This window comes from Nonomuraea sp. NPDC048882, assembly GCF_040649755.1.
In the GTDB taxonomy this organism is placed as follows: domain Bacteria; phylum Actinomycetota; class Actinomycetes; order Streptosporangiales; family Streptosporangiaceae; genus Nonomuraea; species Nonomuraea maheshkhaliensis.
Map to the genome: position 1 here is coordinate 56,538 of NZ_JBEZGB010000015.1, position 54,398 is coordinate 110,935.

General features: G+C 71.4%; 56 protein-coding genes and 1 pseudogene (1 of these 57 only partly in view). 30 read left to right on the forward strand and 27 right to left on the reverse strand.

Translation table 11 applies throughout. The annotated features are described in order from the left end of the window. The 6 genes in view from AB0C27_RS41420 to AB0C27_RS41445 are tightly spaced (at most 29 nt apart) and all read left to right on the forward strand, a layout consistent with a single transcriptional unit that may run on beyond the window. Positions 1–532: the 3' end of an NAD(P)/FAD-dependent oxidoreductase gene (locus tag AB0C27_RS41420; RefSeq protein ID WP_357856518.1), read on the forward strand. The gene continues 959 nt to the left of window position 1, outside the view; only the last 532 of its 1,491 coding nucleotides appear in the window; its start codon lies beyond the left edge, outside the window; it ends in the stop codon at positions 530–532. Continuing rightward, a complete protein-coding gene (locus AB0C27_RS41425) occupies positions 529–1,383 on the forward strand; it encodes a glucose 1-dehydrogenase (protein WP_357856521.1) in 855 nt (284 codons plus the stop codon). The genes AB0C27_RS41420 and AB0C27_RS41425 overlap by 4 nt, the downstream gene beginning before the upstream one ends. Continuing rightward, a complete protein-coding gene (locus tag AB0C27_RS41430) occupies positions 1,380–2,270 on the forward strand; it encodes an NAD(P)-dependent oxidoreductase (protein WP_357856524.1) in 891 nt (296 codons plus the stop codon). The genes AB0C27_RS41425 and AB0C27_RS41430 overlap by 4 nt, the downstream gene beginning before the upstream one ends. 1 nt (position 2,271) lies before the next feature. Next, on the forward strand, positions 2,272–2,676 hold the full coding sequence (locus AB0C27_RS41435; protein WP_357856527.1) for a cupin domain-containing protein: 405 nt from the start codon (positions 2,272–2,274) through the stop codon (positions 2,674–2,676). Beyond that, a complete protein-coding gene (gene pcaC / locus AB0C27_RS41440; RefSeq protein WP_357856530.1) occupies positions 2,673–3,098 on the forward strand; it encodes a 4-carboxymuconolactone decarboxylase in 426 nt (141 codons plus the stop codon). The genes AB0C27_RS41435 and pcaC overlap by 4 nt, the downstream gene beginning before the upstream one ends. Positions 3,099–3,127: 29 nt before the next feature. Beyond that, positions 3,128–3,997, forward strand: coding sequence for an NAD(P)-dependent oxidoreductase (locus AB0C27_RS41445; protein WP_357857139.1), 870 nt, complete (start codon positions 3,128–3,130; stop codon positions 3,995–3,997). Between the two features lie 42 nt (positions 3,998–4,039). Here the strand turns inward: AB0C27_RS41445 and AB0C27_RS41450 are convergent, their stop codons facing one another. Continuing rightward, a complete protein-coding gene (locus tag AB0C27_RS41450) occupies positions 4,040–4,351 on the reverse strand; it encodes a hypothetical protein (protein ID WP_357856532.1) in 312 nt (103 codons plus the stop codon). Between the two features lie 176 nt (positions 4,352–4,527). Here AB0C27_RS41450 and AB0C27_RS41455 point away from each other — a divergent pair, with 176 nt between their 5' ends. The 5 genes from AB0C27_RS41455 to AB0C27_RS41475 all read left to right on the forward strand — a co-directional run bounded on the left by AB0C27_RS41455 (position 4,528) and on the right by AB0C27_RS41475 (position 10,081). Further along, entirely contained in the window at positions 4,528–5,409 is an 882-nt protein-coding gene (locus tag AB0C27_RS41455) for an SGNH/GDSL hydrolase family protein (RefSeq protein WP_357856535.1), read from the forward strand. 125 nt (positions 5,410–5,534) lie between these two features. Further along, complete coding sequence (locus AB0C27_RS41460; protein ID WP_357856538.1) at positions 5,535–6,716, forward strand: acyltransferase; 1,182 nt, start codon at positions 5,535–5,537, stop codon at positions 6,714–6,716. A gap of 283 nt (positions 6,717–6,999) precedes the next feature. Beyond that, the gene (locus AB0C27_RS41465) at positions 7,000–7,731 is read left to right on the forward strand and encodes a GerMN domain-containing protein (RefSeq protein WP_357856541.1); all 732 of its coding nucleotides are present in this window, start codon (positions 7,000–7,002) and stop codon (positions 7,729–7,731) included. Continuing rightward, positions 7,728–8,405 (forward strand): response regulator transcription factor, encoded by a 678-nt coding sequence (locus tag AB0C27_RS41470; RefSeq protein ID WP_357856543.1) that lies wholly within the window; start codon positions 7,728–7,730, stop codon positions 8,403–8,405. Before AB0C27_RS41465 ends, AB0C27_RS41470 begins: the two co-directional genes overlap by 4 nt. Next, positions 8,402–10,081 (forward strand): HAMP domain-containing sensor histidine kinase, encoded by a 1,680-nt coding sequence (locus AB0C27_RS41475; protein ID WP_357856546.1) that lies wholly within the window; start codon positions 8,402–8,404, stop codon positions 10,079–10,081. Before AB0C27_RS41470 ends, AB0C27_RS41475 begins: the two co-directional genes overlap by 4 nt. A gap of 81 nt (positions 10,082–10,162) precedes the next feature. On the opposite strand, the gene AB0C27_RS41480 is transcribed toward AB0C27_RS41475, so the two are convergent. Next, positions 10,163–10,771 (reverse strand): PadR family transcriptional regulator, encoded by a 609-nt coding sequence (locus AB0C27_RS41480; protein ID WP_357856549.1) that lies wholly within the window; start codon positions 10,769–10,771, stop codon positions 10,163–10,165. Positions 10,772–10,877: 106 nt separating this feature from the next. On the opposite strand from AB0C27_RS41480, the gene AB0C27_RS41485 reads away from it, so the two are divergent. Together AB0C27_RS41485 and AB0C27_RS41490 are read left to right on the forward strand one after the other, a co-directional pair. Further along, entirely contained in the window at positions 10,878–11,474 is a 597-nt protein-coding gene (locus AB0C27_RS41485; RefSeq protein WP_357856552.1) for an NAD(P)H-binding protein, read from the forward strand. Between the two features lie 232 nt (positions 11,475–11,706). Further along, positions 11,707–12,687, forward strand: a complete 981-nt coding sequence (locus tag AB0C27_RS41490) for a DUF1838 family protein (RefSeq protein WP_357856555.1) — start codon at positions 11,707–11,709, stop codon at positions 12,685–12,687. 47 nt (positions 12,688–12,734) lie between these two features. On the opposite strand, the gene AB0C27_RS41495 is transcribed toward AB0C27_RS41490, so the two are convergent. The 7 genes from AB0C27_RS41495 to AB0C27_RS41525 form a co-directional block, all read right to left on the reverse strand. Beyond that, positions 12,735–13,334 (reverse strand): ATP/GTP-binding protein, encoded by a 600-nt coding sequence (locus tag AB0C27_RS41495; RefSeq protein ID WP_357856558.1) that lies wholly within the window; start codon positions 13,332–13,334, stop codon positions 12,735–12,737. After that, the gene (locus tag AB0C27_RS41500) at positions 13,315–13,710 is read right to left on the reverse strand and encodes a DUF742 domain-containing protein (RefSeq protein WP_357856561.1); all 396 of its coding nucleotides are present in this window, start codon (positions 13,708–13,710) and stop codon (positions 13,315–13,317) included. Before AB0C27_RS41500 ends, AB0C27_RS41495 begins: the two co-directional genes overlap by 20 nt. Further along, positions 13,707–14,138, reverse strand: a complete 432-nt coding sequence (locus tag AB0C27_RS41505; RefSeq protein ID WP_357856564.1) for a roadblock/LC7 domain-containing protein — start codon at positions 14,136–14,138, stop codon at positions 13,707–13,709. Before AB0C27_RS41505 ends, AB0C27_RS41500 begins: the two co-directional genes overlap by 4 nt. After that, a complete protein-coding gene (locus tag AB0C27_RS41510; protein WP_357856567.1) occupies positions 14,135–16,747 on the reverse strand; it encodes a nitrate- and nitrite sensing domain-containing protein in 2,613 nt (870 codons plus the stop codon). Before AB0C27_RS41510 ends, AB0C27_RS41505 begins: the two co-directional genes overlap by 4 nt. A 282-nt stretch (positions 16,748–17,029) precedes the next feature. Further along, a complete protein-coding gene (locus AB0C27_RS41515; RefSeq protein ID WP_357856570.1) occupies positions 17,030–18,214 on the reverse strand; it encodes an Ig-like domain-containing protein in 1,185 nt (394 codons plus the stop codon). A 175-nt stretch (positions 18,215–18,389) separates the two neighbouring features. Beyond that, positions 18,390–19,586, reverse strand: coding sequence for a hypothetical protein (locus AB0C27_RS41520; protein WP_357856573.1), 1,197 nt, complete (start codon positions 19,584–19,586; stop codon positions 18,390–18,392). 141 nt (positions 19,587–19,727) lie between these two features. Then, a complete protein-coding gene (locus tag AB0C27_RS41525) occupies positions 19,728–20,747 on the reverse strand; it encodes a LacI family DNA-binding transcriptional regulator (RefSeq protein WP_357856575.1) in 1,020 nt (339 codons plus the stop codon). Between the two features lie 618 nt (positions 20,748–21,365). Between AB0C27_RS41525 and AB0C27_RS41530 the strand changes: the two genes are divergently transcribed. Genes AB0C27_RS41530 through AB0C27_RS41555 form a run of 6 tightly spaced genes read left to right on the forward strand, consistent with a single transcriptional unit; the run spans position 21,366 to position 26,710 of the window. After that, entirely contained in the window at positions 21,366–22,883 is a 1,518-nt protein-coding gene (locus AB0C27_RS41530) for a hypothetical protein (RefSeq protein ID WP_357856578.1), read from the forward strand. Next, positions 22,880–23,320, forward strand: coding sequence for a roadblock/LC7 domain-containing protein (locus AB0C27_RS41535; RefSeq protein ID WP_346107953.1), 441 nt, complete (start codon positions 22,880–22,882; stop codon positions 23,318–23,320). Before AB0C27_RS41530 ends, AB0C27_RS41535 begins: the two co-directional genes overlap by 4 nt. Continuing rightward, complete coding sequence (locus AB0C27_RS41540) at positions 23,317–23,679, forward strand: DUF742 domain-containing protein (RefSeq protein WP_357856581.1); 363 nt, start codon at positions 23,317–23,319, stop codon at positions 23,677–23,679. Before AB0C27_RS41535 ends, AB0C27_RS41540 begins: the two co-directional genes overlap by 4 nt. Then, entirely contained in the window at positions 23,666–24,256 is a 591-nt protein-coding gene (locus tag AB0C27_RS41545) for an ATP/GTP-binding protein (RefSeq protein WP_357856584.1), read from the forward strand. Before AB0C27_RS41540 ends, AB0C27_RS41545 begins: the two co-directional genes overlap by 14 nt. After that, a complete protein-coding gene (locus tag AB0C27_RS41550) occupies positions 24,253–25,551 on the forward strand; it encodes a cytochrome P450 (protein WP_357856588.1) in 1,299 nt (432 codons plus the stop codon). Before AB0C27_RS41545 ends, AB0C27_RS41550 begins: the two co-directional genes overlap by 4 nt. Beyond that, positions 25,505–26,710: a cytochrome P450 gene (locus AB0C27_RS41555; protein WP_357856591.1), complete on the forward strand. Its 1,206-nt coding sequence runs from the start codon at positions 25,505–25,507 to the stop codon at positions 26,708–26,710. Before AB0C27_RS41550 ends, AB0C27_RS41555 begins: the two co-directional genes overlap by 47 nt. Positions 26,711–26,754: 44 nt before the next feature. Here AB0C27_RS41555 and AB0C27_RS41560 read toward each other — a convergent pair whose 3' ends face one another. The 4 genes from AB0C27_RS41560 to AB0C27_RS41575 form a co-directional block, all read right to left on the reverse strand. Then, on the reverse strand, positions 26,755–27,150 hold the full coding sequence (locus AB0C27_RS41560; RefSeq protein ID WP_357856594.1) for a VOC family protein: 396 nt from the start codon (positions 27,148–27,150) through the stop codon (positions 26,755–26,757). A gap of 69 nt (positions 27,151–27,219) precedes the next feature. After that, positions 27,220–28,023, reverse strand: a complete 804-nt coding sequence (locus AB0C27_RS41565) for a helix-turn-helix domain-containing protein (RefSeq protein WP_357856597.1) — start codon at positions 28,021–28,023, stop codon at positions 27,220–27,222. A 103-nt stretch (positions 28,024–28,126) separates the two neighbouring features. Beyond that, entirely contained in the window at positions 28,127–28,708 is a 582-nt protein-coding gene (locus AB0C27_RS41570) for a TetR family transcriptional regulator (protein ID WP_357856599.1), read from the reverse strand. Between the two features lie 25 nt (positions 28,709–28,733). Next, complete coding sequence (locus tag AB0C27_RS41575; protein WP_357856602.1) at positions 28,734–29,348, reverse strand: hypothetical protein; 615 nt, start codon at positions 29,346–29,348, stop codon at positions 28,734–28,736. 135 nt (positions 29,349–29,483) lie between these two features. Here AB0C27_RS41575 and AB0C27_RS41580 point away from each other — a divergent pair, with 135 nt between their 5' ends. Then, on the forward strand, positions 29,484–30,470 hold the full coding sequence (locus AB0C27_RS41580) for an aldo/keto reductase (RefSeq protein WP_357856605.1): 987 nt from the start codon (positions 29,484–29,486) through the stop codon (positions 30,468–30,470). Between the two features lie 78 nt (positions 30,471–30,548). Here AB0C27_RS41580 and AB0C27_RS41585 read toward each other — a convergent pair whose 3' ends face one another. After that, positions 30,549–31,103, reverse strand: coding sequence for an NAD(P)H-dependent oxidoreductase (locus AB0C27_RS41585; RefSeq protein ID WP_357856608.1), 555 nt, complete (start codon positions 31,101–31,103; stop codon positions 30,549–30,551). A 114-nt stretch (positions 31,104–31,217) separates the two neighbouring features. Here AB0C27_RS41585 and AB0C27_RS41590 point away from each other — a divergent pair, with 114 nt between their 5' ends. Beyond that, positions 31,218–32,141, forward strand: coding sequence for an AraC family transcriptional regulator (locus tag AB0C27_RS41590; RefSeq protein WP_357856611.1), 924 nt, complete (start codon positions 31,218–31,220; stop codon positions 32,139–32,141). A 33-nt stretch (positions 32,142–32,174) separates the two neighbouring features. Here the strand turns inward: AB0C27_RS41590 and AB0C27_RS41595 are convergent, their stop codons facing one another. Next, entirely contained in the window at positions 32,175–32,477 is a 303-nt protein-coding gene (locus AB0C27_RS41595) for a CGNR zinc finger domain-containing protein (protein WP_357856614.1), read from the reverse strand. Positions 32,478–32,822: 345 nt separating this feature from the next. On the opposite strand from AB0C27_RS41595, the gene AB0C27_RS41600 reads away from it, so the two are divergent. Further along, positions 32,823–33,845 carry an LLM class flavin-dependent oxidoreductase gene (locus AB0C27_RS41600; protein ID WP_357856617.1) on the forward strand — a complete coding sequence of 341 codons (1,023 nt, stop codon included), beginning with the start codon at positions 32,823–32,825 and terminating at the stop codon, positions 33,843–33,845. A gap of 41 nt (positions 33,846–33,886) precedes the next feature. Here AB0C27_RS41600 and AB0C27_RS41605 read toward each other — a convergent pair whose 3' ends face one another. The 5 genes from AB0C27_RS41605 to AB0C27_RS41625 form a co-directional block, all read right to left on the reverse strand. Beyond that, the gene (locus AB0C27_RS41605; RefSeq protein ID WP_357856620.1) at positions 33,887–34,657 is read right to left on the reverse strand and encodes an enoyl-CoA hydratase-related protein; all 771 of its coding nucleotides are present in this window, start codon (positions 34,655–34,657) and stop codon (positions 33,887–33,889) included. Positions 34,658–34,755: 98 nt separating this feature from the next. Next, positions 34,756–35,595: a prephenate dehydratase gene (locus tag AB0C27_RS41610; RefSeq protein ID WP_357856623.1), complete on the reverse strand. Its 840-nt coding sequence runs from the start codon at positions 35,593–35,595 to the stop codon at positions 34,756–34,758. Between the two features lie 90 nt (positions 35,596–35,685). Continuing rightward, the gene (locus AB0C27_RS41615; RefSeq protein WP_357856626.1) at positions 35,686–36,894 is read right to left on the reverse strand and encodes a DUF1684 domain-containing protein; all 1,209 of its coding nucleotides are present in this window, start codon (positions 36,892–36,894) and stop codon (positions 35,686–35,688) included. 151 nt (positions 36,895–37,045) lie between these two features. After that, positions 37,046–37,882 carry a methyltransferase gene (locus AB0C27_RS41620; protein ID WP_357856629.1) on the reverse strand — a complete coding sequence of 279 codons (837 nt, stop codon included), beginning with the start codon at positions 37,880–37,882 and terminating at the stop codon, positions 37,046–37,048. Positions 37,883–37,988: 106 nt separating this feature from the next. Continuing rightward, positions 37,989–38,573 (reverse strand): XRE family transcriptional regulator, encoded by a 585-nt coding sequence (locus tag AB0C27_RS41625; RefSeq protein ID WP_357856632.1) that lies wholly within the window; start codon positions 38,571–38,573, stop codon positions 37,989–37,991. A gap of 95 nt (positions 38,574–38,668) precedes the next feature. Between AB0C27_RS41625 and AB0C27_RS41630 the strand changes: the two genes are divergently transcribed. Both AB0C27_RS41630 and AB0C27_RS41635 read left to right on the forward strand, forming a co-directional pair. After that, a complete protein-coding gene (locus tag AB0C27_RS41630) occupies positions 38,669–39,388 on the forward strand; it encodes an NAD(P)/FAD-dependent oxidoreductase (protein ID WP_357856635.1) in 720 nt (239 codons plus the stop codon). Beyond that, positions 39,385–40,980: an MFS transporter gene (locus tag AB0C27_RS41635; protein WP_357856638.1), complete on the forward strand. Its 1,596-nt coding sequence runs from the start codon at positions 39,385–39,387 to the stop codon at positions 40,978–40,980. The genes AB0C27_RS41630 and AB0C27_RS41635 overlap by 4 nt, the downstream gene beginning before the upstream one ends. Positions 40,981–40,994: 14 nt before the next feature. Here AB0C27_RS41635 and AB0C27_RS41640 read toward each other — a convergent pair whose 3' ends face one another. After that, entirely contained in the window at positions 40,995–41,216 is a 222-nt protein-coding gene (locus AB0C27_RS41640) for a 4-oxalocrotonate tautomerase family protein (RefSeq protein WP_357856641.1), read from the reverse strand. A gap of 155 nt (positions 41,217–41,371) precedes the next feature. On the opposite strand from AB0C27_RS41640, the gene AB0C27_RS41645 reads away from it, so the two are divergent. Further along, positions 41,372–42,595, forward strand: coding sequence for an ROK family protein (locus AB0C27_RS41645; RefSeq protein ID WP_357856643.1), 1,224 nt, complete (start codon positions 41,372–41,374; stop codon positions 42,593–42,595). A gap of 7 nt (positions 42,596–42,602) precedes the next feature. Here the strand turns inward: AB0C27_RS41645 and AB0C27_RS41650 are convergent, their stop codons facing one another. After that, positions 42,603–43,289: a response regulator transcription factor gene (locus AB0C27_RS41650; protein WP_357856646.1), complete on the reverse strand. Its 687-nt coding sequence runs from the start codon at positions 43,287–43,289 to the stop codon at positions 42,603–42,605. Further along, positions 43,286–44,515: a sensor histidine kinase gene (locus tag AB0C27_RS41655; RefSeq protein ID WP_357856649.1), complete on the reverse strand. Its 1,230-nt coding sequence runs from the start codon at positions 44,513–44,515 to the stop codon at positions 43,286–43,288. Before AB0C27_RS41655 ends, AB0C27_RS41650 begins: the two co-directional genes overlap by 4 nt. A 300-nt stretch (positions 44,516–44,815) precedes the next feature. On the opposite strand from AB0C27_RS41655, the gene AB0C27_RS41660 reads away from it, so the two are divergent. Continuing rightward, entirely contained in the window at positions 44,816–45,223 is a 408-nt protein-coding gene (locus AB0C27_RS41660; RefSeq protein WP_357856652.1) for a DUF6223 family protein, read from the forward strand. 130 nt (positions 45,224–45,353) lie between these two features. On the opposite strand, the gene AB0C27_RS41665 is transcribed toward AB0C27_RS41660, so the two are convergent. Next, complete coding sequence (locus tag AB0C27_RS41665; RefSeq protein WP_357856655.1) at positions 45,354–46,982, reverse strand: ATP-binding cassette domain-containing protein; 1,629 nt, start codon at positions 46,980–46,982, stop codon at positions 45,354–45,356. Positions 46,983–47,126: 144 nt separating this feature from the next. Between AB0C27_RS41665 and AB0C27_RS41670 the strand changes: the two genes are divergently transcribed. Then, the gene (locus tag AB0C27_RS41670) at positions 47,127–47,891 is read left to right on the forward strand and encodes a TetR/AcrR family transcriptional regulator C-terminal domain-containing protein (RefSeq protein ID WP_357856658.1); all 765 of its coding nucleotides are present in this window, start codon (positions 47,127–47,129) and stop codon (positions 47,889–47,891) included. Between the two features lie 24 nt (positions 47,892–47,915). Here AB0C27_RS41670 and AB0C27_RS41675 read toward each other — a convergent pair whose 3' ends face one another. Further along, positions 47,916–48,572: a response regulator transcription factor gene (locus AB0C27_RS41675; RefSeq protein WP_357856661.1), complete on the reverse strand. Its 657-nt coding sequence runs from the start codon at positions 48,570–48,572 to the stop codon at positions 47,916–47,918. 480 nt (positions 48,573–49,052) lie between these two features. Further along, positions 49,053–50,180 (reverse strand): sensor histidine kinase, encoded by a 1,128-nt coding sequence (locus AB0C27_RS41680; RefSeq protein ID WP_357856664.1) that lies wholly within the window; start codon positions 50,178–50,180, stop codon positions 49,053–49,055. Between the two features lie 166 nt (positions 50,181–50,346). Here AB0C27_RS41680 and AB0C27_RS41685 point away from each other — a divergent pair, with 166 nt between their 5' ends. The 3 genes and pseudogenes from AB0C27_RS41685 to AB0C27_RS41695 all read left to right on the forward strand — a co-directional run bounded on the left by AB0C27_RS41685 (position 50,347) and on the right by AB0C27_RS41695 (position 53,842). Further along, positions 50,347–51,813 carry an alpha/beta fold hydrolase gene (locus AB0C27_RS41685; protein ID WP_357856667.1) on the forward strand — a complete coding sequence of 489 codons (1,467 nt, stop codon included), beginning with the start codon at positions 50,347–50,349 and terminating at the stop codon, positions 51,811–51,813. Beyond that, positions 51,810–52,493 (forward strand): annotated as a pseudogene (locus tag AB0C27_RS41690) (ATP-binding cassette domain-containing protein); the annotation flags it as partial. The gene AB0C27_RS41685 and the pseudogene AB0C27_RS41690, both read left to right, overlap by 4 nt. Positions 52,494–53,089: 596 nt before the next feature. Beyond that, complete coding sequence (locus tag AB0C27_RS41695) at positions 53,090–53,842, forward strand: ABC transporter permease subunit (RefSeq protein WP_357856670.1); 753 nt, start codon at positions 53,090–53,092, stop codon at positions 53,840–53,842. Positions 53,843–54,128: 286 nt separating this feature from the next. Here the strand turns inward: AB0C27_RS41695 and AB0C27_RS41700 are convergent, their stop codons facing one another. Continuing rightward, positions 54,129–54,317 carry a hypothetical protein gene (locus tag AB0C27_RS41700; protein WP_357856673.1) on the reverse strand — a complete coding sequence of 63 codons (189 nt, stop codon included), beginning with the start codon at positions 54,315–54,317 and terminating at the stop codon, positions 54,129–54,131. Positions 54,318–54,398: the final 81 nt, after the last annotated feature.

Here is a 54,398-nt window from a genome sequence, read left to right on the forward strand (position 1 = left end):
GGTCGACGACCAGGGCGTCGAGCACCCGGTGGACGTGCTCATCCTCAGCACCGGCTTCCAGCCCACCCGCTTCCTGTCCGGCTTCACCGTCACCGGCCGGCGCGGCGTGGAGATCCAGGAGTTCTGGGGCGACCGCCCTCGCGCCTTCCTCGGCGTGACCGTCCCCGGCTTCCCCAACTTCTTCATCATGTACGGCCCCAACACCAACGGCGGCTTCTCCATCATCGCCCAGCTCGAACGCCAGGCCGAGATCGCCGTCAGCGCCATCCGCCGGGCCCGCCGCAACGGCGCCGCCCGGGTCGACACCCGCGAGCGCACCCTCGACCGCTACGTGCGCTGGGTCGACCGCCAGCTCGCCGGGCACGCCTCGGCCATGGACGCCGGCTGCAACAACTACTACCACTCGCCCTCGGGCGCGAACGTCACCCAGTGGCCCCGCACCCACTTCGTCTACTACCTGCTGTGCCGCACCCTGCCGACATTCGGCCTGGTCTACCAGGGCCGGCGGACGGCACCCGGAAGGACATCATGACCAGCAGATTCGACGGCGCCGTCGCCGTCGTCACCGGGGCCGCCTCCGGCATCGGCGCGGCCACCGCCGAGCTGCTGTCGCGCGAAGGCGCGTCGGTCGTCGTGGTCGACGTCGAGCTGGAAGGGGCCGAGCGCGTCGCCGACGGCCTGCCAGGACCGGCGCTCGCCGTCAAGGCCGACGTGTCCGACCCCGGCGACACCGACGCCTACCTCTCCGCCGCCGTCGCCCGCTTCGGCCGGGTCGACCTGCACCACCTCAACGCCGGCATCGTCGGCACCTTCGACCGGCTGCCGGAGATCCGCGTCGTCGACTTCGACCGGGTCGTCGCGGTCAACCTGCGCGGGGCCTTCCTCGGCGTGCGCGCCGCCTTCCGCCAGTACGCCGAGCAGGGCAGCGGCGGGGCCATCGTGCTGACCGCCTCCATCGCCAGCCTGCGCGGCAGCCACGACCTGCTGCCGTACGAGTCGTCCAAGCACGGCGTGCTCGGCGTGATGCGCGGAGCCGCCATGTACGGCGGCCCGCAGGGCGTGCGGGTCAACGCCGTGGCCCCCGGCCTCGTCCCCACCGGGCTGTTCACCGGCGCGGTGGGCAAGCCGGGCGCCGGCGACGACATCAGGCGGCGCGGCACCACCGTCCCGCAGCGGCGCACCGGGACACCGCAGGAGGTCGCCGCCGCGGTGGCCTTCCTGCTCAGCCCCGAGGCCTCCTACATCAACGGCGAGGTGCTGTCCGTGGACGGCGGCTCGGCCTGGGTCAACACCGTCCGCCCCGGCGGCGGCGCCGGCGCGTGGGACCCGTCCGCCGTGGACGAGGCCGCCCGCGTCATCACCGCGAAGGAGAACGACTCATGATCGGCTTCGTCGGCCTGGGGAACATGGGCGGCCGCATCGCCCGCCGCCTCACCGCCGCCGGCCACCCCGTCCTCGGCCACGACCCGGCCCCCGGCGCCGCCGAGAAGGCCGGCGCCACCCCCGCCGCGAGCGTGGCCGAGGTGGGCCGCGACGCCGAGCTGATCCTGCTGTCGCTGCCCGATAGCAAGGTCGTGGAATCGGTGGTGCTCGGCGACGACGGCCTGCTCGCCCACGCCAGGCAAGGGCAGGTCATCGTCGACCTGAGCACCGCCGCCCCCGACTCCACCCGCCGCCTGGCCGGCCTGCTGGCCGCCCAAGGGGCCCGTCTCGTCGACGCCGGCGTCTCCGGCGGCGCCGCCGCGGCCGAACGCGGCACCCTCACGATCATGGCCGGCGGCGAGCGGGAGGACGTCGAACGGATCACGCCGGTGCTGGAGACGTTCGCCCAGCGCATCTTCCACATGGGCGGCCCCGGCACCGGCCACTCCGCCAAACTGCTCAACAACTTCCTCAACGCGGTCAGCCTGGCCGCCACCAGCGAGGTCATGATCGCCGGGCGCAAGGCGGGCCTCGACCCGCACACCCTGCTCGACGTGCTCAACTCCTCCAGCGGCGCCAACTGGGCCACCGCCAACCGCTTCCCGCGCATCGTCGAGGGCGACTACCTGGAGGGCGGCCTGACCTCCGCCCTCATGACCAAGGACATCGTCCTGTACGTCGACCACCTGCGCGCGCTCGGCGTCCCCTCCCTCAACGCGGCCGGGCCGCTGGCCAGCTTCGGCCTGGCCGCCAACCTCGGCTACGCCGACCAGATCAGCAACCGCGTCGTCGACGCCATCGGCGACGTCGCCGGCGGCGTCCGCGTCCACGACAGCCAGGAGGACTGACATGAAGATCGTCAGAGGCCGGGCCGCGGACGCCGCCACCTCACTCCGCTCCGACACCTTCACCGGCACCGTCTGGGCCGACCCCGTCCTGCCTGCCACCGACGGCACCACCATCAACGTCGTCACCTTCGCCCCCGGCGCAAGAACCCACTGGCACCACCACACCGGCGGCCAGATCCTCCAGGTACTGGCCGGCCAGGGCTGGGTCTGCGCCGAGGGCGGGCCCGCCCAGCGCCTGCTGCCCGGCGACACCGTCTGGGTGCCGCCGGGCGAGCGCCACTGGCACGGCGCGAGCGAGACCACCCTGATGACGCACACCGCCATCTCCATCGGCCCCACCCAATGGCACGACGAGGTCGCCGCAGGCGACTACGCCCGCGCCCATCACGACGAGGAGTCCGGATGACCGACACCGACACCGGCGGCAAGGCCCAGGACGGCGACCGCTTCGAGGCCGGCCTCGCCATGCGCAAGGCGGTGCTCGGCGCGGCCCACGTCGAACGCTCCCTCGCCGCGGTGAGCGACTTCAGCCGGCCCGTGCAGGAACTGGTCACCGAGTACTGCTGGGGCGCCGTCTGGACCAGGGAGGGCCTGGACCGGCGTACCCGCAGCCTGCTCAACCTGGCCATGCTCACCGCGCTCAACCGCGGGCACGAGCTGTCGGTGCACGTACGCGGCGCGGTCGCCAACGGCGTCACGGAGGCGGAGATCCAGGAGGCGCTGCTGCAGACGGCCGTCTACGCCGGCGTGCCCGCGGCGCTGGAGGCGTTCCGCATCGCCGAGCGCACGCTCGGCGAGCTGCGCGCGGAAGGGGTGACGATCCCCTGAACGGCACACCGCTCAAGCCCGGCGCCACGATCGGCTTCGTCGGCCTGGGCAACATGGGCCTGCCCATGGTCCGCCGGCTCCTCACGGCCGGCTACCGCATCAGAGCCTACGACCGTGCCCACATCCCCGCCGACGCCCTCGGGGGTGGCGAGGTGGTCGCCGATGCCGCCGCCACCGCGCAGGGCGCCGACGCCGTCATCCTCATGCTGCCCGACTCCGACGTCGTGGAGGCCGTCATGCACGCCGACGGCCTGCTCCAGGCTGCCGCGCCCGGCACGGTCGTCATCGACATGGGCTCCTCGCGCCCGCTGAGCACCCGCGCGCTCGCCGAGCAGGCCGCCGCCAGGAGAGTACGCCTGGTGGACGCGCCCGTCTCCGGCGGCGTCAAAGGCGCCGTGGACGGCACCCTCACCGTCATGGCCGGCGGCGACCCCGGCGACTTCGACCGGGTACGCCCCATTCTGGAGACGGTCGGCCGCCGGGTGCTGCACCTCGGCCCGGCCGGCGCCGGGCACGCCCTCAAGGCGCTGAACAACCTCATGTCCGCCACCCACCTGCTGCTCACCAGCGAGGCCATGCTGGCCGGCCAGCGCTTCGGCCTCGACCCGGCGGTCATGCTGGAAGCCGTCAACGGCTCCAGCGGGCGCAGCGGCTCCACCGAACGCAAATGGCCGGACTACGTGCTGCCCGGAACGTTCGACTCGGGGTTCGGCCTGCGGCTGATGCTCAAGGACATGCGCATCGCGGTCGACCTGGCCGAGGCCACCGGCGTCGAGCCCCGGCTGGGCCGCGCGGCGACCGACCTGTGGGCCGACGCGGCCGACCACCTGCCCCCCGCCGCCGACCACACCGAGATCGTCACCCGGCTACGGCAACTCCTGGAGAACCACCAGGACTGACCACGGGGCGGCCGCCCTCCGACGAGCCGAGGGCGGCCTTCCTCAGGCGTCGCGGCGCCGGTTGAGCCTGGGGCTGAGGAACGAGCTGGCGAAGTAGTTGTGCCCGAGATGGATCTCGACGGCGTCGAACCCCGCCCGTAGGGCGAGCTCGGCGGCGGTGGCGTGTGCGGCCGTGACCCGCTCGATGTCGGCGACGGTGGTCATGGCGGCGCCGCCGGCGGCGTGGGCGCGGTGGAAGGCGATGAGCTCGTCGCTGACGAGGGCGTTCCTGGCCATGCCTTCGAAGGTGGCGGCCTTGATGATGCGGTTGCGCAGCGTGAGGGGGCCCAGCCGGGCCTGCTGGAACACATCCATGCTTGGGATCCTGTTCCGCCTCCCGCAGGCGGTCAATCGGCGGTTTCCGGACGGCAGGCGTCCGGACAGGAACGCGGACGGGAGGGCTGAGGGCGGCGCGCCTGTGATGACCGATCTCGCATCATGTGATGAAACGATGACAAGCCGGTCGATGCCACGGTTCCTCTGATTGCTTGATGACCATGCATTCGACGAGCAGGACCTCCAGGCCCGCCCACGGCCACCCCCGAACGACCGGAACCGCCGCACGAACCGTCTCATCGCCCCTCCCACCGGCCGTCTGGCGGACCCTCGCACTAATCGCCGCACTGGCCATCCCGCTGGCCGGCTGCAGCGCGCAGGCGGGCGCGCCGGACGGATCGGCCGGCCAGTCCGCACAGACACAGGAAGACCGGCAGGCGGCGTCCGAGGTCAGGGTCTTGTGGATGGGCGACTCCATCGCGGGCGCCCAGGCCCCGGCACTCGAGGCCGCGCTGGAGGCCGGGGGCGTGACATTCATGAACGCCACGTCCGACGGCGGCGGCAACGTCGTCGCCGGTGACCATCCGGTGACGAAGATGGGGGCCAAGAGCACCTGGAAGACGCTCCGGGAGCACCTCACGTCGTTCCGGCCGACCGTGGTCGCGTACCAGATCACCACCTACGACTGGGGGAGCGGCCGCCAGCAACTGGCCGCCTACCGCAAGCTCGCCAAGACCGCCGAGGACGGCGGAGCCCGGCTCGTGCTCGTGAGCGCGCCACCGTTCAAGATCGACGACTTCTTCCGCCCGCACGCGGCCGCGATCAAGAGCGCGCCCAGGATGGCCGCCAGGGCCGCCGATGCCGAGAACGCCCGCTACCTGGACGCCTCCCAGCTGTGGGGGACCGACCACTCCGCCGAACGGGCACAGCGCTCCAAGGACGGCATCCACTCCTGCCAGCAGGGCTCGGCCGCCTTCGCCACCTGGTTCGCCAAGCGGCTGGGAGAGCTGACCGAATTCACCCCCGCAGCCCCCGCCACCTGGGCCACCGGCTCGTGGACCGGCGACGAACGCTACGTCAAGCTCGGCTGCGGCTGATGACATCCCCGTCTTCGTCCCCGACTCCGACCCCGACCCCAGCCCTGGCCCCCTCTCCAGCCTCGGCCTCGTCCCTGACTCCCGCCCCATCCAGGACCCCAACCCCGATCCCGCCCACTTACCGCGTGCCCCCGCGTGCGCACATCGGTGCGCTCGACGGGTTGCGCGGCCTCGCCGTCGCGGCCGTCCTGCTCTTCCACGCCGGCCACCTCAGCGGCGGATTCCTCGGCGTCGACCTGTTCTTCGTCCTGTCGGGCTTCCTGATCACGGGGCTGCTGCTGGCCGAGCTCGACCAGCAGGGCCGCCTCGACCTGGCGGCCTTCTGGGGACGCAGGGCCCGCCGACTGCTGCCTGCCCTGGCCATAGTCGTCCCGGCCACGTTGCTGCTGGCCTGGGCGTTCACCGGGCCGGGCATGCTGCGCTCGGCCCTGGGGGACGCGCCGTGGGTGGCCGCGCAACTGGTGAACTGGCACTACATCGCCGAGCAGGTCGGCTACTGGAACGCCGCCGGCACCCGCCTGTTCGCCCACCTGTGGAGCATCGGCGTCGAGTGGCAGTTCTACCTGCTCTGGCCCCTGGCGGTGGCGGTGGTCGGCCGGGGGCCCGGCGGGCAGCGGCGGGTGGCCGTGGTCGCGCTCGCCGGCGCGCTCGTCTCGGTGACGCTCATGGCCTGGCTGGGAACGGGGGTGGACACGACCCGCGCGTACGAGGGCACCGACACCCGCGCCTTCTCCCTGCTGCTCGGCGCCGCAGCCGCCACCGCGCCCGTCAAGAACGCCCTGACGGCCCTGTCGCGCCCGGTCGTGGACCTGCTCTGCGCGCTGCTGCTGTGCGGACTGTCGGCGTCGTGGCTGCTGGCGGCGGGGGAGAAGGCCCCCGGCCTGTTCCAGGGCGGGATGTTCGCCCACTCCCTCGCCGCCGCCGTACTGATCGCCCTGCTCGCCCGCACCCCGGACGGCCTGGCCGGCCGGATGATCGGCAGCACGGTGCCGCGCCGGCTGGGAGAGCTGTCCTACGGCCTCTACCTGTGGCACTGGCCGATCTACCTGCTGCTGCCAAGGCCACTGGCCGGACTCGACGGCTGGGCCTGGACGTCGGTCGCGGCCGGGCTGTCGCTGCTGGCTGCGGTAGTGTCGAAGGCCGCCGTCGAGGATCCGGTACGCCTGCGCGCCCGCTGGGCCACCGGCCGGCGCGGATGGGCGGCGCTGGCGATCGCGGCAGGACTCGCGGTGGGAGTGTGGGCCGCACTGCCCCGACCGGATCCCGGAGCGGGGACGGTTGACGTGAGCAGGCTCGACCAGCTGTAGCCGGAGAGAGGGCATGCCGAACAGAACAAACAACCCCCCGCCCGCCCCGCCCACGTCGGGGGCACGGAGGGTGCCGGCGGTACCGAGGACAGCGGGGGCGATGGACACGCCGGGAACGGGCAACGCGTCGGGAACGGCGATGGCGCCGAGGACGGCGGAGGCGCTGGACCCGCTGAGAATGGCGGATGTGCCGGGGATGGCATGGACGTCGGAGGTGCCGAGGACGACGAGGGCGCCTGGGACGGCTATGGGTCGGCGGCACTGTCGGGGAGGCGTCGGACGGGTGATCGCCGCCGTGATCGCGGGGGCTGCGGCGGCGGCAGGCCGGCATCACCGTCGAGGAGTTGCCCGGCCCAGGAGGGTGATCGCCGCCGGAATCGCCGTCATGATCGCGGTGGCGGTGTCGGCCGGGTGCGGGATCACCGACACCGAGGCGCTCCCCGCCGGTCAGCCGGTTCGCGGCGGCCTGACCGCCGACAGCGGCAGCCTGCTGCGGGTGTACTTCGTGACGCCGCAGGGCACGTGGCCGGTGTCCAGGCCGGCGGCGGCAGGGGATCGGCTGCGGCAGGCGATGGACGCGCTGCTGTCCGGCCCCACGGCGGAGGAACGGGCTCGCGGGCTGGACACGCGGCTCCCTAAGGCAGACCAGGAGCTCCGCGCCGCAGTGCGCCGGGACGGGGTGGAGCTGCACCTGCCCTGGCTGGTACGGGACCTGCCGCACGTAGCCGTCAGCCAACTGGTGTGCACCGCCGCAGCCGTCCCCGGCGTGGGTGACAATGCGGTCATCAAGGTGTTCGAACCCGGCATGGGCGACACCCCCTGGCTGGTCGAGTGCGACGGCAACGGATCGGCCAGACCATCCGACCAGAAAGTCGGGCCGGACAAACCAACCGGTCAGGGAAGCGGGTCAGCGGGTCCGGCAGGTTGGGTGGCGGGTCCGGCCGGTCGGGCAGCCGAGATGGTGGGACCGACAGGTGAGACGGCGGGTTCGGTCGGTCAGGGAGGTGCTTTGTGACTCGCGTGCTCGTCATTGAAGACGATCCGGCCGTGCGCCGGGGTGTGAGCGTGGGGTTGCGGCACAGAGGGCATGAGACCGTGCTCGTGGCGACCGGCGAGGAGGGGCTGGCCGAGCTGGTCGCGAGTGCCCCCGAGGTGGTGCTGCTCGACCTGATGCTGCCCGGCATGAGCGGTCTGGAGACGTGCCGTCGCATCCGCGCGTTCAGCCAGGTACCCATCGTGATCCTGTCCGCGCGTGACGACGACGTGGACATCGTCGTCGGGCTGGAAGCGGGCGCGGACGACTACGTGGTCAAGCCGGCCAGCGCCGAGGTCATCGAGGCCCGGATGCGCGCGGTGCTGCGCCGCACTGGCCACTCCGGCACCTCGGAGCGCAGCCAGTACGGTGACCTGCTCGTGGACCGGGTCGCCCTGCGCGTGCTCAAACACGGCGAACAGGTCGCCATGGCCCCGACCGAGCTGAAGTTGCTGCTGTTCCTGTCAGCCGCCCCCGAACAGACCTTCAGCCGCCAGCAACTGCTCGAACAGGTCTGGGAACACAGCTTTCACGGAGATTACCGGCTGGTCGACGCCTGCGTGATGCGGCTGCGGGCCAAGATCGAGGACGACCCGCGCAGCCCCCGCTATGTGCAGACGGTGCGGGGCTTCGGTTACCGGTTCGGGCCGTTGTGACGCGGCTGTTCCGGGGGCTGCGGGCGCAGCTGGTCCTGGTGTTCCTGCTGGTCTCGGTGCTGAGCGCGCTGACCGGCGCCATGTTCACCTTCCGCCAGGGCCGCGACGCGATCGTGGACGGGGTGCAGGCGGACGCCCTGCGGGAGCTGCGCGGCCACCTCGCCTTCAGGGCGCCCGACCTGCCCGCCGACCCCGCCCAGGCCGATCTGCGTACGCTGGCGGTGCAGCTTGACCTCGCCGGAGCCGGGCGGGGGTGGCGAACCGCGCTGTCCTATCGCGGCGGGGCCCTCGTCACGGCGGGACCGCAGGCGCCGCCGCTGCCCGCGTCGCTACGCGCCCGCGCCGCCACGGCGACGACCGCACTCGCACAGCGGTTCCACCGGGACGGGACGCCGTGGCTGGCCGTGGTGCTCCCGGTCACCGCCGCCGACACCCCCGCCGATGGCAACACCGGCACCAGCACCGGCACCAGCACCGGAACCAACAGCGGGACCGGAACCAACAGCGGGACCGGCGCCAGCACCGGCAGCAGCACCGGCACCGCCCGCCCACACGAGCCGCCGCCGCTGGTCGTCTACGCCTCGTTCTCCTTGGCCTCTCAGCAGCGGGACGTGGAAGCCCTGGCCACCGCCGTTCGTGCCGGAGCCCTGCCCGCCGCTCTGGTCTCCGTCGTCGCGGCGCTGCTGGCAGCGGGTCGGCTGTTGCGGCCGGTGCGGCGGTTGCGGGCGGCCGCCGAGAAGGTCGCGGGCGGCGCGCTGGACACCCGCGTCGCCGTCTCGGGCGATGACGAGCTGGCCGACCTCGGCCGTACGTTCAACGTCATGTCGGCGACGCTCCAGGCCGACGCCGCCGCGCTGCGGGCCATGGAGGCGCGGGCGCGCCGCTTCGCCGCCGACGTCTCCCACGAGTTGCGTACGCCGCTCGCGGCGATGGCCGCCGTGACCGGGGTGCTCGACGCCGACGCCGGCTCCGGCCGCCTCGACCCGCTGACCGCCGAGGCGCTGCGGCTGGTGGCCGGCGAGACGCGGTCGCTCACCCGGCTGGTCGAGGACCTGATCGAGGTGTCACGCTTCGACGCCGGCGCGGCCGTGCTGAACCTCGACGAGGTCGACCTGCGCGAGCTGGTCGTCAAGACGCTCGCGGTACGGCATTGGCAGGACCGCGTACGCGCCGAGGTTCCCGCGGGGCTGCGGGCCCGGCTCGACCCGCGCCGGGTCGACGTCATCCTGGCCAACCTCGTCGGGAACGCGCTGCGGCACGGGGGCGCCCAGGCGTCTGTGCTCGTCCGCGTCGCGCCCGGAGTCGCGCCCGGAGTCGCGCCCGGAGTCGCGCCCGGAGTCGCGCCCGGAGTCGCGCCCGGAGTCGCGCCCGGAGTCGCGGTCGGCGTCGATGCCGGCGCAGACGCCGATGCCAAGGCCCATGCTGGCGCCAGCGCCGACGCCGATCGAATCATCGTCATCGTCTCCGACGACGGGCCCGGCATCCCCGCCGGCCTGCTGCCGCACGTCTTCGACCGCTTCACCAAGGGCGACGCGGCCCGCGCCAGGAGCGAGGGCAGCGGCCTCGGCCTGGCCATCGCCGCCGAGAACGCCCGCCTGCACGGCGGCACCCTGACCGCCGCCAACGCGCCCGGGGGAGGAGCCGTCCTCACCCTGGTCCTGCCCAGGAATCCGTGATCACGGCTCTTGCTCAGAACGCAGGGTCACGACCTCCCCGTCCTGGGACCCGTGTCTGCGGCTCCCGCCCAGGAACCCTGGTCACGACTCGTCGAGCACGTGGGCCAGCAGTTCCCTGTTGACGGTGCCGGTCCAGGTGAGCTCGCCCTGCTCCAGCCGTTCGACGAGCCGCCTGACCCACGTCAGTTCGGTCTCGCTCAGCGCCCGCTGGTAGTCGAGCTCGATCACCAGCACCTCGGGCAGGCCCTCGTCCTCAAGAGCCTTGAGGTGACCGTTCAGGCCGGCCAGCGTGCCTTCGAGCGCGGCCGCCCGGGCGCGCAGCGCCTTCAGTGCGTCGGGCACCGGCAGGACGCCGATGAGGGAGATGGCCGCGGTGAACGTACGGCGTTCCGGCCCGGGGTCCTGCAACAGCGTGCGCAGCCTGGTGGACAGCTCGCGGCGGCCTTCGTCGGTGATCTCGTAGACCGTGCGCTCAGGCCGGCGACCTTCCCTGGTGGTCTCGACGGGCGCGATGAGCTCCTCGCCCGCCAGCTTCTCCACCGCGTGGTAGAGGCTCCTCGGCAGCCCCGTCACGTAGTCCTTGTGCGTGTCGACGATGAAGCGGTGCAGCTCGTAGGGGTGGCTGTTCCGTACGGAGAGCATGGCCAGCACCGTCAGGCCCACCAGATCAGGACGCCGCGCCACGTTCACCCCCGCCTCTTCCTACTGCACACCGCACTATAGCGATCGTCGCCCCTCTCGTGATCCCCGATGCCGTACGCTATAGTGCAACTTGCCATATAGAAGGAGGCACTAAATGAAGCTCTTGGTCATCGGCGCGGCCGGCAGAACCGGCAAGCACGTCCTCACCCAGGGCGTCGCACGCGGGCACGAGATCACCGCCTTCGCCCGCCGCCCCGAACTGCTCACCGGCCACCCCGGCCTGGCGGACGTGCGCAGGGGAGACGCGCACGACCTCGACGCCGTACGCGCCGCCGTCCAGGGACAGGACGCCGTCATCGCCGCGGTCGGCGGCAGCCGGATCGCGAGCACCCTCATCACCGCCATGCGGGACAGCGGCGTGCGACGGGTGGTGATGACCAGCAGCCGCTCGGTGCCCGCCACCCGCCCCCGCCTCGCCGTCACCCTGGCCTGGCTCTTCTTCCGGACCGTGTACGTGGACCTCGCCCGCGCCGAGGGCATGCTCCAGGCCAGCCTGCTCGACTGGAGCATTGCCCGCGGCACCATGCTCAACGACAAGCCGCCCGCCGGGCGCGTGCACATCGACTTCGAGGCCGACGCCACGGGCGGGGCGATGCAGCTCTCCCGCGCCGACTACGCCATGGCCCTGCTCGACACCGTCGAGGACCCTGCCACCATCGGCCGGGCCCTGGGCATCTGCGGCCCGAAATAGCCCGGCCGGGCGCATGGCGTCAGCCGGCCCGGACACAGTGGGCCCGGACACAGAACTGTGTCCTCCACAACGGACACCCGCCTCGCCGGAGAACGACACCTCCGCCAAGCCGCGATGAGCGCTGCGGCCGGGGTGGACAACGGCTCGCTTTCCATGATCACATGTGCGCTGCTCGCTCCTCCGCCGCGGGAATCCCCCGGCAGGAACCCTCTTCAGGCAGGAAAGGCCGGACGTGATCAGACGACGTTTCACCGGGCTGCTGGCTCCCCTCGCGATCTTCCTCAGCACCGGAATCCCGGGCGTGGCGGCGCACGACGGAGCCGGCGGGCCCACGCACCCGGGGCCCGTCTACGCGACGGTGACCGACAAGAGCGCGAAACTGTCCTTACAGACGTTCGGGCGTCCCGACGGCAAGGACATGGTGTTCCGGATCTCCGGCTCGGTGTACGCCAACATCGAGGGCAACGCCCTGGACCCCGCGATGCGCCACGGCCAGAAGCTGTTCAACATCGAGGGATACAACATCCGCCGCCTCTACCGCGTCCCCGACACCAACCAGCTCTACCAGCTCTCCCGGGAGATCGTCTTCTACACCGATCCGGCCGATCCCCGCCGCGTGCTGCGGGAGTGGAGGAACCCGATCGACGGCAGGACGTACCCGGTCGTGCCGATCAACAACGACCTGGTCAACTTCGGGCCGTTCCCGATCACGTCCTCCTTCGCGGGCCCGCCGCTGCAGCAGCTGCACGACGAGACGGTGTGGACGAGCGACATCCCCGTGCGCACGGACCTGGGCGCCACGATCGGCGAGCGGTTCGGCCTGACCGGCGGCGTGTACGCGGCGCAGGAGATGTTCGACTTCTCCGTCGACGACCGCGAGGTCGCGGCCCGCACCGGGCCCGGCGTCCCGGCCGGCGCGATGAAGACGAAGATCAGCTGGGCCCGGACGAGCCCGTGGGCGCCGTTCATGTGCCTGGCCGAGAGCGACGTACGCGGCCAGCTCACCTACCACGCCCGCAGCTGGTCGCTGGGGTCGTACAGCCAGGTCGAGCCGTGGCTGCGGGCCGAGGTCGAGGCGAACCACCCGCTCTACAAGGCCGCCCCCTCCGAGCCAGGGCCGAGCGAGAACTCCTGGACGTCGTTCTACAACAAGCAGCTCGGCAAGGGGGCCACCACCTGGACCCAATGGTGCGCCGACCAGGGCCGCGCCTGAGCACATGTGAGCGGCTCGACGGCCGGCCGTCGAGCCGGGTCGGGCGGTCAGGGTACGGGGTGCGGCGTGGTGTGCGGCCGGGCGGCCATCAGCTGGTCGATGAGGGCCAGCAGCACATCGCGCCCCTGCCTCCGCTCGCGGGCGTCGAAGAGCAGCAGCGGCACCTGCGGATCGAGGTCGAGCGCCGCCCGGATCTCCTCCGGCGTCCGGTCCCTGACCCCGTGGAAACAGTTGACGCCGACGACGAACGGGATCCCCCGGGCCTCGAAGAAGTCGATGGAGGCGAAGCTGACCTCCAGCCGCCGGGTGTCGACCACCACCACCGCCCCCAGCGCGCCGTTGACGAGATCGTTCCACATGAACCAGAAACGTTCCTGGCCCGGTGTGCCGAACAGGTAGAGCACGAGCCCCCGGCCGAGGGAAATGCGGCCGAAGTCGAGCGCCACGGTGGTGGTGGACTTGCCGCTCAGGTCCTCCAGGTCGTCCACGCCGACGCTGGCATGGGTCAGGTACTCCTCCGTACGCAGCGGGGCGACCTCGCTCACCGCGCCGACCATGGTCGTCTTCCCGACGCCGAACCCGCCGGCGATCAGGATCTTCACCGCCAGGGGAGCGTCGTCCCCCTGGTCAGAGTTCACGTAGCCCATCCCTTACTGCCTTGAGGATCGCCATGTCGGGCCCGGTGCCCGCCCACGCGTACGCCGGCTGCCTGGCCCATAACTGACCCGAGTCGATCAGGTCACCGATGAGGATCTTGGCCACCGACACCGGGAGGTCCAGCGCGGAGGCGATCTCCGCCACCGCCAGGGGACGCGCGCACAGCGTCAGGATCGTACGATGCTCCGGCTGCAGCTTGCGCCGCCCGCGCCCCGTCTCCGCGGCGGCCTCGGGCACCGCCGACATCACCGTGATCAGCGTCAGGTCGGCCCGCTCGGACGTGGTCCGGCCGCCGGTGATCGTGTAAGGACGGACAAGGGGCTCGTCCGCGTCGTCGTCGGCGAACCCGTCCGTCCAGTGTTTCATCCGTGGCCCCTGGCTTCGCGGCCGTGCCGCGTGCGCGGGTCGGTGCCCAGCTTCTGCCCGACCTGCTGGATCAGGGTGTGCATCGCGACGCTCATGAGCTCGGCGTCCACCTCCTGGGAGGCGAGCACAGCCAGATGCGAGCCCTGCCCCGCGGCGATGATGAACAGCCACAGATCGGCCATCTCGATGATGACCTGGTGGACCGGTCCGCCGCCGAAGAGCTGCCCGACGCCGTGAGCCAGGCTCTGCTGGCCGGTGGCGATCGCGGCCAGGCGTTCGGCGTTGGCGCGTTCGAGACCCCGCGACTGGCTGATCACGAGGCCGTCGTCGGACAGCACGATGGCGTGCCGCGTGCCCGCGACCCGATCGACCAGGCCGTCCAGCAGCCAGTCCAGGTCTACGTTGGTGGCGGTGGTGCGCTGCATCATGATCGGTCTTTCGTCGTGGGGGAACTGGGGTCGGGTGATGCGCTCGGCCGGTCCTCGGCGGCGTCGTCACCGGTACGGCGCTTGCGGGACTGCCTCTGGAAGGCGCCGATCGTGGCGCTGGATCGGCCGGATCGATCGGCTGCGGGCTGGTCGCGGCCGGGCTGTTCGCGTACGGCCCGGCCGTTCTGGGCGCCGCCCGCCGGGGCTCTGAGCTCGGCGGCCAGGCTGGCCTGGCGGACCCGCTGGGGGAGCGGCGGGCGACCCGCCGGATCCGCCGCGGGGGCGGAGGGGGCCGGAGCGGGGGAGCCGTTGCTGCCGGCGGCACCCTCGGCACCGGCGTCAGCACGGGCGTCGATGCCGGCACCAGTATGAGCCCCGGCACCGGCACCGGTGAGGGAGATGACGCCGGTGTCAGCACCCGCGTCGGCGTCGGCGTCAGCGCGAGCACCCGTGCCGGTCTGAGTGGCGGTCTCGGCCGCCGGTGTGCGCGCGCCGCCACGGGTCGGCAGCAACCGCCCGTCCGACCGGCGAGCGTCGGCCGCGCCCGCCTGGGACCGCGCACGCGTACCGCCCGCCTCCCGGCCCTCCTCCTCCGGTACGGCGGCGGCAGGCGGCCGGCGCACCACCAGAGCCTCGGGAACGAGCACGATGACCCGGGTGCCGCCGAACGCCGACGGCCGCAACTCCACCTGGAGATCCAGGTTCGCGGCCAGCCGGGCGACCACGTACAACCCGAGCCGCACGTCGTCCGCGTGGGTCATGACGTCGAGCTGCGGCGGCGCCTGGAGCAGGGCGTTGAAGGAGGCGTACCGCTCGGGCTCCATCCCCAGCCCGCGGTCCTCGATCTCCACGGCGATGCCCCGGCTGACCGGCGCGGCCCGTACCTCCACCGGGGTCAGGGGCTTGGAGAAGGTGGTGGCGTTCTCCATCAGTTCCGCCAGGACGTGGATCACCGGCCCCACCGCGCGCTCGGCGAGCCAGGACTCGCCCTCGACGTCGATCGAGATCCGGCGGTAGTCCTGGACCTCGCTCTGCGCGGCGCGCAGCACGTCGAGCAGTCGTACGGGCCTGCGCCAGCGGCGCTGCGGCTGGCCGCCGCCGAGGATGACCAGGTTCTCCTCGTAGCGGCGCAGCCGGGCGGTGAGGTGGTCGAGGTCGAACAGCCCCTCCAGCACCTCGGGGTCCTCGTGCCTGCGCTCCAGCTCGTCCAGCTTCTTCAGCTGCAGGCCGATGAGGATCTGGGTGCGGCGGGCGATGCGCTGGAGCATGCGCTGGAAGCCGCGGTGCTGTTCGGCCTGCCGGATCGCGGTACGGACGGCGCTGCGGCGGGCCAGGTTGAGCGCCTGCCCGAGTTCGCCGAGTTCGTCGCCGGTGGGCTCGATCTTGCGGACTTCCGCGTCCACGTCGACGTCCTCGCCGCGCTCCAGCCTGGCGACCACGTCGGGCAGCCGCTCGCGCAGCTCCTGGGCGTCGTGGCGCAGGTGCAGGATGCGCCGGCGGAGCACGGAGGTCAGCCGCCAGCTCGCGAAGACGACCAGGCCGAGCGCGAGCAGGCCGACGGTGGAGACGCTGACGAAGACCGTGAAGATCATGTCGGCGTGGGCGTGGCCGACCGCGGAGACGTGCTTCCTGCGCAGGTCGACGAGCTCGCGCAGCTGCGCGGTCACGGTCTGCACGGACGCGCGCCAGGCGTTGGCGTCCTCGCGGAGCCTGACCTGGTCGCTCGCGGCGCCGGCGGCGGTGGACAGCCGCCCCTCCACGGCGGTCATGGTCTGCCACGCCTGGCTTTCCGTGATCTTCGCGTGGCGGGTCTCGTCGCCGGTGAGCGCGGGCAGCACCCGGGCGCGCATGAGGTGGTTCCTGGTGCCGGCGGCCTCGGCGACGAAGCCGTACTCGATCCTCGTCAGCCGCCCGCTCTCCCAGCCGCGGGCCAGGACGGCGTCCTCGCGCCCCACACTGTCGATGATCCAGAAGAGGTCGACGAGGGCCTGCGCCTCGGTGTTCAGCCGGCCCTCGTCGGTGTTGCTGAGCGCGGTCAGCACGCCGAGGCCGGACACCAGGACGCCGCTGTAGTAGTTGAACGTCTGCGTCGCGCCGGCCGTCCCGGCGTCGACCGCCTTGCGCTGCTGGTCGAGCAGGCTGAGGGCGCCCACGGTGCGGGAGATCGCGTCGGCGAGCCCGCGCTGCCCGTCGCTCAGGTCGGCGCCGGTCAGGGAACGGAACGCCCGCACGGCGCGGTCGGTCGCCCGGCGCTGGACGGCGAGCCGGTCACGGGCGGTGGCACGCGGGGCGGCCTGCGCCTGCGCGGTGAACCGGCGCTCCTGGTCCAGGGCGAAGAACAGCTCGGCCACGGGCCGGCCGACCGTCGTGTCGGCCAGCGCCAGCTGTGCCTTCTCCGCCTGCCACTGCGTGAACAGCTGGTTCATGCCGGACGCCAGCAGCGGCGTGAACGTCACGCTCGGCACGATCACGACAGTGAGCAGCACGGTCCGTAATCGCAGCCGGCGGACGGCCGGGCGCTTCGGCCCGCCGCCGGCGGATCCGGGCGGCGTGCTCCCGTCACCGGGCGCCTTCGACCGCCGCAGCCCGCCCCTGCCCCATCCAGCCATGTGCCGGGTACTCTCCTCGCCGGTCGGTTGATCCAAGATCCCAAGATCGCCGTACTGGCGATTGGTGCCCGATCGTAGTCATACCGCAGTAGAGCCGAAAGTCCCGCCACACAAGTGCACATCCGTCCCGTCCGGCGCATATCGCCGCCACCGCGCTGAGCTGCGCATTCGCCGACGAAGCCCCACGCGGGCCCCACGCGGGCCCCACGCGGGCCCCACGCGGGCCCCACGCGGGCCCCACGCGGGCCCCACGCGGGCCCCGTGCGGGCGAGACCCCGGCCGTCAGGCGTCGGACGAGCCGGTGAGGGCGCTGCCGGCCTGCCACTCCTGCCACGTCTTGGCCCAGGGCGTCGGCCCGTTGCCGAAACGGAGCCTGCGCGAGGTCCCCTTGACCTTGATGATGTCGCCACGCTGGGTGAAGTTGTAGAACCAGCGGGCGTTGTCCGTGCCCGCGTTCACGCATCCGTGGCTGACGTTGCGATGGCCCTGATCGGAGACGGACCAGGGCGCGGCGTGGAAGAACATGCCGCTGTAGGTCATCCGCACGTTCCACTTGGTGTGGTGCAGGTACTCGCCGGGGATGCCGACGGTGGCCGAGTCCATGAGGAAGTCCGCCGCCTTCTCCTGGGCGATCATGGTGCCGGACCAGCTCTCGTAGCCCGGCTTGCCCAGGCTGACCGGGATGGTCTTGACGACCTCGCCGTTCTTGCGGACGACCGCCCGGTGTGACTTGTCGCGGATCGTGGTGATGTGCTCGGCACCGACGGTGAAGTTCACCGTACGGTCCTTGGTCCCCCACAGGTTCCGCCCGATCCGCAACCCGGTCAGGTGGGCGACCACGGTGACCCGCTCGCCCGCCGGCCAGAACTCGCGCGGCCGGAACTGCACCTCGGTGTCGCTCACCCAGCTCCACCCGCCCTCGACCGGCCGCGACATCCGCACCGTCAGCGACCGCTCGACCGCGGCCCGGTCCTTCTGCGTGGTGATCGGCTCCGACAACAGGAGCTGGACGGGCATGCCGACGCCGACCTTCTCGCCTTCGAGCGGCGACATGCCGCTCTTCAGCACCCGCTTCGGCTTCAGCGTGGTGAACGCGGCCCGCTCGGCCGCCACCTGCCGCCCGTCGGGGCTGGTGGCCTGCGCGCTCACCGTGTACGCCGTGGACGGCTTCAGCGGCCATCGGGGACGCCAGGTGCCGTCCATGCCCATGCTGCCCTCGATCTGGTGCCCGTCGGCGTCGGCGAGGGTCAGGCTGGTGATCCTGCCGCCGGTGACCTTGATGGCGATCCCGGTGTCCGGCGGCACCTGCTTCGTGCCGTCGACCGGCGTGATCGACAGGACGGGCGGCGGCGCCGGCGCGGGCGGGCCCTCCTGCTGGGCGCCGCCGGGCAGGCCCGGCGCGCATCCGGCGGTCAGCAACACCGCCACCGTGAACGTACTGACGAGTAGGCTGCCGCTGCTGCGCATCGCCGCTAGCTCCATTTCCCCGATAGATAGGCATATTTCGGACTAGGTGGTCCATTGGGGAGACGAAGAGCGTTATGCCCGTGACTGTGAGTAATCATGCGGAGAAATTCTGCGCTCCTCCAGGCGTCCGGACGGGCGGGGACGCAAGGGCTCGGCGTCCCCGCCCCCGGCGTTCTCAGGTCACCTTGTCGAGGAGGAAGGTGCCCGTGCCGTCGGCCATCCCCGTGCTGTACTGGCGGATCTGCTCCCCGCTGGCGAGCCGGGCCTGGCCGATCATGAAGCCGGTGCGCTTGACCTGGAGGCCGACCAGGTTCGAGCCCGCGACGTCCTGGTAGACGTAGAAACGCTGGCGGTCGTCCACCGCCGCGCAGTTCGCCTCCTCCAGTCGGCCTCCGTCGCCGGTCTCCTCCGCGCCCATCACCGCCAGGCAGTTGCCGCCATGCTGGCCCACGAACACGTACTCGGTCTTGCCGTTGCTCTGCGGTCCCTGGCACACGCGCCAGTACGCCCGGGAGTTGCTGGTCCAGCCGGCGTGCCGGATCTCCCCGCTGTTGCTCGCGTCGTAGAAGGCGAGCAGCCGGTCCGGGGTCCCGATCCGGTAGAGGGCGGAGTCGCACGTGAAGCCCGGCGGTACGGCGAGCGGGGCGATCACGCCCGGCTTCCCGGCCGCGGGCTCCCCGGCCCGCCGGCCGGCCTTCGCCCGCTCCTCGGCCCGCTCACGTGCCGCCACTCCGTCGCACCCGAGCTGGATCTGCGCCAGCCTCATCAGGCTGTTCGGCGGTACGGCGTCCGCGCAGCGGATCGCGCCCTCCTCCATCACCGAGTACGTCGTGTACGTTCCGCCGGGCCGCTCGACCCACTGGGTGGCGAACGCGCCGCCGCCCAGGTCGACCCGGTCGCAGTTGATGCCGGCATACTCGCCGCTCACCTTGCGGGTGCCCTTGAACAGCCCGTAGTAGCCGGGAGCGTTGAAGTTCCAGGTGATGGTCTGAACCTCCTTGTCGGTGGAGGCCGTGATCTTCTTGACCGTCCGGTTCACGAACGCCTCGACCCTGCCCAGCGTGAGGATGTTGAACCCGGCCTGGATCTGCGTGGTCGTGCCCACCTCGACGGTGATGGTGGTCGAGGTCTCCAGCGTGAGCGTCTGGGAGCCGGTCGTGCCCTCGGTGACGAAGAAGGTCTTGAAGTGCGTGATGGTGGGCTCGACCCGGGCGCTCTTCACCACGGGGTAGCGCTTGCCGAGATCGGCCGCCGAGCAGGGCTGGCCGGGAGCGGGGTCGGCGGCGGACGCGGGCCCGGCCGCGGTGCTCAGGCCGACGATCGCCGAGGCGGCGGCGACGACGAACGTGAGGATGCCGGATAAGGGTTTCACTGTGGGGCCTCCTTGCCAGGACTGTTGCTGCAAGCGCTTACAGTGCGATTTACCGACAGACTGATGAGAGTCATCTGACCTGTCAAGGGCCGCCGGGTCGCGCGCGATCCGCCGCCCGGGTTCCGGCGCGTGCCGAACGCGTCAGGCGGGGATTCCGCAGCCGCAGCTGCCCCGGATCACCAGCTGCGTCTCCAGCACGCGGTCCACCGCTCCCTGCGTGTCGTTCTCGATCTGCCGCAGGAGCAGCCGGGCCGTCTCCATGCCCAGCTCGCGCATGGGCTGGTGCACGGTGGTCAGCCCGGACGCCGGCAGGCCCGCCATGGGGATGTCGTCGAACCCGGTGACGGCGACGTCCTGGGGCACGCGCAGGCCCATGTCCAGGAGGGCGAGCACGGCGCCGATGGCCGTCTCGTCGTTGGCGCACGCCAGCGCCCTGGGCAGCGGCCCGGCCGCCTGGAGGCGGCTGACCGCGATGTACCCGTCGGACTGCATCAGCCCGATCCGGACCGGTCCGGCCGGCTCCCCGGCCCCCGCGTGCCGGTGCGCCTGCGCGAACCCCTGCCACCGGTACGCGGCGTCCGGCGAGGCGTCCGGGTCGCCCAGGAACCTCACCCGCTCGTACCCGTGGTCGGACAGCAGGTGCCGGGTCAGCCGGTCGAAGACGGCCACGTTCTCGGTGCGCACCGTGGGCAGCCCCGCCCTCGGCCGGCCCGCGAGCTGCACGATCGGGTCGCCACGGTCGCGCAGCCGCTCCACCAGGCCGTCGGCCAGCACCCCGCCCATGACGGCCAGCCCGTCGACCCGTGCCGCCGTGTCCCTGACCAGCTCGCCCGACTCGCGCAGCAGGTGGGTCCCGAGGATGATCACGGCCATCTCGGCGTGTACGGCCTCCTCCTCGAACCCGCTGATCACCTCGGAGTAGTACGGCCCCGACAGACCGGGGAACACGATGCCCAACGCCCCGTGCGAGCGCTCGGCGAGCGCGCGGCCGAGCCGGCTGGGCCGGAAGTCGTGCCGGTCGATGGCCGCCAGCACCCGCCGCCGGGTGTCGTCGGAGACCTGGCCGATGCCGCGGGCGACCCGGGACACGGTCGCCACGGACACGCCCGCCTCCTGGGCGATCTCCTGCAGTGTCGCGCCCCGCCTGACCCGTCTCGCCATCGCCTTGTCTAAGGGCCCTTCGCGCTGAAAACGTTTGCTGACAGCCTGCTGTCCGATCCTACGATAGCCCAGGCCCCGGAGGATCCCCCGCCCGATCCCGCCGCCGGCAAGGGATGGTGGCTATCGGCCGATCCGCGAGCCGGTCCGCGAGCCGGTCCGGCGTGCGGCTCAGGTTTCTCGTGCTGGGACTGCCGCTCCGAGAATCGGTCTTCACGTTTTCCCAGTAAAACACAGGTCCATTTGAATTTCGTATTGATATTTCGGAAATGGGCGAAATGAGTTTTATCTTGAAGTTGGGCGCTCCAAGGGGTGTGATGACAAAAGGAAGCGGGATCGGCATGACATTGACGAGAGGGATGCGTAAGGTTTGCCAGTGTTCCTCAATGTGACTGCGGAGATAGTCGTGTCATTCGGGACAACCGGCACAGTGTTGGCAACGCTGCGACCTCGGCATGCTCCTTTTCAGGGGCTCCAGCAGCTGAATGCCGAATATCTTTCATATTGCTGTGCCGCGCAAGGGGCGCCAGGAGGGCTGAATGTCGTTCCTCTGGTCGAGCGCGTCCCTCCCTGTCATCTCGCCATGGCCGGCCTGGCCTGCGGCGCCGAACAAGGATTGTCGTGATCACAACCGATTTCGCGGTAGTGGCCCTATTAGGGGCCGTCCTCGCTCTTTCAGTAGTCCTGGGCGCCGTTGTCGCGCTCGCCGTGCGCGCTCGCGCGCCGCACGCCCGCGCGCCGCACGCCCGCGCGCCGCACGCCCGCGCTCCGGTCGCGCAGGAGACCTCTCCGGATGACGGGCCGGTCACCGCGCCGGTGAAAGCGCCCGCGAAAGCGCCGGTGAAATCCCTGCCGGTGAAAGAGACGCCGGCCGGGACCGGCGATCAGCGGACCCAGCACTCCATCCTGCAAAGGACGCTGCAGGAGGCGCGCCGCCAGGCCGAGACGAACCGGCAGTGGTACGCCGCCGCGATCGAGGAGTCCGGTCACCTGCTCCAGCGCCTCCAGGCGGCGGCCGACGAGCAGGCCCGCGGCTACACCGGCGTGAGCGTGCCGGGGCTGCTGCACCCGGGCTTCAAGGACAGCCTGCTGGCCAAGCACCACCAGAGCGCCATCGACCTGCTCGGCGAGACCATCCGGGCCACCCGCGACGATCTCGACCGCTCGGCCCGCACCGGCGTGCGCGGCATGGCCGACGAGGTGCAGATGTACCTCGCCCGGCTGCAGATGAAGATCGACGAGGCGTTCCAGGACTTCCCGACGCAGACCCCGTTCCATCAGACGCTGGTCGACCTCGACGCGCTGACCACCTGGAGCCTGCACGCCGTGCAGCGGCTGCGGGTGCTGACCGGGTCCTGGCCCGGCATGCAGCGGGCGGACTGCACGCTGCGCGAGATCGTCGAGGGAGCGCGCGGGCGGATCAGCGCGTACAACCGGGTCGACTACACCTACCTGCCGGACGTCGGCGAGCAGTACGTCGAGGGCCGGGTCGTCGAGCCGATCACCATCGCGCTGACCGAGCTGCTCAGCAACGCCGCCACCTACTCCAGCGACCGCGTCGGCGTCTACGTCACGGCGGTCCCCGCGGGGCTGCGGATCGTGGTGGAGGACGCCGGCTACGGCATGAACGCCTTCCAGCTGGCCGAGGCCGAGCGGCAGTTGTCGGGGCGGGCGGACCTCGACGTGGCGGGGCTGGCCGACGAGCGCAAGCTCGGCTTCGCCGTCATCGGCCGCCTGGCGCACGACTACGGCTTCCGGGTCGACGTCAGTGCCCCCTCGGGCAGCGGCGGGGTGAAGGCGGTGTGCCTGATCCCGAGCAGCGTCATCAACCCCGCACCGGCCGGGCAGACGCCGCCGTCCGGCGCCCGCCGGGGGGACGAGACCCCCACCGCACCGCAGCCGCCGGCCGTCACCTCGACCGCCCTCACCCCTGTCATGGCCACCACGCCGCAGGGCCTGCCCAAACGCGAACGACGCCAGGAGCCCGCCACGCCCCGGCCCGCCGTCGCCACCCAGGAAGCCCTCACCGACACCCGCTCTCCCGAAGAGGCGGCCGCCGGCCTGGAGACGCTCCGCCGGGCGTTCACCACGGGCCTGACCGCCGACGCCGCCGATCCTGAAGGAAACGCACAGGCATGATCATGCAACAGCCCACCGCCGACAGCACCGACATGAGCTGGGCCCTCAACCGGCTGTGCGAGGAGCCGGGGGTGCTCAACGCGCTGCTGTTCACCTCCGACGGGCTGGTGATGGCCCATTCCCACGGGCTCGACCGCGACGACGCCGACCGCACGGCCGCGACCCTGGCCGGGCTGAACTCGCTGCAGCGCGACCTCGGCGGCTTCTGCCGCACCCAGGGGGAGCAGTGCACGCCAGGCCCGCTGCGCTTCATGGTCAGCGACCTCAAGACGGTCACGCTGCTGCTGTTCGTCGCCACGGAACGCACCGGCGTCGGCGTGTCCGTCCGGGGCGAGTCGGCCGGCCACGAGGTCTCGGTGGCCATCCAGGCCACGCTGAAGATGATCAACGGGCTGCGGCCCGTACTCGGCGCACGCGAACGTGGCGACACGACATGAGCCACTCCCGGCACCGGCGCGCGGGCATGGTGCGCTCCCACACCGCCACCGGCGGCGACCTCACCCCGGCGCGGCAGGGCCTGGACGCCGCCACGCTGCTGCTCGCCGACGCCACGCGGCCGGTGACCGGGCTGGCGGCCCAGCCGCGCCGGGTGATGGAGCTCTGCCTGCCGGGCGTGCTGTCGGTCTCCGAGGTCGCCGCGCACCTGCACCTGCCGAGCCCCGTCGTGCGCGTCATCGTCTCCCGGCTGCTCGACAGCGGTCATCTGTCGGCGCGTGCCCCCTTCGTCCCGACGGCCTCGTCCCCGCACAGCGCGGAGGTGCTGCGGAAAGTGCTGGTGGCCCTTGAGAAGCTCTGACCGTTACGTTCCGGCCCGCGCCCAGTCCGTGAAGATCCTGGTGCTCGGCCCGTTCGCCGTCGGCAAGACCACGTTCGTCAAGACCGTCTCCGAGATCAGGCCGCTGTCCACCGAGGAGCGGATGACCAGGGCGGGAGAGCTCGTCGACGAGCTCGACGAGCTGTCCGACAAGGACACCACCACGGTCGCGATGGACTTCGGCCGCCTGACCCTGAGCGAGGAGATCGTCCTCTACCTGTTCGGCGCCCCCGGCCAGCCGCGCTTCCACGGCATGGTCCGCTCCCTCATGCAGGGCGCCCTGGGCGGGCTGGTCCTGGTCGACACCCGCCGCATCGCCGACAGCTTCGACGCGATCGACCTGCTCGAAGAGGCGCGGCTGCCGTACACGGTGGCCGTCAACCACTTCTTCGGCTCGCCCCGCTACAGCGACGCGCACCTGCGCGACAGCCTCAGCATGGACGACGAGCAGCCGCTGGTGAGCCTCGACGCCCGCGAGATCGGATCGGCCAAGCACGGCCTGATCGCCCTCGTCCGCCACATCCTCTACCGCCCCCGTCACCTGGAGCACGCCCCATGACCTCGTACGTGACCCCGCCCGCCGCGCGGGTGGCCCCGCCCCGGATGTTCGGGCCGGAGTTCGCCGCCCGCCCGCAGGACGTCTACCAGGTGCTGCGGGCCGCAGGTCCTGTCGCGTGGGCGGAGATCGCCGAAGGGGTGCACGCCCTGGTCGTCACCGGCCACCGGGCCGCCATCGACCTGCTCACCGACACCGACACGTACAGCAAGGACAGCCGGCTGTGGCAGGACCTGGCGGCCGGCCGCGTCCCGCAGGACAGCCCGGTGCTGGCCCTGATGGCCTACCGCCCCAGCCTGCTGTACGCCGACGGAGATCGCCACGCCCGGCTCCGGCAGGCCATGGACGACTGCCTGGCCCGCGTCAGCCAGCCCGAACTGCACGACCTCACCCGCGCCCACGCCCTGCGCCTCATCGCCGGCTTTGCCCAGCAGGGCCACGCCGAGCTGATGGGCCAGTACGCCGACATGCTGCCGCTGCTCGTCTTCACCGACCTGCTCGGCTGCCCGCCCGAGCTGACCGGCCGCATGGTCGTCGCCTGCCAGGGCATGATCAACGCCGGTTCAGGAGCCGGGCAGGCCGCCGCCGACCTGGCGCGGGCCCTGTCCGAGATCATCGCGATGAAGAACCGCACCCCCGGCCGCGACTGCACCTCCTGGATGCTGGCCCACCCGGCCCGGCTGTCGCACGAGGAGATCCTGCACCAGCTGGTCGTCCTGGTCGGGGCCGGCACCATCCCCACCGCCGCGTGGATCGCCTCGGGGCTGCGCCTGCTGCTGTCGGACGACGACTACGCCGGCGACCTGACCGGCGGCGCGATCACCGTGCGCCGGGCCCTGGAGCAGGTCCTGTGGGTGCGCTCGCCCATGGCGAACTTCTCCGTCCACTACGCCCGCACGGACACCACCCTGCACGGAGTGCCCGTCCCGGCCGGCGTGCCGATCCTGATCAGCCACGCCGCCACCGGCGCCGACCCGGCGCTGCCGCCGGACCTCGGCTACGACAACCGCTCCCATCTGGCCTGGTCGGCCGGGCCGCACCGCTGCCCGGCCGACAGCCAGGCCGCCATCATCGCCCAGAGCGCCATCGAGACCCTGCTCGACCGGCTCTGGGACGTCCAGCTCGCCGACGCGGAGGTCGTCAACCGCCCAGGCCCCTTCCACCAGTGCCCCGCCCGGCTCGCCGTCCACTTCCGGCCGCAGCCGGCCCATGCCTTCGCCGCCCCCACCGCCCCCACAGGAGGTATGCGCGATGAGCCAACCGATGACCCTCGACACCACCGGCGGTCACCTGTTTGAACAGGTCGACCACCTGCGCGCCGGCGGCCCCGCCGTGCGCGTCCTGCTCCCCGGAGACCTCGTCGCCTGGTCGGTGACGCGCGGCGAGGTGGTCAGAACGCTCCTGACCCATCCCGACGTCTCCAAGAACGCCCGCACCTCCTGGCCCGACTACCAGCCCTACGCCATCGCCTGGCTGACCGCCTGGGTGGACGTGACCAGCATGTTCACCGTCGACGGCGACGATCACAAACGCCTGAAGGACCTGGTCGGCAAGGCGTTCACCCCCCGCCGCATCCAAGCCATGCGGCCCGCGGTCGAGGCGATCGTCACCGGACTGCTCGACGATCTCGACCGCGAACCACCCGGCCGGCCGGTCGACCTGCGCGCCCGCTTCAGTTACCGGGTCCCCACCCAGGTCATCTGCGACTTCATGGGCGTTCCCGCCGAGCAGCGCCCCGAGATGCTGCGCACCATCGACGCCGTGCTCGACACCACCCTGTCGGCCGAGGAGGCGACCGGCGTGCAGCGCGACATGTACGCGGCCATGCACCGGCTGATCGAGCACAAGCGCGCCGACCCCGGCGCCGACCTGACCAGCGTCCTGCTGGCCGCGCACGAGACCGGCGCCGACCGGCTCAGCCCCGACGAACTCGTCAGCACCCTGATCCTCATGATCGGCGCCGGCAGCGAGACCGCCGTGTCCCTCATCGACCACGCCGTCGTCGCCATGCTCACCCACCCCGCCCAGCTCGCCTCCGCCCAGGCCGCCCCCGGCCGCTGGGACGACGTCATCGAGGAGACCCTGCGCCACAACCCGCCGCTCATGCACCTGCCGATGCGCTACGCCACCGCCGACCTCGACCTCGGTGACGGCGTGACCATCGGCAAGGGCGAACTCATCCTGATCGCCTTCGGCGCCCACGGCCGCGACCCGCACGCCAACCCCGACCCAGGCCGGTTCGACATCGACCGCGCCGACCGCCAGCACCTGGCCTTCGGCCACGGCATCCACTTCTGCCTCGGCGCGCCGTTGGCCCGGCTGGAGGCCGCCGTCGCCCTGCCCGCCCTCTTCGACCGCTTCCCCGGCCTGCGCCTGGCCGGGCCCGTCGAGGAGCTGCGTCCGCAGCCCTCGTTCATCGCCAACGACTACCGCAGCCTGCCCATCCTGCTCAACTGACGGGCCCGCCACCGGCCGCGGTGTCCCGCGGCCGGTGCAGGGGTTCAGCGGAGCTCGCCGGTGACGATCCACAGATGGCCGAACGGGTCACGGACGCGGCCCGAACGTTTGCCGTACGGGCGGTTCTCGATCGGCACGACCACCTCGGCGCCGTGGGCGGTCATGCGTTCGCCGACCGCGTCCGGATCCTCGACCTCGACCTCCAGCAGGACCGCTGAGCCGCCGAGATCGTCGGGCGACAGCCATCCCCAGGCGGCGACGGCAGGGGAGACCCGGAAGGACGAACCGCCGACACGGTGATCGACCATGCTGGGCCGGCCGTCGTCGCCCGGGGGAGCGCTGAACACCCGCTCGGCGCCGAGGGTGGCCTGGTAGAACGCGGACGCGCGGTCGGGGTCGGGCACGATGAGACGGGGAGAAAGGCGCATGTCAGAAGTCATGAGCCCATCGTGGGCCGGGATGAGAGCGGAGGTCTTGAAGATTTGGGAACGGGGACCTGGTGGCCTGTCTCAGGTGGTGGGGCCGGCGAGGCCCTCCGTGCGTAGCCACTCGGTCGGGGTGCACCCGGCCATCGTCCGCCATTCCCGGGTGAGATGCGCCTGGTCGGCGAAGCCCGCCGCTGCGGCCACTGCCGCCAGGCTGACCGTTCCCGCACTGGCGGCGGCCACGAGCCCGCCGCGCGCGGCCTCGAAGCGGAGCAGTCGCTGATACTCCTTCGGCGTCACCCCCAGCGCGCCGCGGACCGTGCCGCTCAGGTGGCGCCGCGAGCACCCGAGCCGCCGAGCCGCCTCCTGCACCCGGGCGGTCCCCGACAGCGCCGACAGCGCCGCCAGAGTGGCAGGGAGTTCGCCGCCGCCGGTGTCCCTCTCGTGCCGGTTCAGCCCGGCGAGCAGGGCCTCTTCGACCAGGGCGCGCCGCTGCGGCCAGGACCGGCAGGCCGCCAGCCGCTCCGGCAGGTACGCCAGCGCCGGCGCCACGTCGGCGAGCTCGGCGACCTGCCCGGACAGCGCCGACGCCGGAACCCCCAGCAGCGCGCCCGCGGCCGGTGGGCTGAGCGTCAGCCACACGCCGCGCGTGCCGCCCTCCTGCCTCAGCTCGGCCGGGTCGAGGTGGAGCCCGGCGACCACGGCACGGAAACGTTCTCGTGAGCCGAGCCGGCCGATCTCCAGAGAGTCCGCCTCGGGGATCGTGATCGAGATCGTGGACGAGGGCAGCCCGCGATGAACGCCGCCCGGCCCGAGGTCGTAGGCGCTCAGCGTCGCCACGAACGGTGCCAGGGCCGCGGACCTGCGATGAGCGGGCACGACGGGCACCTCTCCACCCTACGGCGGCCCGGCCGACGTCCGCCCGGCGTGCGCAAGCGGCATGGCCCGAGTGCCGGGTGCTCAGGCGGCAGGATCCGAGGGCCCGGCGTGCTCAGGCGGCGGGGCCAGAGGGAGGGAAGAGGGCGGTGACGGCGCGGACGACGGCGGCGCGGCGGTCGGCCGTGGTGCCCTCGGCGAGGGTGGCGATCGCGACCTGCTCGCTCCAGGTTTCGGCGATCTGGCAGACCAGGGCCATGATGTCGGCCGGGTCCCAGGAGGCGTCGAGGAGACCGTCCTGCTGCGCGCGCCGGATCCGCTCCAGCTTGCCGGCGATGGCGTCGCGGTAGGGGTTCGGCTCGACGGGGGAGTGATCGGGAGGAGGCAGTTCGAGGCGGCCCCAGGCGATGAACCGGTGCCGGCCGGGATTGGCGGAGAAGTAGTCGAACAGCTGGCCGGCGTAGGAGGGCAGGTCGGCCGGATCCAGGTGGATGGCGTCGGCCGCCGCCGTCAGTTCGCCCGAGGCCACGTGCGCGTACAGAGCCTCCTTGGTGCGGAAGTAGGCGTAGACGCGTTCCTTGCTGGTACGGGCGGCCTTGGCGATCCGGTCCACGCGGGCGCCGGCGATCCCGAACCGGGCGAACTCCTCTCGCGCGGCGGCGACGATGCGGTCGCGGGTGGAGTCGGTTCTGGCCATGCCCCGATCTTAGTGATCCGCCGCGTCAGCGGCCGGAGCGCAGGGACTCCAGCTCCTCCGCCCGCCGCAGGTCCTTCGGCCGGCCGAGCGCGCGGCGCATCCCGATCAGGTCGTCGAGGCAGGCGTAGCGGACCTCCAGGCCGTCCGGGTCGGTCGCGGTGACCGCACGGTCGAGGACCTCCCGGACGCGATAACCGCCCCAGGGCAGCGCCGGGGTGCAGCAGTCGCCGCCGGCGCCGGTGGCGGTGAACTGCACCTTGGGACGGAGGAAGGCTTCCGGCCGGGTCGCCACGGGCTCGCCCCGCTCGTCGCTCAGCCGGGCGCCGGCGGCGGCGAAGGCGGCCGCCAGGGCCGGGGCGTGCTCGGGGGCGCCGTCCCAGAGCAGGTCGAGGTCGCCGGTCAGCTCGGCGGACCCGTGCATGATGCCGGCGACCTGCCCGATCACCACGGCCCGCACGCCGTGCCGCTGCAGGGCTTCGAGCAGGGGGAACGGGTCGAAGCCGACGGCGCCGTCGGTGCCGATCGTGCCGACGTCGTCATCGGCGTCCTCATGGCCGAGTCCGGTGCCCACCCGCTGCCCGGCCAGCTCGCGGGTGCGCCCGGCGGCCTCGCGGAGTCGTCGTATCGGTTCGTCGCTCATCTGGCCCTTGCTCGGTCGCGGCGGAACGCCGGGCCTGCCCGGCGGAACGATCTTAGCGCTGCACGGTGCCGTGACTGGAGTATGGTGGAGTGAATCAAACCGAACCGTTTGGTTTTGTTCAGGGAGGACCTCATCATGCGACAGCGCATCCTCGGCCGCCAAGGTCTGGCCGTCTCGGCGATCGGTTACGGGTCGATGGGCCTGACGATGGCCTACGGTCCCGGTGACGAGCAGGCGGGCATAGCCGCCATCCGGCGCGCGTACGAGCTGGGCGTGACCTTCTTCGACACCGCCGAGCTGTACGGCCTCGGCACCGGCTCCAACGAGACCCTGGTCGGCAAGGCGGTCAAGGACTTCCGCGACGACGTCGTCCTGGCCACGAAGTTCGGCTTCGACCTGTCCGACCCCGCGCGGATCGGCGTGAAGTTCGACAGCCGTCCCGAGCACATCCGTGAGGTGACCGACAACAGCCTGCGTTACCTGGGCGTCGACCATATCGACGTGCTCTACCAGCACCGGGTCGACCCCGACGTGCCCATCGAGGACGTCGCCGGGACCGTCAAGGAGCTGATCGAGGCGGGCAAGGTGAAGTACTTCGGCCTGTCGGAGGCCGGTCCGCGGACGATCCGCAGGGCGCACGCCGTCCAGCCGGTCTCCGTCCTGCAGACCGAGTACTCCCTGTTCGAGCGGGAGGTCGAGCAGTTGTTCCCGGTGCTGCGCGAGCTGGGGATCGGGTTCGTCGCCTACTCGCCGCTGGGCCGCGGCTTCATCACCGGCACAGCCAAGCCCGCCGGCTCCTATGACGCCACCGACATGCGCAACACCGACCCCCGCTGGCAGCCGGGCAATTTCGAGCAGAACCTGGGGGCCGTGGAGCGGCTGGGCGAGCTCGCCGCGTCGAAGGGCGCGAGCGTCGCCCAGCTCGCGCTCGCGTGGGTCCTGGCGCAGGGCGAGGACATCGTGCCGATCCCCGGCACCCGCAGCCCCCGGCGGATGGAGGAGAACGCCGGCGCCGCCGAGCTCAGTCTCGGCCCCGCCGACCTGGACGTGATCGCCGAGATCCTGCCCACCGGCGGATTCGGCGCCCGTTACGTGGCCCCGGTCATGCCCAGCTGGACCTGACCCCGGCGCAGGTCCGTGCTCGGCGGCCGGGCCGGGCCTGCGCCAGGCCCGGCCGCTGTACCCGCCTGTGCTCGCGGCTCAGGCCGCCCGGAGCGGGCGCAGGGCCGAGCCCCAGGACAGGACCTGGTCGAGGACCACGTTCAGGCGTTCCTCGTGTGCCGCCGCCGGCTGGAAGCCGTCCGCGAAGTCGGTGTGGATCGACAGCCCGACCTGGTTCGACACGGTGGCCACGCTGAGCAGGCCCAGGACGTGCCGCAGGTGCGAGATCGCCCGGGGCGCGCCGTCCACGCCGTAGCCGACGAACCCGGCCGCCTTGTTGGTCCACTCCGAGTACAGGAAGTCGAGCGCGTTCTTGAGCGCGCCGGGGTAGGAGTTGTTGTACTCGGGGGTCACGATGATGAACGCGTCCAGCGACGCCACCTTGGCCGACCAGCGCTTGGTGCGCTCGTACAGGTAGTTGCCCGTGGCCGGGTGCTCGGGCTCGTCCAGGTTGCCCAGGTCGAAGTCCTTCAGATCGACGACCTCGTACTCGGCGTCGCCGCGCTTGACGGCCAGATCGTGAACCCAACGCGCCACCGCCTCGCCGTTGCGGCCAGGACGGGTGCTGCCCAGGATGATGCCTATCTTCAGCATGCCAATGCTCCTCAGTCGGTGGTACGGACACCACCGTAGGGAGAACAGGCGAGATACTGAATGCGTTGCTGTCCAACATTCATACGCGATCGTCTCTATGGTTAGACTTCCCGTATGGATGTGCTCAGCGATGTGGTGGCCTTCATGCGGTGCGGGCGGCCCAACTCCACCCGCTTCTCCTGGCGCGCGCCCTGGGGGGTCCGGTTCCGCACGACGCCCGAGTCCGCGGGTTTCCAGCTGATTCTGCGCGGGTCCTGCTGGCTCATCCCTCCGGACGGCGAGCCCGTTCCGCTGAGCGTAGGCGACCTGGTTTTCGTGCCGCACGGCGACTCGTACGGGCTGACCGACGACCCAGAAAGGCCGCTGGTCGACGCCGACTGCGGGGCCCATCACGAGCTGTACGCCTCCGCCGCGACAGGCGGCACCGGGCCCGAGACGGTCATCCTGTCCGGCGGCTACCGGATCGACCTCGACCGGACCCACCCCATCCTGAGCTCGCTGCCCAGCGTGATCCACCTGCCCGCGACGCTCGGCAGCCATCCCGAGCTGCGCGCCGCCGTCGAGCTGCTGGCCGCCGAGATCGAGAATCCGCGTACCGGCGCGGACATCGTGGTGTCGTCCCTGCTGGAGATGGTGCAGCTGTACGTGCTGCGGGCCTACTACGACACCCAGGAAGAGCCGTGCACGCTGTCCGGCTGGGCCGCCGCGCTGGCCGACCCCGCGATCGGGCGCGCGCTCGACGCCGTCCACCGCGATCCGGCCCGCCACTGGACGGTCGAGGAGCTCGGCGCCCGCGCGGGCATGTCGCGGGCCGGCTTCGCCCGCCGCTTCGTCGCGCTGGTCGGGCAGCCGCCGCTGGCGTACCTGACCTGGTGGCGGCTGGTGAACGGGGCGCGCATGCTGCGCGAGTCGGACGCGTCGGTGGCGGAGGTGGCCGAACGGATGGGGTACGCGTCGGAGTTCGCCTTCGGCAACGCCTTCAAGCGCGAGTTCGGCGTCCCACCGGGTCGTTTCCGCCGCAGTCCGGCGGTCGCGTAAGCCACCTTCGTCCGCATCGGCCTGCCGGGCGTGTCACGTGGCGGAGGACGTGGAACGGCGGGCGCGGTGGCGGCGTACCGCGTCCCGGTTGGCGCACGGGTGGGAGCAGTGCCGCTGAAGCGCGGTGCGCGAGGTGTCGGCGAAGATCGCCGCGCAGCCGTCGGCGGCACACCGCCCGAGCCGGTCCATGCCCCGTCCGGTGAGGTGCAGTGCCGTCCCCACGGAGATCAGCGCGAACAGCACCGCGCCGAGCGGCTGCAGCGGGTCGCGGTAGTGCAGGTGCCAGCCATGAGCGTGGTCGGTCAGCCGCGGATAGGCGGCCGACCGGGCGAGCATCTCGTTGACCAGCCCCGCCCTCTCGTGCTCGTCCCGTGGCGTCGACGACCTTCGTCCAGGCGGCGATGACGGCGAGGGTCCGGTCGAGATCCGCCGCCTCGACCGGACGTTCCAGCACCAGACCGGCCGCGCGGCAGCGAGCGGCCAGTTCTGCGGCGCTCGCCGGCGGCCGGTTCGCCAGGTCGGCGGCGAAGTTCACCACGTCCGCGCCGTAAGGGTTGAGCTGCACAAGCTCATTACAACAGCCTGTACGTCATGCCACGAACAGCAACAGAGCACGACATCCCGGGGAAGCCATGATGGACCTCGCGGAATGTCCTTGACGCGCGGAAGGTTCAACTCTCTATGAAGAAGATCGGTTTCCTGAGCTTCGGGCATTGGTCGGAGTCGCCGTACTCCAAGGCCCGCAGCGCGTCCGACACCCTGTTGCAGTCGATCGAGCTCGCGGTGGCGGCCGAGGAGCTCGGGGCCGACGGCGCCTACTTCCGCGTCCACCACTTCGCCCAGCAGCTCGCGAGCCCGTTCCCGCTGCTGGCGGCTGTCGGGGCGCGGACGAGCAGGATCGAGATCGGCACCGGCGTCATCGACATGCGCTACGAGAACCCCCTCTACATGGCCGAGGACGCCGGCGCGGCCGACCTCATCGCGGGCGGGCGGCTCCAGCTCGGCATCAGCCGCGGATCACCCGAGCAGGTGATCGACGGCTGGCGCTACTTCGGCTACGAGCCGGGGGAGGGGGAGACCGAGGCGGACATGGCGCGCAAGCACGCGGAGGTCTTCCTCAAGGTGCTCGACGGCGAGGGCTTCGCCCAGCCGAACCCGCGCCCGATGTTCCCCAACCCGCCCGGGCTGCTGCGCCTCGAACCCCACTCGGAGGGGCTGCGCCGGCGCATCTGGTGGGGCTCCAGCTCGAACGCCACCGCCAAGTGGGCCGCCGGGCTGGGCATGCACCTGATGAGTTCCACGCTCAAGGACGACGAGAACGGCAAGCCGTTCCACGTGCAGCAGGCCGAGCAGATCGCGGCCTACCGGGAGGCGTGGAAGGAGGCCGGCCACGAGGGCGAGCCGCGCGTGTCGGTGAGCCGCTCCATCATGCCGATCGTCAACGAGACGGACCGCGCGTACTTCGGCCACGAGCGCACCAGCACCGACCAGGTCGGCTTCATCGACGCCACCACCAGGGCCGTCTTCGGGCGCACGTACGCCGCCGAGCCCGACGTGCTGGTCAAGGAGCTGGCCGGCGACGAGGCCATCGCCGCGGCCGACACGCTCCTGCTGACGGTGCCCAGCCAGCTCGGCGTGGACTACAACGCCCACCTGCTCACCTCGGTCCTGACCCACGTCGCGCCCGCACTCGGCTGGCGCTGACGCCCGATGGGACGGGCGCGGCTTTTGAGGGCGGGCGCGCGTCAGTCGGTCCACTTGGGCGGGCGCTTGCCCAGGAACGCCGCCATGCCCTCACGCGCCGCGGCGGACTGCGAGGACTCGGCCATGACCTTGGTGGCCAGCCGGTACGCGTCCGCCTCCGGCAGCGACAACTGCTGGTACAGGGTGCGCTTGCCGAGCGCCTTCGAGGCGCGGCTGCCCCGGGTGGCCCGCCCGAGCAGGTCGGCGACGGCGTCGTCGAGCTCGGCGGCGGGCACGACCCGGTTGACCAGCCCCCAGTCGAGCGCCTGCGCGGCGGTGATCGTGTCACCGGTGTACGCCATCTCGGCGGCGCGCTTGCGCCCGATGTTGCGGGCGATGGCGACCATGGGGGTGTGGCAGAACCAGCCCCCCTTGCCGCCGGGCGCGGCGAACCCTGCGGTGTCGGCGGCGACGGCGAGATCGCAGGTGGCGACCAGCTGGCAGCCCGCCGCGGTGGCCAGGCCGTGCACCCGGGCCACGACGGGCTGCGGCACCGACTCGATCAGCTCCATGAGCTGGCGGCAGGTGTCCAGGATGAGGGTCACCCCGTCCTGGTCGGCCGCGGCGACGTCGGCGAAGTCGTGACCGGCGCTGAAGACCGGACCTGCCCCGGCCAGGATGATCCCCGAGGTGTCGCTGTCGCCGGCGGCGCCGAACGCGCCGATCAGCTCCTGTAGGTGGGCCAGCGACAGGGCGTTGCGCCGCTGCGGCCGGTTCATCGTGATCGTCACGAAGTCGGCGTCGCGGTTGACGAGTACATGTTCCAGGTTCACCGTCGGGCTCCTCGATGATCGCGCGGGCGCGTGACCGCGATCGGCCACCCAGGCATTCTTCCCACCTGGCGCCGCCGTACGTCCGGAATGTCGGAGGCTCAGCCGGTGCGGGACGGATCGGCCGGATAGACCCCGAGGATCTTCACGTCCGTGGTGAAGAACGCCAGCTCCTCCAGCGCGTTCTTCAGCCCGGGATCGTCGGGATGCCCGTCGACCTCGGCGAGGAACTGGGTGGCGGTGAAATGGCCGCCCACCATGTAGCTCTCCAGCTTGGTCATGTTGATGCCGTTGGTCGCGAACCCGCCGAGTGCCTTGTAGAGCGCGGCCGGCAGGTTGCGCACGTTGAAGACGAACGAGGTGACCACCGGGCCGTGCCCGCGCGGCGCCTGCACGAAATCCCTGCTGAGCACCACGAACCGGGTGGTGTTGTGCTCCTCGTCCTCGACGTCGCGGGCGAGGGTGTGCAGGCCGTAGATCTCCGCCGCGAGCGGCGGCGCGATGGCCGCCTGGGTCGGGTCGCCCGCCTCGGCCACCTCCCGCGCCGCCCCGGCCGTGTCACCCGCGATCACGGGCACCAGGTCGTGCTCGCGGATGATCCGGCGGCACTGGCCGAGGGCGTGGACGTGACTGTGCACGGCCTTGATCGTGTCCAGGGTCGCGCCCGGCGGGGCCATCAGGTGGAACTGGATGCGCAGGAAGTGCTCGCCGATGATGTGCAGGTCCGACGTCGGCAGGAAGTGGTGGATGTCGGCGACCCGGCCGGCGATCGAGTTGTCGATCGGGATCATCGCCAGCTCGGCCTTCCCGTTCTCCACCACCGCGAACACGTCCTCGAAGGACGCGCACGGCACCGCGTGCCAGTCGGGGTAGTGGCGCTTGCACACCATATGGGAGTTGGAGCCGGGCTCGCCCTGGTAGGCGATACGTCGTGCGGTCACCTCAGCAAGTTTTCCATGCTCGCGGGCCTGATCCGGCCATGCCCGTTCCGGCACGTCGGTCCCGCGCAGGTGCCCGGTTGACGCTTGGCCCTAGTCGGCGGGTACGAAGCCGGCGTACTCCTCGATGCGGGTGATCAGCCCGGCGTCGTCGAAGCGGAAGTACACCGCGGCGTGCACCTCGCCGCGCGTGCCGTTCCGCATGGCCACGTGCACCACGTGCTGCTGCAGGACCTCGCCCGGCTGCGCGAACTGGCGGATGATGCCGTAGCGCATCGACTCGATCGCCTCGACCTGCGCCGCCATGTGCTGGATGTTCTCCTCGACGCTCTGCTCGGGCTTGCCGTCGTTGTGCCAGACGGTGGCCGTCCCGGCGCACATGCCCCGTGCGGTCTCCCAGTCGGCCTTCTCCAGGCTGCGCAGATAGCCGATGGCCTGGTCCTTGAGGTGCCTGCTCATGATCATGCGTCCTTCCGCTGGTGGTGGCCGGGCGTGTCGTGGACGAGGGTGCGCTCGCCCGCCTCCACGCGCATCGGCAGGTGGTTGCCGGGAGGGGAGAGGGGGCACGAAGACGGACGGGTTGAGGTGGTGGTGCGAGAGCGTCGCCTGGTTGAAGTCGACGCTCAGTGTGCTGCCGGGCGGCAGCGGCGGCAGCACGAGCCAGCGGCCGATCGCGGGCGTGTCGGTGCCGTTGGTCTCGTCGGTGAAGACCACCAGGCGCTGGCCGGGGAAGTCTTCGAGGACGGCCAGCACGTACTCGGCGCCGTCGATGGTCACGACGAGGTCCACGGGAGCCAGGACGGCCTCGGTGCTGCGCGGCGAGGTCAGCCGTTCCACCTCGATGCGGCGGTCCGTGGGCGCCTGCCGGTAGCGGCCTTCGAACACCCACGCGGGGTCGTAGGGGTAGGCGTCCACACCGCGCAGGCCGGAGCGTTCGACGGCGGCCGGGTCCATGACCACCATGCCGTACGCGCCGTCATCGCCTCCGGCGAAGCCGACGCGCCCGCCGGGGAACTCCAGCCGGGCGCCGCCGGGCACCTCCGCCGTGCCGTCGACCGTCCTGCCGTCGATCCGCACGCCGTCCGCTTCCAACGCCGTCACCGTCAGGGCGCCGGCCTCGTCGGTGCTCCACACTCCGGGAACACCGGGCAAAGTGTGGTCATCGCGGCCGATGATCTTCCCATTGGCGACGACCTTGGCCTTTCCGTTCGCGCCGGCGATCTCCTCCCAGCGGCTCTCGCGCCAGGCATGGTAGGCGGCGGGCACACCTGCCGCCTCCATCTTGGAGGCTGGGACTGCCATGAGATTGGTCCTCTCCTGTACGCCGCGACGGGGTCCGCGGCTCTGCCACTCAACCTACGGCCGCCATGCTCGTCGGGCATGATGCCTTGCGTGATAGGCAAAGCATCGGGCGTGCCGATGCCGCCGGAGCAAGCCGGAGCCTCTTCTGGGCTCAGGGGCGGCGGGCGGCCCAGACCTTGCGTTCGGTGCGCAGGGCGAGGTCGTCGCGGCGCAGGATGCTGCGCGGACCGCCGGTGTCGAGCAGCCCGTCGAGCGCGGCGAGGTCGTCGGCCGAGAGCGCCTGCGCGGCGGCGCCGCGGATGCGCCGCAACGCGCTGAGCGCGTAGCGGCCGATCGCCTCGTTCTCCGAGCCGTCGAGGTGCACCGCGATGGTGCGTTCGCCGTCGAGGACGAAGCCGGCCTCGGTCAGCATCGGCCCCCAGTCGGCGCCGCGATGGGGCAGATGCCCGGAGTGGACGTGATCGGCCGCCGCGTGACAGCGCTCCTCCAGGCCGGGCCGCTCCTCGGGGGCGTCGGCGGGCAGGAAGCGGGGGAAATGGGCCAGTTCGACGACCGCGAACAGGCCGCCGGGCGCGAGCAGGTCGTGGACACGTCGCAGGACACGGACGGGGTCGGCCATGTGGTGCATCGAGGCCGACGCCCAGACCAGGTCCGGCGTGCCGAGCTCGGGCCAGCCGGCGTCGAGGTCGGCCTGCACGATGTCCAGGCGATCGTCCACCTCACGAGCGCACGCCTTCTCGCGCAGGCGCCGCAGGTGCTCGGGCGAGGCGTCCACGGCGGTGAGACGCGCCTCGGGAAAGCGGTCGAGCAGGGCGAAGGCGCCCGCTCCTGTGCCGCAGCCCACGTCCACGATGTGGCGCGGATCGGTGGTCAGGGGCAGCCATGCGGTGATGGCGTCGAGGTGCTCGGCGAGGATTTCCGCGTCCAGGTCGAGAAGCTCCTCCTGGCTGTGGTCGCCGTGGTCATGAGCGGTGTGCGTGTGCGTCATGAGGCCACAATACGGGGGCCATGCGCGTACGGCATGACTCCTCCCGTTCCGCGCAAGGAAATGACCGCCGGATTTGCCGCAAGCGCAAGACCTGCGGGGTTCGATCTCATGTCTCTGTAGTGTCGGAGCCTTCGTCGCGCTGGTGGCCGCGGCGCGCGTCGCGGTCGAAGATGCCCAAGATCTCGCACGGCCCGCCCTCGGCGCCGATGGCGTGCGGCATCATCGTCGGGAACTCGGCGGCCTGGTTGGCCTCCAGGCGGAAGCGGCGGTGGCCGAGCATGAGGATCGCCGTGCCGGACAGGACGACGAGCCATTCCCGGCCCGGGTGGGCGCGCATCCGGGCGGGATTGTCAGGTGGCGGATCGGTCATGCGCTGACGCATCACGGTCATGCCGGGATCGGCCTTGATCGGCCAGCGCAGCTGGCCGTGGGCGCCGTCGATCATCGGGCTGGTGACGACGTCGTCCGTGGCCGTCTCGACCAGCTGGTCGAGGGAGGTGTCCAGGGCGCGGGCGAGGGTGACGAGCTGGTCCAGCGCGAGCCGGCGCTGGCCGTTCTCGATGCGGCTCAGTGAGGACTGGCTGAGCCTGGCCCGGTTGGCCAGCTCCTCCAGGGACCAGCCCTGGGCGACCCGCAGGGCGCGGATGCGTTTGCGTACGAGGCTGTCCAGGTCTTCATCTTCTTGCTTCATAGGCAACATCCTATGCCCGTAGTGCAAGGCGAGGCTAGCGTCGCCTGCAGACGGCCCGGATCCGCCGGGCCCGCGTACAGAGGAGAGCCTTGGACATGCCCGCGCACACGAGCGACCCACTGCCGGCCGGCACCGTCGATGTCGTGGTCATCGGCGGCGGCGCGGCGGGCCTGAACGGCGCGCCGCCTGCTGGTGGCCACCGGGCTGACGGACGTGCTGCCCGACATACCCGGTCTGGCCCGGCACTGGGGGAGCAAAGTGGTGCACTGCCCGTACTGCCACGGCTGGGAGGTACGCGACGAGCCCATCGGCGTCCTCGCCACCGGCCCGCCTCGGTCCACCACGCGCTGCTGTTCCGCCAGCTCACCGACAACCTGGTCTACTTCACCCGCGGCACCGGCCTCGACGCGAGCACCCGCGCCCGCTTCGCCGCCCGCGGCATCGCCGTCGTCGACACCCCGGTGCGGGAGGTCGCGACCGGCGCGGACGGTTCTCTGTCCGGAGTGGTCCTGGCCGACGGCACGATCGTGCCCCGGCGCGTTCTGGCCGTCGTCACCGTGACCTGGGCCCGTACCGACGGCCTGGACGGGCTGAACCTGCCGATGGAGGACCTGCCCGGCGCCATGGGCCGCCGCTTCGCCGCCGGCCTGGCCGGCGCCACCGACGTGCCGGGGGTGTGGGTGGCCGGCAACGCCACCGACCCGATGGCCCAGGTGGGCGCCGCCGCCGCGGCCGGCGCGCTGGCCGGTGCGCACATCAATGCCCTGCTGGCCGACGCGGACACCGTCGCGGCCCTTTCAGAGAGGAACTCATGAGCACCGACCAGCCCGTACAGGGGGAGTCCGCCGCGCCGAGCGGCGGGGGAGCACCGGACGCGCGTCAGCTGCGCACGATCCTGATCGCCGTCTGTGTCGCGTTGATGGCGGTCATCGCCTCGGTGACCGGCCTGAACGTGGCCCAGCCCGACATGGCCGTCGAGTTCGGCGCCGCACAGACCACCATCCTGTGGATCATCAACGTCTACACCCTCACCCTGGCCGCCCTGCTGCTTCCGCTCGGCGCGATCGGCGACCGGCTGGGCCGCAAGCCCATGCTGATCGCCGGACTGATCGTCTTCGGGGCCGCCGGCGCGCTGGCCGGCCTGGCCCCGTCCGCCGAAGTCATGATCGTCGCCCGCGTGCTCAGCGGGGTGGGCGCCGCGATGATCATGCCGATCACGCTGGCCGTGATCACCTCGACGTTCCCCGCCGAGCAGCGCGGAAAGGCGATCGGCGTGTGGACCGGCGTCGCCGGAGGTGGTGGCATCATCGGCATGTTCCTGTCCGCGCTGCTCGTGGACGTGGCGCACTGGCGGTGGCTGTTCCTGCTGCCGGTCGTGCTGGTCGTCGTCTCGCTCGGCATGATGCGGTCCGTGCCCGACTCGCGCGAGCACTCCGGGCACTACTTCGACACCGTCGGCGCGCTGGCCTCCGTGGTCGCCGTGGTGGGTCTCATCTTCGTGCTCCAGGAAGGCCCGGAGCGCGGCTGGAGCGACCCGGTCACCCTGGCCGCCCTCGTCGCCGGTCTGGTGGCCCTGATCTTCTTCGTGGCCTGGGAACTGCGCCAGGAGGACGCGTCTTTGCTGGATGTACGGCTCTTCCGCGAGCGCGGCCTGAGCGGCGGTTCGGTCACCCTGCTGGTGGTCTTCGGGGTCCAGGCGGGCGTCTTCGTGGTCCTCTTCCCGTTCCTGCAAGCCGTGCTCGGCTGGTCGGGGCTGCTGTCCACGCTGGCGATGATGCCCATGGCCGTGCTCATGATGATGACCTCCGGCCTGGCGCCCAAACTGGCCGCGCGCATCGGCGCCCGCTCCACCATGGCAGTGGGGATCGTGCTGTTCGGCGCCGGTCTGGCCCTCATGGCCGGCATCGTCTCCGTCGAGGGCGGCTACCTGTCCATCCTGCCCGGCATGCTCGCCATGGGCACCGGCATGGGCCTGGCGATGACCCCCTCCACCGAGGCCATCACCGGTTCGCTGCCGCGCGAGAAGCAGGGGGTCGCCTCCGCGCTCAACGACATCACCCGCGAGTTCGGCACCGCGCTCGGCGTCGCCCTGCTCGGCGCCCTCCTGGCGAACGGCTACCGCGGCGCCATCGACGACAGGCTCGGCGGCGTTCCCCAGGGCGTGGCGGACGTGGCACGCCAGGGGGTCGCCAACGCGATCGAGGTCGCGGGCACCGCAGGGCCCCACGCGCGGGCGCTGGCGGATGCCGCCCGGCAGTCGTTCGTGGACGGCTGGCAGCAGGCCATGTGGGCGGGGGTCGTCGTCATGGGCGTCCTGTTCGTCTACACCGTCGTACGCGGCGGGCTTCCCGCAGCGGTGGACCAGGAGAAGACCCGCGAGGACCGGCAGCCGCAGGTGCCCGCGTAAGGGCTTTCCGGTGGTCAGCCCTCGCCCGCCATCAGGGCCTTCACGTCCGCGGCCGTCACCTGCTTGCCCCCGAAGGCCCAGTCGCCGCTCTTGACCTCCTCGATGATGACCAGGGTGAGGGAGCGCAGGTTCTCGCCCTCGATCGTGACCATCGCGTCGGTCAGCTTCTCCACCATCTCGGCCTTCTGCTCGTCGCTGAACACGCCCTCGATGAGCTTCACGTTGATGAGTGGCATGGGGTCCCCCTCCCCGTTGGTGCGGACATGCCCCTGCGCGAACTGGACAAACGCCGTGAAAAGAGAAATCTACAATGTAAAGGCGGCTGGCTAGTGCATTCCCGCTCCGCCCGCACAAAAACCAAACCTCCGCCGCGACGGCGAATCGTTCTAGGGTGGCGGAGGTGACGGGATCGGCGGCGGGCGCGCGGACGCAGGAGCAGGTGCGGCAGCGGAACCTGAGCGAGGTGCTGCGCCGCGTGCATCGGGACGGGATGGTGTCGCGGGCCGCGCTGGGCCGCTGGATGGGGCTCAACCGCAGCACCATCATGGATCTGACCGCGGAGCTGGCGGCGGCAGGGCTGGTCAGGGAGGGGGTTCCTGTCGGGAGGGGGCAGGCGGGCCGGCCGTCCATCGTGGTGATGCCTGAGCAGGGCACCCTGTACGGGCTCGCCTTCGATGTCGCGGTGGACCGGCTGGTGGCGGCACGGGTCGGGCTCGGCGGGCGGATCCTGGAGCGGCGTGAGGCGGTGCGGGCCCGGGCCGGGGTGGATCTGGAGGACGTGGTCGGGGTGCTGGCCGCTTTCGGTCGTGAGCTGGTGGCCGGGGCCGGTTCTGGGGCGTTGTGCGTGGGTGTGGGGGCGTCGTACTGCGGGTTGATCAGGCGGGCCGACGGCATGGTCCGGTACGGGCCGCATCTGGGGTGGGTGGATCAGGCGTTCGGTGCTGAGCTGGCGGCCGGGCTGGGGCTGGGGTTGCCGGTCGAGGTGGGGAACGAGGCGCATCTGGGGGCGATCGCGGAGCACGTGCGCGGAGCGGGGACCGAGGTCGACGATCTGATCTACCTGCACGGGGATGTGGGGGTGGGCGGGGGGATCATCGTCGGTGGTGAGTTGCTGGACGGCGATGGCGGTTACGGCTGCGAGCTCGGGCACATGCTGGTGAATCCGTTCGACGGGCGGCCGTGTCTGTGCGGGTCGCGGGGGTGTCTGGAGGCGGAGGTGGGGGAGGGGGCGTTGCTGGACTACGCGGGGCGGTCCGGGGAGTTGGTGGGCAGGGAGGGCATCCGGGCGGTGGTCGCTCTGGCCGGGGCGGGTGACGTTCGTGCGCGGGACGCGCTGGATCGGGTGGGGGATTGGCTGGGTGTCGGGGTGGTGAATCTCATCAATCTGTTCAACCCGGCGCTGGTGGTGTTCGGGGGGATGTTGCGTGATGTGTATCCGGGGGCGGCGTCGTGTGTGCGGGCGCGGATCGACGCGCATGTTCTGCCGGTGTCGCGGGAGCGGGTGCGGTTGGCGGTGACGGCTCTGGGTGATGACACGACGCTGGCCGGGGCCGCGGAGCTCGCTTTCGCGAGTCTGCTGGATGATCCCGTCAATACGCTGGCGGCTCTGCGCTGATGATCTTTTACGGTGTGGGGGTGACGAGTCCCGTTCGGTAGGCGATGACGACGAGCTGGGCGCGGTCGCGTGCGCCGAGTTTCGCCATGGCGCGGCTGACGTGGGTGCGTGCGGTGGCCGGGCTGAGGAACAGTTCGGCGCCGATTTCGTGGTTACTGAGGCCGTGGCCGACGAGGGTGAGTACTTCGCGTTCTCGTTCGGTGAGTACGGCGAGCTGGTGCTGTGCGCTTTGGGCGATTCTGCGTTGGGTGGCGAACTGGCCGATGAGGCGCCGGGTGATGCGGGGCGCGAGCAGGGCTTCTCCGGCGGCGATCACGCGGATGGCGTGCAGGAGTTCGGCCGGTCCCGCGTCTTTGAGCAGGAAGCCGCTGGCGCCGGCTTGCAGGGCGTCGAAGACGTATTCGTCGGTGTCGTAGGTGGTGAGGATGAGGATACGGACCTGCTCCAGGCCGGGGGTGGCGGCGATCTGGGCGGTGGCCTGGATTCCGTCCAGCTTGGGCATGCGGATGTCCATGAGGACGACGTGGGGGCGGGTGGCGCGGGCCTGGTCGACGGCTTGGGCGCCGTTGACGGCCTCTCCGACGACGGTGAGGTCGTCTTCGAGGTCGAGCAGGACCTTGAATCCTGAGCGTACGAGCCCTTCGTCGTCGGCGAGCAGCACCTTGATCGGGGAGTTGGTCGCGGTGGCGTTCATCGGTGGCTCCCGGTGAGGGGGAGTCGTGCTCTGACCTGGAATCCGCCATCCGGTAGTGGTCCCGCGTCGAGTTCGCCGCCCAGCAGTCGGCAGCGTTCGCGCATGCCGAGGATGCCGCGGCCGGGTGGTGTGGTTTCCGTGTCGTCGGGGCGGGGGGCCGGGTCGTCGCTTTTGGGTGTGGTGCGGCCTTCGTCGGTGATCCGGATCTCGACGGCGTCGGTGCCGGAATTCAGGGTCACGGTCATGCGGGTGGGGCCGGCGTGGCGGACCACGTTGGTGATGGATTCCTGCACGATGCGGTAGGCGGCGTTGCTGATCGTGCTGGGCAGCGGCGCCGGGGGCGGGGTGATGTCGATGGTGCAGTCGAGTCCGGCTTCGCGGGCTTTGGTGGCCAGTTCGTCGATCTGTTCGAGTCTGGGGTACGGCGCGCGCGAGTCGTCGTCGTCGGTGTCGTCGTCGCGCAGGACGCCGAGGATGGCGCGCATCTCTCGCAGCGCGCGGGAGCTGGTCTGCTCGATGGCGCGGAGTGCCTCGCGGGCCAGGTCCGGGCGTTTGCCGAGGACGTGCGCGGTGACGCCGGACTGGACGTTGATGATCGCGATGGCGTGGGCGACGGTGTCGTGGACCTCGCGGGCGATGCGGAGCCGTTCGGCGTCGACGCGGGCTCGTGCCTCCTCCTCGCGGTTGCGTTCGGCGAGTTCGGCGCGTTGTTGTGCTTCGGCCGCGATGACGTGCCTGGATCGGATGGATTCGCCCAGGGCCGCGCTCATGACGGATGCGCCGATCCGGAAGTAGACCCAGCCGATGGCGGCGCGTGGTTCGATGTCGGCCGCGGCGATCAGCCAGGTGACGGCGAGGATGAGGGTGCCGGCGCCGGCGATGACGAGTGAGCGGCGTCCGTCGCCGTAGGCGGCGAGGGTGTAGAGGGCGACGAAGAGCCCGAGCCAGCCGGGGCCGTCGGGGAAACCGAGGGTGTAGTAGGCCAGGCTGATGAGTGCGGTGGTGAGGAAGACCGGCACCGGCCAGCGGCGGCGGACGGCGATGACCGCTCCGCCGGCGATCAGCAGGACGTATCCGAGGTTTCCGAGGTCGGTGAGGGGGCGCTCGATCGGTTCGCCGGCGTTGCGCACGATCGTGCCCTGGACCTGCATGACGGTGATGAAGAGCGCGAGCAGCGTCTCCTGCGCCGGCACCGGCAGGCGCAACGTGACGGCGCGTGCTTTCATGCGTCGATCCTACGGTTCCCCAGGTGTGGGGCCCTGCGTCCGGAGGCGTGATCGCCGTACGCCGTGGGGCGTAGCGAGGGGTGGGGTGTGTACGTGGAACTACGTAGCGGCTGCCGTCCGCCGGCGGAGGCGGCGGCTGCTTGGGCGGGGAGACGATCGGTGGTGTGCGGCCCTTGCCGGGGCCGGCGCTCGTGCGGAGTTGTTTGGGCCGCGTGGCCGTGCTGGTGCGTGCTGGTTCGTGCCGGTTGGTCGTGGTTGGTCCTGGTTGCGGGCGTCCGTCGTTCGATCGAGAGGATTCTCATGTCCGTCCGAGTTCTGTCTTCCGTGGCCGACGTGTTCGGGGCGGTGGGACCGGCCGCGCAGGAGGCGGCTCATGTGCTGGTGGAGCCCGTCGGGGCGTATGCCATGACCGCCGGGCGGCTGTGGTCGGTGGTGGGTGCGCTGGTGGGGCTGGCCGGGGTCGTCGTCGGAGGGCTGGCGCTGGCCCGTTCCGTCCGGCGGGTCGGTCACGGCGGGAGGAGGGGAGCCGTCGTGGCCTTGGTGGCGGGGCTGGTCGGGGCGGGCATCGGCGGGATGGTCGTGGCCGCCGCTGAGGGCGGTCCCGGGACGGGTTACGGGATCGTCGGGGGTTACGTGGCTCTGGTGGTCGGGGTGGTCGCCATGGTGCTGGGCGGGCTGGTGGCGACGCGTTCCCGCCGTACCGCCTGACCCGGTGGTGTGGCGGGAACGCGCCGCACCACCTGACCAGCCTGACCCGGTGGTGTGACGGAACGCGCCGCATCACCTGACCAGGCGGAAGACCTGGCCGCCGCCGGTGTCGCCCGCACGGCCTTGGGGTTCAGCGGGCCCGCTCGACGCGGGCTTCGTCCCAGACCGGTTCGTCGCTCTCGTAGACGGTTCCGTCGGCGCCGAAGATGAGGAAACGGTCGAAGTCGGCGGCGAACCAGCGGTCATGGGTGACGGCCAGCACGGTGCCGGCGAACGACGCGAGGCCCTGCTGCAGAGCTTCGGCGCTGGCCAGGTCGAGGTTGTCGGTGGGTTCGTCGAGCAGCAGCAGCGTCGCGCCCGACAGTTCCAGCAGCAGGATCTGCAGCCGCGCCTGCTGCCCGCCGGACAAGGTCTCGAACCGCTGCTGGGCGGCGGGTGCGAGTTCGTAGCGGGCGAGCGCGGCCATGGCCTCGTTGAGTGTGAGGGCGTGCTCGGTCGTCACCAGTTCGGCGGGGGTGCGGCCGTGCAGGTCGGGCCTGGAGTGGGTCTGGACGAAGTGGCCGGGCGTGACCCGGGCGCCCAGTCGTACGGAACCGGTGTGCCGTACCGAGGCGGCAGCGCTGTTCGTCGCCTCGGCCAGGAGCCGGAGGAAGTGCGATTTGCCGGAACCGTTGGAGCCGAGGACGCCCACGCGTTCGCCGTACCAGATCTCGGTGTCGAACGGGCGCATCAGACCGGTGAGTTCCAGCGTTTCGCAGGTGATGGCGCGTTTGCCGGTCCGGCCGCCGCGCAGCCGCATCCGTACGTTCTGCCGTTTGGGCGGGCGTTCGGGCGGGCCGGCTTCCTCGAACCGCGCCAGCCGGGTACGGGCGGCCCGGTAGGCGGAGGCGACGGCATCGTTGTTGGCCGCGGTCTGCCGGAGGGTCTGCACCAGGCGTCTGAGCTTGGCGTGCTCCTCGTCCCAGCGGCGGCGCCGTTCCTCCAGCCGGTCGATGCGGTTCTGGCGGCCCTGGGCGTAGGTGGCGAAGCCCGCGCCGTGGACCCAGGTGCCGCGCGCTTCCACGGTCACGATGCGGTTCGTGGCGTTGGCCAGCAGTTGCCGGTCGTGTGAGACGAGCAGCACGGTCTTGGACGTGGCGCGTAGCTGGTCCTCCAGCCATTGCTTGGCGGGCACGTCGAGGTAGTTGTCCGGTTCGTCCAGCAGCAGGACCTGATCGGGCCCGCGCAGCAGGGCCTCCAAGACGATGCGCTTCTGCTCGCCACCGGACAGGGTGCCGACCGGGCGCTGCCTGACCGCGTCGTAGGGCAGGCCCAGGGCCGCGGTCGCGCAGGTGTCCCACACGACCTCCATGTCGTAGCCGCCGGCGTCGGTGTAGTCGCTGATCGCCTGCGCATAGGCCAGTTGCGTCGTCTCGTCACCGTGTTCCGTCAGCGCCGACTCCGCCCGTCCCAGGTTCGCGGCGGTGGTGCGGACCTGGACGGGTGCGACGGACAGCAGCAGATCGTGCAGGGTCCGGTCGTCTCGTACGCTGCCGATGAACTGCCGCATCACCCCCAGCCCGCCTGAGCTGGTCACCCGGCCGTCGTCCTGCCGCAGATCTCCAGCGATGAGCCGCAGCAGGGTGGTCTTGCCCGCGCCGTTCGGTCCCACCAGCCCCGCCTTGACGCCGTCGCCGATGCGGAACGAGGCCTCGTGCAGCAGCAGTCGCCCGTCCGGCAGTACGTAGGTGAGCCGGTCCACCTCGACATGTCCCGCCACCGCGTTCCTCCCTGCGGGCCTACTGGACCGTTGTTCGAGTCACCGGACCATTGATCCAGTGCTCGAACAACATACTAGACTCGGCTCTGCTACGACGAGGAGGGGGACGAATTGGGAGCGAAGCGCTCGGGGTCAGCGGGAGACGTGTGGTTGCGCCCGGCCGCACGGGCGGCGCGTGAAGCGCCGTCGCCGCCGCTCAGCCGCGACCGGATCGTCGCCGAGGCCATCGCCCTCCTGGACGAGGAAGGCGCCGACCGGCTGACCATGCGGCGGCTCGCCGAACGCCTCGGCACGGGTTCCACGACGCTGTACTGGCATGTGAAGACCAAGGACGACGTCCTGGACCTCGCTCTCGACGCGATCTTCGCAGCGGTGGAGATCCCGGGCGAAGGCGCTGCTGAAGGTCGCAGTGGCGGGGGCGATGGCGGAGGAGGCGGGGGCGCAGGCCGACGCGCTGGCAGGGACTGGCATGCCGACATCACCGCGCTGATCACCGGATGGCATGCCGTCCTGCTGGCACATCCCTGGTCGGCGGCGCTGCTCGGCCGTCCGATGCTGGGCCCCAATGTGCTCGCCCGCAGCGAGTTCCTGTACGCCACCCTCGTGGCGGCCGGCGTCACCGAGCCGCACCTGACCGCCGCGGCATACGGATTGTCCAACTACGTCATCGGTTCCGCGCTCATGCAGGCGACCTGGACGGTCCGGGAGCACGGCGCGCAACAAGCCGCCCGGGAGCACTTCCGCGCCAGCAGTGACCGCTATCCCGTCCTCGCCGCCCACGGCCCTCTCACGGAGGACGCCGACTGGGACGGCAGCTTCACCATCGGCCTCACCTGGCTCCTCGACGGCATCCAGACCACCGCGGCCAGTGCCGGCGGTGCTGCCGACAGGGCATCTACGGAGTTGTAGCTCAAGCCCAGACGCTGGCGGCGATCACGGCGGGCGGTTGGCTGAACGTGGCGTGACCAGTCCGGCCTCGTAGGCGGCGATGACGAGCTGGGCCCGGTCGCGGGCGTTGAGCTTGGCCAGCAGGCGGCCGATATGCGTCTTCACAGTGCCGGGACTCACCTTGAGCTGCGCGCTGAGCTCCGCGTTGGACAGCCCGTGGGCGACGAGGGTGAGCACCTCGCGCTCACGGTCCGTCAACGTGTCGAGCCCGCGAAAGGCCTGCTGGAGCGGCCGTTGTACGAACTCCGCGATCAGCCGGGTGGTGACGGTCGGCGCGAGCAGCGTCTCACCCGACGCCACCACCCGGATCGCCTTCAACAGGTCGTCCGGAGGCGCGTCCTTGAGCATGAACCCGCTGGCACCCGCGCGCAGTGCCGCGTATACGTACTCGTCGAGGTCGAACGTGGTCAGAATGAGCACCCGGGTGCCCCCGGCGATCTGCCCGGTCGCGGTGATGCCGTCCATCTCGGGCATTCTGACGTCCATGAGCACCACGTCCGGTGCTTCCGTACGAGCGAGCGCCACCGCCTCCCGCCCGTCGCCCGCCTCCCCGACTACGGTGAGATCGTCCTCCGAGTCGATCAGCAGCCGAAAACTGCCGCGCAGCAGTGCCTGATCGTCGGCGATGAGCACCCGAATCACAAGCCTCCTCCTGCCACGCCCACCCTGACCACACTCCTCTCGACGGCCCCCACCCCGCCCTGGCCCGGCCCACCCAGGCCTGGCGCAACCGCACTCACCTCTGCCGCGATCAACCCGACCGGCCCCAATCCGACCGGCCCCAGCCCAACTGGCCCCAGCCCGACCGGGGTCGGCTCTGTCGTCGGTCCGGTTCGGACTCGCCGACCCGCTTTCTCCGGCTCAAGCTCCTGATCCTCGTCCTCGCGTCCATCATGACCGATCCGCGCCCGCCACTCGGGCCACGCTGAAGCTTTCTCGGAACGCCGGCCGTACACACATCCGTGCGCTGGTCCGGAGCGCCCGGCCATACGGGTTCGCACCTGCCGCTGCGGCGTTCTGGCTGATGGGCCCGCTGCGCGAGCACGCCGTGCATCGCCGGAACGCCCGGTGCCGTGCACGGAACCTCCACCGAGTGGGGATGGTGGAAACTTTCGGGCGGGATCAGGGGATCTCCCATGACGCGTGCACGCCGAACCCCCTTCCCGGCAGTGGGCCGGCCTCGAACGTGCCGCCGTACAGCAAGGCCCGTTCGCGCATTCCCGCCAGGCCCTGCCCGCCCGACCGCCCCGGCAGCAGCCGTTGCCCGGGCCCGTCGTCGACCACGGAAATGCGCAGCCGCCCCTCGTCGGCCGACACGCTGACTCGGCAGTGGGCCGGAGCGGCGTGCTTGACGACGTTGGTGATCGCCTCCTGGACGATGCGGTAGACGGCTGGGGCCATGCTGTCGGGCACGGCTCCGTTCACCGACAGGTCGACCCGCACGCCGGCCTCCGCCGCCTGCTGCGCCAGGGACGGCAGGTCGGCGAGCCGGGGGAGCGGTGTCGTGTCGGGTGTGCCGCCGGGTGTGCGCAGCGCGCCGAGAACCTGGCGGATCTCGGTGAGCGAGCCGCGCCCGATCTCCTCGATGGCCCGTAACGCGTTGCGCCCTTCCTCCGGGTGTTTGTCCAGGACCTTTGCCGCCACCCCGGCTTTGACGGTGATCAGGCTCATCGAATGGGCGACGACGTCGTGCAGTTCGCGGGCGATTCGCAGGCGTTCGTCGGCCGCCGCCCGCTCGGCCTGTCTGTCGGCCTCGCGGGCGGCGAACTCGCGGCGGGTGCGGGCCGCCGTGCCGAGACTCCAGCTCGCCGCGATGACCAGCCATGACGTGCCGAGGATGAAGACGGGGTCGGGCCAGCCGCCGGCATATCGTGGCGATGCCTGCATCGAGACGAGCAGCGAGGCTCCGTTGACGAGCAGGCTCGCCACCAGGGCGATCGCCGAGCGCCGCACCGGGCGGGCGGTCGCCACCAGGTAGATGGTCAGGGCCGCCACAGCGGTCGGCAGCAGCCGGTTGGCCTGTACCGAGAGGACGGCGACGCCCAGCAGGAGCGCGCCGTAGCAGGCGGGCTCCGGCCAGATCCGCCGCACCGCCACGGGCACCGCGAGCAGCCAGCACAGCGCCACGGTCAGAGCGCTGGTGGTCAGCTCGGGAGGGCCGCCGGTGGACGCCAGCGCGAGCAGCACCGCGACCACGGTGTCGGCCAGGATGAGCAGCCAGGGTGGGGGCCGCCGGGCGAGCAGATGCACGTCTCGACGTTATCGAGGAACGGCCGGAAGCGAATCGAAGCACGGGCCGTCGGACCAGGGTCGTACCGTGCCCGCGTACGCCCGTGCCGTATGACCCTGGTCCGACGCCAAAGATCGGATCTGGCTCCGATGTGCGGACCCGCCGCCGTGCAGCATCGTTGCGGCCATGAACCGACGCAGACTCATCGCCCTGTGCCTGGCGGCCTGTCTCGCGGTGCCCCTCGGCGGCATCGCGCTGGCCTCGGCGCAGGCCCACGACCTGGTGTGGAAGGAGTGTGGTGATGGGCTGCGCTGCGCCGAGCTGGTCGTTCCCGTCGACTGGGCCGATCCCGGCGGGCCCATGACCTCGGTGCACGTGGCCGGGCTGCCCGCGACGGGCAAGAGCTTAGGGCCGCTGATCGTCAACTTCGGGGGGCCCGGCACCAGCACGTCGATGCTCAGGCGCAAGAGCCAGCCCGACGCGCAGCCGGAGCTGCCGAGCCTGCTCGCTGAGTTGCAGCGCAGCTTCGACGTCATCGCCTTCGATCCGCGCGGCCTGTCCGAGCCCGCGAGCGGCAGGAAAGTGAGCTGCGCCAGACCCGAGCCCTCCGTCTACGGGCTGCTCCTGGCCAGGACGAAACACGACTGGGACGCCCATGCCGCTGCGAACGCGGCCCATCAGGCGAGCTGCCGCACAGCGGCCAGATCGGCCTGGCGCGGGATGACGGCGTGGAACGTGGCGCACGACATCGACGCCCTGCGCGCCGCACTCGGCCAGGACAAGATCGTCTACGCGGGCAACTCCTATGGCACCGTCTATGCCCAGGCCTACCTGGAGCTGTTCCCGCAGCGGGTCGGCCGGATGTACTTCGACGGCACCGCCGATCACACCCAGCAGGAGTTCGAGCCCTGGATCCGCAACTACGCGCTCACGCAGGAGCGCCATCTCACCCGCTTCCGCGACTGGTGCGCCCGCCGCGCCGACTGCGCCCTGCGTGGCACGGACGCCGGCCAGGCGTGGGACGAGCTCGTCGCCAGGGCGCGTCGCGCGCCGCTGCCGGCGTCGTCCGGGCGGACGGTGCATGAGGGGCAGCTGTACGCCGGCGCGGTCAAAGGCATGAATCCGGCGTTCTGGCCCCAGCTCGCCACCGCCGTCCGCAAGGCCCTCGACGGCGACGCCGGCGACTTCCTGAAAGAACTGCGCCCCGACGACGGCGGCTCGTCGGTGAGCCAGGACTCGTTGTGCAACGACTTCATGCCGGCGCTGCCGACGTACGAGGAGTTCCAGGGCATCGAGGCCCGCCTACGGCAGATCGCGCCCAGGTTCGGCTGGCTCGAGGGGCGCTTCGAGCTCGGTCGCTGCTGGGGGCGCAGCGGAGGTGCGTCCTGGGCGCCGCACCCGTTGCGGGTGAAGGACGTCCCGCCGATCCTCTTCGCGATCGGGGAGCTCGACAACAACACCAACTATCGCGGTCAGGCCCACGTGGCCGGGCAGATCCCGTCCGCTCGCGTGCTGTGGCACGGCGACGGCCACGCGTCGTGGGCGCGAAACGGCTGCCTGCGGCGGCACGTCCGCGCCTACCTGACCACGGGTGAGTTGCCCGCACCGGGCACCCGCTGCCCGGCCGAGATCATCGAGAAGGTGGGAAAATGATCGAGGTCAGCGAGCTGACGAAACGGTACGGTTCCACCCTGGCGGTGTCCGGGCTCACGTTCGGCGTCAGACCCGGGCAGGTCACCGGCTTCCTCGGGCACAACGGTGCCGGCAAATCCACCACCATGCGCATGATCCTCGGCCTTCACGCGCCCACGTCGGGCCAGGCGTTGATCAACGGCGTCCGCAAACGCGACCTGCGCGATCCCATGCGCGAGGTCGGCGCCATGCTCGACGCCGCCGAGGTGCAGGGCGGGCGCAGCGCGTTCGCGCACTTGCAGGCGCTGGCGTACGCGGGAGGCATCGGGCCCCGCAGGGTGGTGCAGGTGCTGGAGGAGGTCGGCCTGGCCGGGGCGGCCCGCAAACGGATCGCCGGCTTCTCCCAGGGGATGCGCCAGCGCCTCGGCATCGCGGCGGCCCTGCTCGGCGATCCGGGCGTGCTCATCCTCGACGAGCCGGCCAACGGCCTCGACCCCGACGGCATCCGCTGGCTCAGAAACCTGCTCAGATCCCTGGCGTCCGAAGGGCGCACCATCCTGCTGTCGAGCCACCTGATGACCGAAATGTCCCTCACCGCCGATCGCCTCATCATCATCGGCCGAGGCCGCCTGATCGAGGACATCTCGCCGACAGAGCTGCTGGCCCGCTTCCAGAGCGGCGTAGTGGTCCGATCACCACACGCGGCTCGCCTGTCCGTGGCGCTCCAGGTGGCCGGCGCGACCGTACACCCCATTCAGCACACCGAGACCGGTACGGAGCCGTTCCCCGACCACCCCGCAAACACCAAAGCAAACCCCGTCTCCGCAGAGCTCACCGCCATGCGCGGTCACCGGGTGCCCACTCATCCCACCCCGACCGGCCCCGGCACCCGCCCCATCCGGAACGTGGGCGCCGTGCAGAACGAGGACACCGCCGGGGGCACAAACGCTATGCGGAACACCGGTCCCGCCGGAGACACGAACGCGGTGCGGAACGAGGACACCGCCCGCAACGCGGGCGTTGTTCGGAACACCGACCCCGCCGGGGACACGAACGCTGTGCAGAACACCGACCCCGCCCGGAACGCGGGCGCTGTGCAGAACACCGACCCCGTCTGGGGCAGGAACGCTGTGCAGAACACCAGCCCCGTCCGGGACGCGAGTGTCGGCAGGGAGTTGCTGGTGACCGGACTGACTGCGGCTGCCGTCGGTGATATCGCCTTGGCCAGCGGGTGCGCTGTTCACGAGCTGGTGCCTCGTCGGACATCGCTGGAGGAGGCATTCATGGAGATCACCCAATGATGGACATCGTCGCGTCCGAGTGGGTCAAGTTGCGCTCGCTCCGAGCCACCTACTACGTCCTGGCCTCCACGCTCTCCGCCCTTGTGCTCACCGGTTTCGCTGCCTACTCGATCTCGCGCTACTTCGACACCAACGGCCCCGGTGGCGATCCCGTCGGCACAGGGCTCGGTCTGAGCTCCGACATTCCTCCTGTGCTGTTCGGCATGCTGGGGGTCTTCGCGATCTCCGGCGAGTACACCACCGGCATGATCAGACTCACGCTGACCACGGTCCGGAGCCGGTGGACACTCCTGCTGGCCAAGGCTGTCGTGGTGGCCGCAGTGGCCGCAGTCGCGGGCCAGGCGCTGGCGTTGGCCACCTACGTCACCGCACAGGCCGTGGTGGGCGGGCGTCCGATCGGCGCCTCGTTCGCCGAACATGCGGTCCTGACCGAGGTGCTGACCACCGGCGCCGGCTGTGCTGTCGCAGCGGTGGTGGGGCTCGGCCTGGCCACGGTGCTGCGTTCGACACCGGCGGCGCTCATCGCGCTGGTCGTCCTCCCGCTGTCCCCGGCCGTGCTGGAGCGCTTTCTCCCGGCTCCGTGGAACGACTGGATCAGCTCCCTGACGATTCCGTCGCTGACCAGGCAACTGGCCGCTGTGCCCGACGCCGGCGCCTTAGGCCCCGCAACGGCCGCCGCCATCTTGATGGGTTACGTGGTGGCGTCCCTCCTGCTGGGAGCCCTGGCGATCAACCACCGCGACGTCTGACCGGCCTTGAGCGGGAAACAGCCCTCTCCAAGGCCAGCTAGCGCGTTCATGGCCGATCACTGCATCGTTTCGTCATGGCGGGGGCCGAGTCCTGTGTTCGCCGTAGGCCAGGCCGAGCCTTGTGTTCGCGGCAGGCCAGGGCCCGGTAGGGGTGGGGGGCCGAGCCTGGGGTTCGTTGTGGGCCAGGGCCGAGTTCAGGTTCGCCATGGGTGGGAGCTGAGCCTGGGGTTCGTTGTGGGCTAGGGCCAGGCCGAACTGGTCCACCACGCTGAACTGGTCCACCACGTCAGATCACTGAGGCTGGGCGTGGAGCAGGCATGCTGCGAACTTCGGCCGGACGCTTGGGACGATGCGCCCCGCACCGACCTGGCCCGGCTGTGCTGCTGCCGAGCCAGCCCAGCGCCAGCCCCACCAGCACGGCCACCACGGCCACCACGGCCGACAGCACGAACTCGGTCAGCGCAGGCCCACTCATGGACGAAGGTGAGGACGAAACGAAGACGAGGATGAGCATGCCGTGCCGAACGGTCCTATCACCAGTCTGTTCGCCCCTTGG

Bases quoted from the DNA above. Each gene is read 5' to 3' on its own strand.
- AB0C27_RS41510 (WP_357856567.1), bottom strand. From the start codon at position 16,747: ATGGCTGGATGGGGCAGGGGCGGGCTGCGGCGGTCGAAGGCGCCCGGT.
- AB0C27_RS41425 (WP_357856521.1), top strand. From the start codon at position 529: ATGACCAGCAGATTCGACGGCGCCGTCGCCGTCGTCACCGGGGCCGCC.
- AB0C27_RS41600 (WP_357856617.1), top strand. From the start codon at position 32,823: ATGAAGAAGATCGGTTTCCTGAGCTTCGGGCATTGGTCGGAGTCGCCG.
- AB0C27_RS41580 (WP_357856605.1), top strand. From the start codon at position 29,484: ATGCGACAGCGCATCCTCGGCCGCCAAGGTCTGGCCGTCTCGGCGATC.
- AB0C27_RS41615 (WP_357856626.1), bottom strand. From the start codon at position 36,894: ATGGCAGTCCCAGCCTCCAAGATGGAGGCGGCAGGTGTGCCCGCCGCC.
- AB0C27_RS41590 (WP_357856611.1), top strand. From the start codon at position 31,218: ATGGATGTGCTCAGCGATGTGGTGGCCTTCATGCGGTGCGGGCGGCCC.
- AB0C27_RS41455 (WP_357856535.1), top strand. From the start codon at position 4,528: ATGACCATGCATTCGACGAGCAGGACCTCCAGGCCCGCCCACGGCCAC.
- AB0C27_RS41695 (WP_357856670.1), top strand. From the start codon at position 53,090: ATGATGGACATCGTCGCGTCCGAGTGGGTCAAGTTGCGCTCGCTCCGA.
- AB0C27_RS41535 (WP_346107953.1), top strand. From the start codon at position 22,880: ATGATCATGCAACAGCCCACCGCCGACAGCACCGACATGAGCTGGGCC.
- AB0C27_RS41485 (WP_357856552.1), top strand. From the start codon at position 10,878: ATGAAGCTCTTGGTCATCGGCGCGGCCGGCAGAACCGGCAAGCACGTC.
- AB0C27_RS41550 (WP_357856588.1), top strand. From the start codon at position 24,253: ATGACCTCGTACGTGACCCCGCCCGCCGCGCGGGTGGCCCCGCCCCGG.
- AB0C27_RS41570 (WP_357856599.1), bottom strand. From the start codon at position 28,708: ATGGCCAGAACCGACTCCACCCGCGACCGCATCGTCGCCGCCGCGCGA.
- AB0C27_RS41630 (WP_357856635.1), top strand. From the start codon at position 38,669: ATGCCCGCGCACACGAGCGACCCACTGCCGGCCGGCACCGTCGATGTC.
- AB0C27_RS41700 (WP_357856673.1), bottom strand. From the start codon at position 54,317: ATGAGTGGGCCTGCGCTGACCGAGTTCGTGCTGTCGGCCGTGGTGGCC.
- AB0C27_RS41435 (WP_357856527.1), top strand. From the start codon at position 2,272: ATGAAGATCGTCAGAGGCCGGGCCGCGGACGCCGCCACCTCACTCCGC.
- AB0C27_RS41585 (WP_357856608.1), bottom strand. From the start codon at position 31,103: ATGCTGAAGATAGGCATCATCCTGGGCAGCACCCGTCCTGGCCGCAAC.
- AB0C27_RS41500 (WP_357856561.1), bottom strand. From the start codon at position 13,710: ATGAAACACTGGACGGACGGGTTCGCCGACGACGACGCGGACGAGCCC.
- AB0C27_RS41660 (WP_357856652.1), top strand. From the start codon at position 44,816: ATGTCCGTCCGAGTTCTGTCTTCCGTGGCCGACGTGTTCGGGGCGGTG.
- AB0C27_RS41430 (WP_357856524.1), top strand. From the start codon at position 1,380: ATGATCGGCTTCGTCGGCCTGGGGAACATGGGCGGCCGCATCGCCCGC.
- AB0C27_RS41515 (WP_357856570.1), bottom strand. From the start codon at position 18,214: ATGCGCAGCAGCGGCAGCCTACTCGTCAGTACGTTCACGGTGGCGGTG.
- AB0C27_RS41625 (WP_357856632.1), bottom strand. From the start codon at position 38,573: ATGAAGCAAGAAGATGAAGACCTGGACAGCCTCGTACGCAAACGCATC.
- AB0C27_RS41540 (WP_357856581.1), top strand. From the start codon at position 23,317: ATGAGCCACTCCCGGCACCGGCGCGCGGGCATGGTGCGCTCCCACACC.
- AB0C27_RS41640 (WP_357856641.1), bottom strand. From the start codon at position 41,216: ATGCCACTCATCAACGTGAAGCTCATCGAGGGCGTGTTCAGCGACGAG.
- AB0C27_RS41505 (WP_357856564.1), bottom strand. From the start codon at position 14,138: ATGATGCAGCGCACCACCGCCACCAACGTAGACCTGGACTGGCTGCTG.
- pcaC (WP_357856530.1), top strand. From the start codon at position 2,673: ATGACCGACACCGACACCGGCGGCAAGGCCCAGGACGGCGACCGCTTC.
- AB0C27_RS41650 (WP_357856646.1), bottom strand. From the start codon at position 43,289: ATGAACGCCACCGCGACCAACTCCCCGATCAAGGTGCTGCTCGCCGAC.
- AB0C27_RS41655 (WP_357856649.1), bottom strand. From the start codon at position 44,515: ATGAAAGCACGCGCCGTCACGTTGCGCCTGCCGGTGCCGGCGCAGGAG.
- AB0C27_RS41450 (WP_357856532.1), bottom strand. From the start codon at position 4,351: ATGGATGTGTTCCAGCAGGCCCGGCTGGGCCCCCTCACGCTGCGCAAC.
- AB0C27_RS41685 (WP_357856667.1), top strand. From the start codon at position 50,347: ATGAACCGACGCAGACTCATCGCCCTGTGCCTGGCGGCCTGTCTCGCG.
- AB0C27_RS41495 (WP_357856558.1), bottom strand. From the start codon at position 13,334: ATGGGCTACGTGAACTCTGACCAGGGGGACGACGCTCCCCTGGCGGTG.
- AB0C27_RS41560 (WP_357856594.1), bottom strand. From the start codon at position 27,150: ATGACTTCTGACATGCGCCTTTCTCCCCGTCTCATCGTGCCCGACCCC.
- AB0C27_RS41595 (WP_357856614.1), bottom strand. From the start codon at position 32,477: ATGCTCGCCCGGTCGGCCGCCTATCCGCGGCTGACCGACCACGCTCAT.
- AB0C27_RS41575 (WP_357856602.1), bottom strand. From the start codon at position 29,348: ATGAGCGACGAACCGATACGACGACTCCGCGAGGCCGCCGGGCGCACC.
- AB0C27_RS41620 (WP_357856629.1), bottom strand. From the start codon at position 37,882: ATGACGCACACGCACACCGCTCATGACCACGGCGACCACAGCCAGGAG.
- AB0C27_RS41525 (WP_357856575.1), bottom strand. From the start codon at position 20,747: ATGGCGAGACGGGTCAGGCGGGGCGCGACACTGCAGGAGATCGCCCAG.
- AB0C27_RS41635 (WP_357856638.1), top strand. From the start codon at position 39,385: ATGAGCACCGACCAGCCCGTACAGGGGGAGTCCGCCGCGCCGAGCGGC.
- AB0C27_RS41555 (WP_357856591.1), top strand. From the start codon at position 25,505: ATGAGCCAACCGATGACCCTCGACACCACCGGCGGTCACCTGTTTGAA.